Source organism: Escherichia sp. 94.0001 (genome assembly GCF_013369155.2).
Taxonomy (GTDB): domain Bacteria; phylum Pseudomonadota; class Gammaproteobacteria; order Enterobacterales; family Enterobacteriaceae; genus Escherichia; species Escherichia coli_F.
Window position 1 is genome coordinate 1 of sequence record NZ_JABWMS020000014.1, and the last position, 57671, is coordinate 57671.

A 57671-nucleotide genomic window follows, 5' to 3' on the forward strand; every position below is an offset into this window, starting at 1 on the left:
ACGAAGTAAACAAAATTATGCAGGCAGCCAATATCAGCCAGCCTGACGCCGATAAGTTGCTTGCTGTATCGCGTGGTGAATTTGTTGCAGGGATTAGCGACCCGAATGATCCGAAATGGGTGAAGGGGATTGAAACCCGCGATTCTGTGAACCAGAACCAGAAAGAAACGGAACAGAACGACCAGAAAGCGGAACAAAACAGCCCAAATACGCAACAAAACGAGCCAGAAACGAAACAACCTGAGCCAGTAGCGCAACAGGAACCGGAAAAAGTCTGCACCGCCTGCGGTCAGACCGGCGGTGGCAACTGCCCTGATTGTGGCGCGGTGATGGGCAACGCTACATACCAAGAAACATTCAATGGAGAAAATCAGGCTGAATCTCAGGAAAAAAATCCGGAGGAAATGGAAGGCACTGAACATCCTCATAAGGAGGATACTGACGGTGAGCAGTATCACGATAGCGATAATAAAACTGGCGGGGCGGCAGATCACTCAATTAAGATGAACGGTCATCATGAAAATACATCCACCAGCAGAGCAGGTATTCATCTGATGATCGACCTTGAAACGATGGGAAAAAATCCCGATGCCCCGATTATCTCAATAGGTGCAATATTTTTCGATCCGCAAACCGGAGATATGGGACCGGAATTTAGTAAGACCATCGATCTGGAAACAGCTGGCGGAGTCATTGATCGTGACACCATTAAATGGTGGCTTAAGCAATCACGCGAGGCGCAATCTGCCATTCTGACCGATGAAATCCCGTTAGATGATGCACTACTGCAATTGCGGGAATTTATCGCCGAAAACTCCGGTGAATTTTTTGTTCAGGTCTGGGGAAATGGAGCCAACTTCGACAACGCGATTTTGCGCCGTTCATACGAACGGCAGGGGATCCCCTGCCCGTGGCGTTACTACAACGATCGCGATGTACGCACAATCGTTGAGCTGGGGAAAGCCATAGACTTCGATGCCAGAACGGCTATTCCATTCGAAGGTGAGCGCCATAATGCACTTGATGACGCCCGTTACCAGGCAAAATACGTTTCAGCTATCTGGCAAAAACTGATCCCGAGTCAGGCTGATTTTTAATGTTCAACCGTCGCCAGTTGTCGTTGGTATTCTGCAACTGGCGCGTTCCGGAGTGATAGCCATGAGCGAACAGTACCTGATAACGCTCGATGAGTGGAAACCAAAACGGTTCAGTCTCCCAATAACAAACACTACCCTGGTGAAATACGGAAAACTAGGATACATCGTTCCAAGACCACAAAAAATTCGTGGGCGTTGGCTGATAGATCGCCGAGCAGTATTTGTTGGGCCAGGTGAAACGGGAATTGCGCCGGAAATTCATACTGGCGATGATGATGCACTGAAGGAGATTTTAACTCATGTCACCGAGGCCACGAAAAAACAGCACTGACGTAGCATGCCTTTACGAAAAGTTTGATCGCAGAACTGGCAAGGTTTACTACCAGTATAAAAATCCTGTGACTGGAAAATTTCACGGACTCGGAACAGATAAAGGTAAGGCAGAAAAAATCGCTTCCACAGCCAATCAGCGAATAGCTGCAGCAGAAGCTGAATATTTCATGCGCAAAATTGATGAAAGTCCGTCAGCAACAAAACGTCGGGGTATTAGATTAAAGGCATGGGTTGATCGATATCTGAAAATACAGGACACGCGACTGAAAAATGGAGATATTGCAGCTACAACTCACAAAGAAAAAGCTCGAATGGCTGCATACCTGGTTTCCCGTCTGGGAAACCACCCATTGAAAGAACTGGAAGTAAGAGACTTTGCATTAATACTGGATGAGTGGCTGGATAAAGACATGGTCAGCACAGCGAGAGTAAATCGCGGATTATGGGTTGATATTTATAAAGAAGCACAGCATGCAGGGGAAGTTCCTCCTGGATGGAATCCTCCGGAGGCTACCCGTAAACCGATCCCTAAAGTAACCAGAGCCAGGCTCACCCTGGAAGACTGGCAAAAAATTTACAACGCAACGCCTGAAAAACACTTTATCCGTAACGCAATGCTTCTTGCGATTGTTACTGGTCAGCGCCGTGATGACATTTGCCACATGCGTTTTTCAGATGTGTGGAACGAACACTTGCATATCACCCAGGGAAAAACCGGAATGCGTCTGGCGTTACCGCTTACACTACGCTGTGATGCCATTGGGATAACGTTAAAAGAAGTTATTGATGGGTGCCGAGACAGAATATTAAGTCCATATCTAATCCATAGTCGGCACCAGAAACAACCAAAGCCGATGAGTAAAGACAACCTGAGCGACTACTTTGCCAAAGCACGGGATCTGGCTGGGATAACTCCACCAGCAGGAAAAACTCCGCCAACATTTCATGAACAACGCTCCCTGTCAGAACGACTGTACCGCGCGCAGGGTATTGATACAAAAACATTACTGGGACATAAAGTCCAGGCAACCACCGATCGTTATAACGATACTCGTGGTCAGGAATGGGTTAAATTGGTTGTTTGACGAAATAAATACAGCTGAAAAATGTTGATATTGCTTTGCTAGTGTAAAAACCCCGGCATCAACCGGGGTTCGGAGACTAATCTTGATCAGGTTCCTGCTTAGAATAATGTTTTCCAACAATAAATGCCGTAACCAATGCAACAAGATCTATTGAAACGAGAGTTCCGGCAAGAACTGTCTCCCCCATGACGCCAAAGACAGTGGCAGCTAAGATGATCAATATTGCCAACCAAAAAGCCTTTGTTTGACCATCTCTGGCAATATCAATGCTATCAGCCACTGTTTTATGGCGATGAGCCTGCTCTTTTTCGGTCAACTCAACAAGTCGATTTGCAAGCCCAGGCACCAGTTGATCATACTTTTTAAGCATTGAAGGTGGCGGAACAGGCCCCTGAAAATGCTGGCAAACAATAGCCCGCACCTGCGGACTATCCAAAACCCTGTTTAAGACCTCTGGATTTTCGATTACTCGAGAAACCAGTTCATTATCCTTTTGTTCTTCACAAGTGAGTTTGGTGTTCTCACTTTCTTTTTGATCTGGCATTGTTCAGCTTTTCAACGTTAACGGATACCATTGCTTTTTGGAAATCGCCTCTGATAGCCGCAGCATCCTGACGCAAAGCGGAAACTGGATTCGCTGGCATACCATTTGCTGAAACGACCGTCGGGCTCAGGGCTATAACCGAGCCAATGGCTTGTAACAAAGCCACACTTTTACGCTTCATAGTCACTCCTGAGTTCAATGGGATTCAAAACGGATTCAAAGTGAATCTTGATAGCTAATTCTAATACCACATTATGTGGTTTTTCAACACGAAGAAATCACATCAAAAATCTCATTCGGAAAGCGATATGGGTAAACAAACTGGAATACTTTTCTGTCCTAGTAAGCTCACCCATGTATAAAAATGCTGTAAAATGCGTGGTCCTGTTTTGGGGAAAAGTTTTGGAGAGATTTTGGAGAAAGGAAAAAATTGAATAAATTCAAAATCCTGAAAGTGTCCCGCCTTATGAACAAGAAGGTGGAACTCGAATGATCGGTCGACTGCTTCGCGGCGGTTTTATGACCGCTATCTACGCGTACCTGTATATCCCAATCATTATTTTGATTGTGAACTCTTTCAACAGCTCGCGCTTTGGCATCAACTGGCAGGGTTTTACCACCAAATGGTATAGCCTGCTGATGAACAACGACAGTCTGTTGCAGGCAGCTCAGCATTCACTGACGATGGCGGTGTTTTCGGCGACGTTTGCTACGCTTATCGGTTCACTGACGGCAGTTGCGTTGTACCGTTATCGCTTTCGTGGTAAGCCGTTCGTTAGCGGAATGCTGTTTGTGGTGATGATGTCGCCAGATATTGTGATGGCGATTTCTCTGCTGGTGCTGTTTATGCTGCTGGGTATTCAGCTTGGCTTCTGGTCGCTGCTGTTCTCGCATATCACCTTCTGCCTGCCGTTTGTGGTGGTGACGGTGTATTCGCGCCTGAAAGGTTTTGATGTGCGAATGCTGGAAGCGGCGAAAGATCTCGGTGCCAGCGAATTTACCATTCTGCGAAAAATCATTCTGCCACTGGCAATGCCAGCGGTAGCGGCGGGCTGGGTGTTAAGCTTTACCCTGTCGATGGACGATGTAGTAGTTTCTTCGTTTGTCACCGGGCCGAGTTATGAAATTCTGCCGTTAAAAATTTATTCGATGGTCAAAGTCGGCGTATCGCCGGAAGTTAACGCGCTGGCAACCATATTACTGGTGCTGTCGCTGGTGATGGTAATTGCCAGCCAGCTTATTGCTCGTGATAAAACGAAAGGTAACACAGGGGACGTTAAATGAAAAAATGGTCACGCCACCTGCTCGCGGCGGGTGCTCTGGCACTGGGCATGAGCGCCGCTCACGCCGATGACAACAACACGCTGTATTTCTACAACTGGACCGAGTACGTGCCGCCAGGACTGCTTGAACAGTTCACCAAAGAAACCGGTATTAAGGTTATCTATTCGACTTACGAGTCGAACGAAACCATGTACGCGAAGCTGAAAACGTACAAAGACGGTGCCTATGACCTGGTGGTTCCTTCAACCTATTACGTCGATAAAATGCGTAAAGAAGGGATGATCCAGAAGATCGACAAGTCGAAGTTAAGCAATTTCAGCAACCTCGATCCAGACATGCTCAACAAGCCGTTTGACCCGAATAACGACTATTCCATTCCGTATATCTGGGGTGCGACGGCGATTGGCGTTAACGGTGATGCGGTGGATCCGAAATCTGTCACCAGCTGGGCCGATCTGTGGAAACCTGAGTATAAAGGCAGCCTGCTGCTGACCGACGATGCCCGTGAAGTGTTCCAGATGGCGCTGCGCAAACTGGGCTACTCCGGTAACACCACCGATCCGAAAGAGATTGAAGCTGCGTATAACGAGCTGAAAAAACTGATGCCAAACGTAGCGGCGTTTAACTCCGATAACCCGGCGAACCCGTACATGGAAGGCGAAGTTAACCTCGGCATGATCTGGAACGGTTCCGCTTTCGTTGCACGCCAGGCGGGTACGCCAATTGACGTGGTATGGCCGAAAGAAGGCGGCATTTTCTGGATGGACAGCCTGGCGATCCCAGCAAATGCCAAAAACAAAGAGGGCGCGCTGAAATTGATCAACTTCCTGCTGCGCCCGGATGTGGCAAAACAGGTTGCTGAAACTATCGGTTATCCAACGCCAAACCTCGCCGCGCGTAAGCTGTTAAGCCCGGAAATAGCGAACGACAAGACGCTCTACCCGGATGCTGAAACCATTAAAAATGGCGAATGGCAGAATGACGTTGGCGCAGCCAGCAGCATTTATGAAGAGTATTATCAGAAGCTGAAAGCAGGACGTTAATTCAGCAAGCGGGCGGTGATATTACCGCCCGTTTTTTATTTAGCAAGGATGTGGCTAATGTTGCTGTTATGGACGAGTAAACGCTAAAAGAGGCAGTAAATATGCCAGATGCGGCGTCAACGCCTTCTCTGGTCTACGACACCCGCAAATTCAATTCATTGCGCCCCATCGTAGGCCTGATAAGCGTAGCGCATCAGGCAATGCTTCCTGCTTTATAAGCCCTTCAGCAACTTTTCAACAAACTCTGGCACCACCTGGCTTGCCGGGCCGTAATATTTCTCGGCAAATTCATTACCGACCTGACTCGGTTCAAGATTGAGTTCCACAGTGTGCGCACCATGCAGTTTCGCTTCGTGAACAAATCCAGCCGCCGGATAAACATGCCCGGAAGTACCAATGGCAATGAAAATATCGGCCATCGACAACGCCATATAAATTTCATCCATGCCGAGTGGCATTTCGCCAAACCACACTACGTGCGGGCGCAAGGGTGCCGGGAACTGGCAACAATGGCATTTATCTTCTGGCGTAACGTCTCCGGTCCAGTCGAGAACCTGACCACTTTGCGAACAGCGAACTTTCAGCAGTTCCCCATGCATATGAATAACATTGGTATTACCTGCGCGTTCATGCAGGTTGTCGATATTCTGCGTCACCAGCAAAAAGCGATCGCCGAGAGCATCTTGCAGTTTAGCTAGCGCAAGATGCGCGGCGTTAGGCTGAATTTCTGGCTGCTGTAGCTGTCGACGACGGGCGTTATAAAACGCTTGCACCAGTTCAGGATCGCGATCGAAACCTTCCGGCGTTGCCACATCTTCAACCCGATGTTCTTCCCACAGGCCATCTGCGGCGCGAAAGGTACGAATACCTGATTCCGCAGAAATCCCTGCCCCTGTCAGTACGAGTACTCTTGGTTTTTCCATTGCTTCCGGCACCACTTTATCTCTGAAAAAAATACGCTGACGCAAACGCTCGCGCAGGCGGCGTTTATTTTTACGAAAACGACTTAACCGATGACCCCGACGCGACAGCATAGCAACCTCTGTTGTTTAATCGGTTAGATGTAGGAAAGCCGCACCACGCATTCCTCCCGCATCACCGTGGCGCGCGCGTTCAATGCGCGGAACACGAGCTACAGGTAAGAGATGACGAGGCAGCCTGTCCGCCAGTTGCGTTGTGATTGCCGGGAAATTCGATAAGCCACCACCAATGACGACCAGGTCAGGGTCAACAATGGTCAGAATATTTCCCAGACAAACCGCTAATAAATCCAGATAACGCTCAACGTGCGCCCTTGCCTGCTCATCGCCTTGATCATAAAGCGCAATAATTTCGGGAGCCTGCAACGGTTGATGATAATAGTGTTGATACAGCCACGCAAAACCGCGACCAGACAGATAATTTTCAATGCAGCCATGCTGACCACAGCCGCAGCGGCGTAACGGGAAATCCAGCCCCATCATGGTTAACGCATCAACCGGCAGACGCATATGGCCAAACTCGCCGGTAATATAGCTTTTACCGGTAATTGGTTTACCGTTGAAAATCAGCCCGCCGCCAACGCCGGTGCCGAGAATCAACCCCATCACCAGTGGATATTGAGTAAATTCATCATCCCATGCTTCAGAAAGTGCAAAACAGTTGGCATCGTTATCAAGGCGTACATCGCGATCAAGACGTGCGCTCAGGTCGGCACGCAGCGGTTTACCGCTGGCAGCAGGGACATTGGCGGCATACAGCGTACCATCTTCTGTTTCCGGCATTCCCGGAATACCGATGCCGACAGAACCTTTACAGCCAAAACGTTGGTCAGCTTCGGCTACCAGCTCGCACACTGCATCTAAAAATGCGTCATAGCTGTCACGCGGTGTCGGCACCCGCTTTTCCCACTGCAACTGCCGACCGCTATCAAACACGCCTAGCGCAATTTTTGTTCCACCAATATCAAACCCGTAATACATTGCCGCTCCTTGTTTTAATGTACTGCCTTTACTGGCCGCTAAGGACTCGCGCAGGGTCAATATTACTGGCGCGCCGCGCCGGATACCAACTTGCCAAAAGACTCAGCAACAATGCTGTGACCAGTACGTAGAAGACGTCCAGCCAGTGCAATTCCGATGGCAGGAAGTCAATAAAATAGATATCGCTGGAGAGGAACTGATGACCGATCAGCTTTTCAATCCACTCAATAATCGGGGTAAGTTGCAGTGAAACCACCACGCCGATAATCACCCCACACAGGCTGCCGAACAGCCCTGCCAGTAATCCATACCAGACAAAGATGGCGCGAATTAAACCATCTTTCGCCCCCAGCGTTCTTAATACTGCGATATCGCCACTCTTGTCTTTCACCGCCATCACTAAGGTAGAGACGATGTTGAAACAGGCCACGCCAATCACCAGTACCATCGCCAGATACATAATGGCGCGGATCATCTGGATATCGCGATACATATAGCCGTAAGTACCAATCCAGCTTTTAATATAAACATAGCTGTTGGTCACTTCACCCGCATCGCGTACCAGCTTATTGGCGTTGAAAACATCCGTCATTTTAAGGGCAATACCTGACACGCTGGAACCCATATCAAGATATTGCTGGGCATCCGCCAGCGGGATCATGGCAAAACTGTGATCGAGTTGGCCACTCAACTGCAAAATACCGGCAACGTGCAAACGCACACGTTTTGGCTGCATCAGTTTATGCTCGGGATTCGAATTTGGGATCATAATCGACACCCAATCGCCCTGCTTCACTTTCAGCGCATCCGCCACGCCTTTGCCGATGATAATTTGCTGTTCGCCTGCTTTAAAATTGCTCCACGCATCGTCCTGGACAAACGAGGGTAATGCGCTCAAACGCTGTTCCTGTTGCGGGTTAACGCCCTTGACCTGAATTGCGCGCAGATTGGCACCACTTTCCACCAGCCCGGTGAAATTGATATACGGCGCGGCAGCGGCAATACCCGGCACTTTTTGCACGTTATCCAGGGCTTCTTGCCAGTTAGTCCACGGCTGATCCACCGCCTCAATTTCGCCATGCGGCACCACCGCCAGAATGCGGTTGTTCAGTTCGCGTTCAAAGCCGTTCATCGCGCTTAAGCCGACGATCAATACCGCCACGCCGAGGGCAATGCCAATGGTAGAAATGACGGAGATCAGCGACACCATACCGCCGCGTCGCCGTCCGCGACTAAAACGCAGGCCAATCAATAACGATAAAGGCATCGCCATTACTCCGCCCCCATCAGGCTCAGTTCCGCCGTCAAACGACCATCACGCATTTCTAACTGGCGGCTCATGCGTTTCGCCAGTTGCAGGTCGTGAGTAACCACCAGGAAGGCAGTGCCCTGCAAGCGATTCAATTCCCCAAGCAACTGGAAGATGCTGTCGGCGTTACGTGCGTCAAGGTTACCGGTAGGTTCATCCGCCAGTACCAGACGCGGGTTATTGACCAGCGCACGGGCAATCGCCACACGCTGGCGCTCACCGCCAGAAAGTTCAGATGGGCGGTGATTCGCACGATGCTCCAGCCCCACCGCTTTTAACATCTCCAGCGCACGGCTGTTGATTTCAGCGGGCTTTTTCTTGCCAATCAGCAGTGGCATAGCCACGTTTTCCAGGGCGGTAAAATCCGGCAGCAGGTGGTGAAACTGATAAATAAAGCCCAGCTTCTGGTTGCGCAGCTCTGCTTTCGCCGCCGAAGACAGTTTGCTCATCGGTTGACCGTTAAAGATCACATCGCCGGAGGTTGGCGTATCCAGCCCGCCCAGCAGGTGCAGCAAGGTACTTTTACCAGAACCAGAGCTACCGACGATCGCCATCATTTCACCTTCGCCGACGCTGAAACTGACATTGTGCAGTACATCGGTTTGCACACTGCCTTCCTGATAGCGTTTGCACAGGTTGTCGCATTGCAACAGGATCTTATTCATAACGTAAAGCCTCAGCGGGTTGAGTGGCGGCAGCGCGCCATGAAGGGTAAAGCGTAGACAGCAGCGCGATAGCCATCGCCACCAGCGCAATAACAATGACCTGTAAAGGTTCGATAGCGACTGGCAGTGCCGCACCATCAAGCAGGACGCCGATTATCGGCATCAGATTATTCAACTGGCTGGCAAGCAGTGCACCAAGCGCCGCTCCGAGGATCGCACCGATAATCCCGGCGCTGGCCCCTTGCACCATAAAGACCATCATGATTTGTCGCGGAGTTAAGCCTTGCGTTTGCAGGATCGCTACTTCGCCCTGCTTCTCCATCACCATCAGCCCTAGCGAGGTAATAATGTTAAACGCCGCTACGGCAACAATCAGGCTCAGCAGCAAGCCCATCATATTTTTTTCCATGCGTACGGCCTGGAACAGCTCGCCTTTACGATCACGCCAGTCCTGCCATTTGCTGCCTTCAGGCAGTTTTTGCTGGCTTAAAGAATCAACTTTCAGCGGCTCATCCAGCCACAAACGCCAGCCAGTGATATTGCCTGCCGGATAACGCATCAGACGCGAGGCATCCTCAATATTCACCAGCATTTCATAGCCATCGACTTCACTGTTGGCGGCGAAAGTGCCAATCACATTGAACAGGCGCTGGCTTGGAATACGCCCCATCGGCGTGAACTGGCTGGCAGACGGCACCATCACGCGGATTTGATCACCGCGATTGACACCTAACTGTGAGGCAAGTTGTTCGCCGAGAATGACATTATATTTCCCCGGTTCGAGATCAGCTTGTTTCACATTGACCAGATACGGCGTGAGTGGATCTTTTTGCGCCGGATCGATACCCAGCATCACCCCGACCGCCACGCTGCGCGCGCTTTGCAGTACCACATCACCGGTAGTAATAGGTGCGACGCGATTAACGCCGTCCAGTTTGACTGCCGTTTCCGGGAGTTGCTGCGGGTTAAGAGAGCCATGCTCAGAAGAGAGAATTGCCTGTGGCATCAGGCCAAGGATGTTGTTTTGCAGCTCGCGCTCAAAGCCGTTCATCACTGACAATACTGTGACCAGCGCCATCACCCCGAGGGTAATGCCGATGGTAGAAAGCCAGGAGACGAAGCGACCGAAGCGATCCGCTGCACGCCCACGCATGTAACGCAGGCCAATAAATAGAGCGACAGGTTGGTACATGAAATCCGTCTTGTTGCTGTAGCAAAGACACGAGTATATAAGCGAAAGCAAGATGGGTAAACGTCTGAACTGTAAGTGATCGTCAGGGCTAATCTGAAAAGTCCCCGTAAATCAATCGGCTAAATTGCCATGTTTTATCATCAATCTTGCCGCCTGATCTTAATCTGAAAAATCATCCAATACAGACAGATACCCATTACACCTCGGGTCATAACCCGCAGGATCAACCGCATGTAAATTAAAAAAGAGCGTGTTGTCCTGATGAAACAAAAAGAGCTATGGATTAACCAGATCAAAGGGTTATGTATTTGTCTTGTAGTGATTTATCACTCGGTCATTACCTTTTATCCGCATCTGACCACTTTTCAGCATCCGTTATCGGAAGTCCTGAGCAAATGCTGGATCTATTTCAATCTTTACCTTGCCCCCTTTCGTATGCCGGTTTTTTTCTTTATTTCTGGCTATTTGATTCGCCGCTATATCGATAGCGTGCCGTGGGGAAATTGTCTCGATAAACGCATCTGGAGCATCTTCTGGGTGCTGGCACTGTGGGGCGTGGTGCAGTGGCTGGCGTTAAGTGCGCTGAATCAGTGGCTGGCACCTGAGCGCGATTTAAGCAATGCCTCCAATGCCGCTTATGCCGATTCCACCGGTGAGTTCCTGCACGGGATGATCACCGCCAGCACCAGCTTGTGGTATCTGTATGCTTTAATTGTCTATTTCGTGATATGTAAACTTTTTAGCCGTCTGGCGCTGCCACTATTCGCCTTGTTTGTGCTGCTGAGTGTGGCGGTTAATTTCGTTCCCACGCCGTGGTGGGGAATGAACAGCGTGATCCGCAATTTGCCTTATTACAGTCTTGGCGCATGGTTTGGCGCAACATTAATGACCTGTGTTAAAGCGGTGCCGTTGCGCCGCCATCTGCTGATGGCTTCTTTGTTGGCCGTTCTGGCGGTCGGTGCCTGGTTGTTTAATATCTCGCTGCTGTTGTCGCTGGTATCGATTGTGGTGATCATGAAGCTGTTTTATCAGTACGAGCAACGCTTCGGTATGCGCTCCTCCAGCCTGCTGAATGTGATTGGCTCCAACACCATTGCTATCTATACCACCCATCGCATACTGGTAGAAATATTCAGCTTAAGCCTGATTCCGCAAATGAACGCGGCACGCTGGTCGCCGCAAGTCGAACTGACGCTCCTGCTGGTTTACCCCTTTGTCAGTTTGTTGATTTGTACTGTTGCGGGCTTGCTGGTAAGAAAACTTTCACAGCGCGCATTCAGCGATCTGTTGTTCTCCCCGCCTTCTCTGCCCACAGCCGTCAGTTACTCCCGCTAAGCCATCGCCCCAGCCGGGGCGATTCAATTTGCTAAACCATGTCGATTACGGATAATGAACAGCATTGCTTATCAGAGATATGCCCCCATATGTTGAGGCATATCCTAACGAGAATCTGACAACCGTTATGCCTGAACAATATCGTTATACGCTGCCCGTCAAAGCGGGTGAGCAGCGTCTGCTGGGCGAGTTAACTGGCGCTGCCTGCGCGACGCTGGTAGCGGAAATTGCCGAACGTCACGCCGGTCCGGTGGTACTTATTGCACCAGATATGCAAAATGCTCTGCGTTTGCATGATGAAATCAGCCAGTTTACCGATCAGATGGTGATGAATCTGGCGGACTGGGAAACCCTTCCCTACGACAGTTTTTCGCCTCATCAGGACATTATCTCCTCACGCCTTTCCACTCTTTACCAGCTACCAACGATGCAGCGTGGCGTACTGATTGTTCCGGTGAATACGCTTATGCAGCGCGTTTGCCCGCACAGTTTCCTCCACGGCCACGCGCTGATGATGAAAAAAGGTCAGCGGTTATCTCGTGATGCCTTGCGTACGCAACTGGACAGTGCCGGCTATCGCCATGTTGACCAGGTTATGGAGCACGGCGAATACGCCACGCGCGGCGCGTTGCTGGATCTTTTCCCGATGGGCAGCGACTTGCCTTATCGTCTTGATTTTTTTGATGATGAAATCGATAGCCTGCGCGTATTTGACGTTGACAGCCAGCGTACGCTGGAAGAAGTAGAAGCGATCAATCTGTTGCCCGCGCACGAATTTCCGACAGATAAATCGGCAATTGAACTGTTCCGCAGCCAGTGGCGCGATACCTTCGAAGTGAAGCGCGATGCGGAACATATTTATCAGCAAGTGAGTAAAGGCACATTACCTGCCGGGATCGAGTACTGGCAGCCGCTATTCTTCAGCGAACCGCTGCCGCCACTGTTCAGTTATTTCCCTGCCAATACGCTGTTGGTGAATACTGGCGATCTGGAAAACAGTGCCGAACGTTTCCAGGCTGACACGCTAGCGCGTTTTGAAAATCGCGGCGTCGATCCGATGCGTCCACTGTTGCCACCACAATCGCTCTGGCTGCGGGTAGACGAGCTCTTTTCAGAGCTAAAAAACTGGCCGCGTGTGCAGCTAAAAACTGAACATTTACCGACAAAAGCAGCGAATGCCAATTTAGGTTTCCAGAAGCTGCCAGACCTGGCCGTTCAGGCACAACAAAAAGCGCCGCTGGATGCGCTGCGTAAGTTCCTCGAGTCTTTCGACGGTCCGGTGGTGTTCTCGGTAGAAAGTGAAGGTCGCCGTGAAGCGCTGGGTGAACTGCTCGCGCGAATTAAAATTGCTCCTCAACGCATTATGCGTCTTGATGAAGCCAACGACCGTGGGCGTTATCTGATGATTGGCGCTGCCGAACATGGTTTTGTCGATACGGTACGTAATCTGGCGCTGATTTGCGAAAGCGATCTGCTCGGTGAACGCGTTGCCCGTCGTCGTCAGGATTCTCGCCGCGCCATCAACCCCGATACACTGATCCGTAACCTTGCGGAGCTGCATATTGGTCAGCCGGTGGTCCATCTGGAGCACGGCGTCGGTCGCTATGCCGGAATGACCACGCTGGAAGCCGGCGGCATTACCGGCGAGTATTTGATGCTCACCTATGCCAACGACGCCAAATTGTATGTTCCGGTGTCGTCGCTGCATCTGATTAGCCGTTATGCAGGTGGCGCGGAAGAAAATGCCCCGCTGCATAAACTTGGCGGCGATGCGTGGTCACGCGCGCGGCAGAAAGCGGCGGAAAAAGTGCGTGATGTGGCGGCAGAATTGCTGGATATCTACGCACAACGCGCCGCCAAAGAGGGCTTCGCGTTTAAACACGACCGTGAGCAGTATCAGTTGTTCTGCGACAGCTTCCCGTTTGAAACCACGCCGGATCAGGCGCAGGCCATTAATGCGGTGCTTAGTGACATGTGTCAGCCGCTGGCAATGGATCGTCTGGTGTGCGGCGATGTTGGCTTTGGGAAAACTGAAGTCGCGATGCGCGCCGCTTTCCTGGCGGTAGATAACCACAAGCAGGTGGCGGTGCTGGTGCCTACCACCCTTCTCGCGCAGCAGCATTACGACAACTTCCGCGACCGTTTCGCCAACTGGCCAGTACGCATCGAAATGATCTCCCGTTTCCGCAGCGCCAAAGAGCAGACGCAAATCCTTGCGGAAGTGGCAGAAGGGAAAATCGATATTCTGATCGGTACGCACAAACTGCTGCAAAATGACGTCAAGTTTAAAGATTTAGGCTTGCTGATTGTCGATGAAGAACACCGCTTCGGGGTGCGTCATAAAGAGCGCATTAAAGCGATGCGGGCGAACGTGGATATTCTGACACTTACCGCAACGCCGATCCCACGTACGCTGAATATGGCGATGAGCGGAATGCGCGATCTGTCGATTATTGCCACGCCGCCAGCCCGTCGTCTGGCAGTTAAAACCTTTGTCCGTGAGTATGACAGTCTGGTGGTCCGGGAGGCGATCCTGCGTGAAATTTTGCGCGGGGGACAGGTTTATTATCTCTACAATGATGTGGAAAACATCCAGAAAGCTGCCGAACGACTGGCGGAACTGGTGCCAGAGGCGCGGATCGCCATCGGTCACGGGCAGATGCGCGAGCGCGAACTGGAACGGGTGATGAATGATTTCCATCATCAACGTTTTAACGTGCTGGTTTGTACCACCATTATCGAAACCGGGATCGACATCCCTACCGCCAACACCATTATCATTGAACGCGCGGATCACTTCGGTCTGGCACAGCTGCACCAGTTGCGCGGTCGCGTCGGACGTTCGCATCATCAGGCATATGCATGGTTGCTGACGCCGCATCCAAAAGCGATGACTACCGATGCGCAAAAACGTCTTGAAGCGATTGCCTCGCTGGAAGATCTCGGTGCAGGTTTTGCGCTGGCAACGCACGATCTGGAGATTCGCGGCGCGGGTGAACTGCTTGGCGAAGAACAAAGCGGCTCAATGGAAACTATCGGTTTCTCGCTGTATATGGAGTTGCTGGAAAACGCCGTCGATGCGCTGAAAGCCGGACGCGAGCCGTCGCTGGAAGATCTCACCAGTCAGCAAACAGAAGTCGAGCTGCGGATGCCGTCGCTATTGCCAGATGATTTCATTCCTGACGTGAATACGCGTTTGTCGTTCTATAAACGTATTGCCAGCGCCAAAACGGAAAACGAACTGGAAGAGATCAAAGTCGAGCTTATCGATCGCTTCGGCCTGCTGCCGGATCCGGCGCGTACCCTGCTGGATATTGCCCGTCTGCGTCAGCAAGCGCAGAAACTGGGGATCAGGAAGCTGGAAGGTAATGAGAAAGGTGGGGTGATCGAATTTGCCGAGAAGAATCACGTTAATCCGGCCTGGTTGATTGGTTTGCTGCAAAAACAGCCGCAGCATTACCGCCTTGATGGTCCGACGCGCCTGAAGTTTATTCAGGATTTGAGCGAGCGGAAAACGCGTATCGAATGGATTCGCCAGTTTATGCGTGAACTGGAAGAGAACGCGATCGCTTAATGGTAAATCGGGGGCGTTTCTGCGCCCCCATCTGCAACATTTACAAATTATTTGCACTTCCCTGCACTATCCGACACTGTCACCATCCATAATTCAGGCTTATCTGTTTATTACAATAACCTTATATTTATTATGGATTTTTGGTGATGATCAAAACGCGTTTTTCTCGCTGGCTAACGTTTTTTACGTTCGCCGCTGCCGTGGCGCTGGCGCTACCGGTAAAAGCCAACACCTGGCCGCTGCCAACAGCAGGCAGTCGTCTGGTTGGCGAAAACAAATTTCATGTGGTGGAAAATGACGGTGGTTCTCTGGAAGCCATCGCCAAAAAATATAATGTCGGCTTTCTCGCTCTGTTACAGGCTAACCCCGGCGTTGATCCTTACGTGCCGCGCGCGGGTAGCGTGTTAACGATCCCGTTGCAAACCCTACTTCCAGATGCGCCGCGCGAAGGCATTGTGATCAATATTGCGGAACTGCGTCTCTATTACTACCCGCCGGGTAAAAATTCGGTAACCGTGTATCCCATCGGCATTGGTCAGTTGGGTGGTGACACGCTGACACCGACAATGGTGACCACCGTTTCTGACAAGCGTGCAAACCCAACCTGGACGCCAACGGCAAACATTCGCGCGCGGTATAAGGCACAGGGAATTGAGTTGCCTGCGGTAGTTCCGGCTGGACCGGATAACCCAATGGGCCATCATGCGATTCGTCTGGCGGCCTATGGCGGTGTTTATTTGCTTCACGGTACGAACGCCGATTTCGGCATTGGCATGCGGGTAAGTTCTGGCTGTATTCGTCTGCGGGATGACGATATCAAAACACTCTTTAGCCAGGTCACCCCAGGTACCAAAGTGAATATCATCAACACCCCGATTAAAGTCTCTGCCGAACCAAACGGTGCGCGTCTGGTTGAAGTACATCAACCGCTGTCAGAGAAGATTGATGACGATCCGCAGCTGCTGCCAATTACACTGAATAGCGCAATGCAATCATTTAAAGATGCAGCGCAAACTGACGCTGAAGTGATGCAGCATGTGATGGATGTCCGTTCCGGGATGCCGGTGGATGTCCGCCGTCATCAAGTGAGCCCACAAACTTTGTAAATCCTGGATAAAAAAATCCCCGCGACACGGCATGTCGCGGGGAAAAAAATCAGCAGTAGCAGGCATTAATGAGGGTTAATGCTTATTTATAAATTACTGCTGTTCCATGGAGGGTATTCGGACCGGTTACAGAAGTAATACGGAAAGATTTTGCGCCCATCTCATCCGCTTTTTGCGCCAGCTGCTCTTCCAGCGATCCCAGATTTGTCCCCGCGTTAGCACTGATAGTACCGACTTTTTGTTGGCCTTCTGGCGTTGACTGAACTTCGACAGCCGCAAAGCTGGCAAATGACATTGAGCTTAAAATCGCCGCAGCGATGAGGGTTTTTACGTTTTTCATAATAGTGGCCTTATGCAGATGAATGACGTCGCAAGCAATTACTTAACGATCGATAACTAAATGATAGATGTGATCTGGATCACATACAAGATATTTTTTATAACAATCATTAATTAATTTAAAAATCTTTAAATTTCAGTTAAATAGAAAACAATTATTTTTATGGTTTGTGGACTGGTGAACGGAGGTGATTATTTTTATAATAACCTTTCATTCACAGTCACCAGGTACAACGGCATCATGGCAACTGACTCAACACAATGTGTAAAAAAAAGCCGTGGCCGCCCAAAAGTGTTCGACAGGGATGCCGCGCTTGATAAGGCCATGAAATTGTTCTGGCAGCACGGTTATGAAGCGACTTCTCTTGCGGACCTCGTCGAAGCGACCGGAGCCAAAGCGCCCACGCTATACGCGGAATTTACCAACAAAGAGGGGTTATTCCGCGCCGTACTCGACCGCTATATCGATCGTTTTGCCGCTAAGCATGAAGCACAGCTGTTTTGTGAAGAGAAAAGCGTGGAGTCTGCGCTGGCTGACTATTTTGCTGCCATCGCCAACTGCTTTACCAGCAAAGACACCCCGGCTGGCTGCTTTATGATCAACAACTGCACCACCCTCTCCCCGGATTCCGGAGATATCGCCAATACGCTGAAATCACGCCATGCGATGCAAGAGCGCACTTTGCAGCAATTTTTATGTCAACGACAAGCGCGCGGGGAAATCCCGACCCACTGTGATGTGACGCATCTTGCTGAATTCCTTAATTGTATTATTCAGGGGATGTCGATCAGCGCACGCGAAGGTGCATCGCTGGAAAAACTGATGCAGATTGCCCGAACGACTTTGCGTTTATGGCCCGAACTGGTGAAATAAGGCGCAAAAAAAAGCCCCTCAGCCTGAGCGAATGGGGGGCTAAATTGCAGAATACAGCCTTGTTATACTTTGTTATTCAAAATCAGTTGCCCGTTGCCATCTAACGGGATCTGCGTACCCGGATCGCGGTCCATGCGGATTTTGCCCTGCTGATCGCCAATCTTATAGGTCACATCATAACCGAGCATTTTTTCTGACTTGTCATACACCGTTTTACAACGCTGTTGCGTAGTCGTGTAAGTATCGCTTTCCTGGAGAGAGCCCTGGATCTGGTTACCGGCATAGCCACCTCCCAGCGCCCCCACAACAGTGGCGACATCTTTACCGCGACCACCGCCAAACTGATGCCCTATCACGCCGCCAGCAACAGCGCCGAGCACTGACCCGGTAATGCGATTTTCATCCTGCACCGGTCGACGATGGGTCACTGTGACGTTGCGACACTCCTGACGCGGTGTTTTAACCGTTTCCTTGATTGGGGTTGCAGAAACAACCTGAGCGTATTGCGGGCCACGTTCAAACACGTTCAGACTGGCCACTGCCGCTACGCCCAACGCAGCTGCGACACCAATCCCCATACCCGCCAACATTGATTTATTCACGGGAACACCTCCTTCTTTGCTGTTATGCCAATCATGCAAGTGAAGGAGAAAAGCAGCTATCAGACAGAAGATGAAAAGCGCGGGAATGGCTGGAAATACTTAGGGATTCGGAGGAGTCTGAAGGAATGCCTGTTGCGACGCTTAACGCGTCTTATCAGGCCTACCGCTCGTACCATTTGTCCAGGGCGGATAAGGCGTTTACGCCGCATCCGCCAGTACAAGCCGATTAATGCAACTTCAAACGTGGACGGATAACGCGGTTAATACTCCCCACCAGCATCATTAATCCGGTTTTAAAGTAACCATGCAGCGCAATCTGATGCATTCTGTATAGCGAGATGTATACAAAGCGCGCAATTCGCCCTTCAATCATCATTGAGCCGCGCGTCAGGTTACCCATCAGGCTACCGACGGTGGAGAAGTTCGACAGCGATACCAGAGAACCGTGATCTTTATACTGATAATTTTTCAGCGGCTTACCGTTCATCTGCGCCAGAATGTTGTTCATTGCGCAGGTTGCCATCTGGTGTGCGGCCTGCGCACGCGGCGGAACAAAGCCCCCTTCCGGACGCGGGCATGACGCGCAGTCGCCAATAGCGTATATGTCTGGATCGCGAGTGGTTTGCAGCGTCGGTTCCACCACCAGCTGGTTGATACGGTTGGTTTCAAGACCACCGATATCTTTCAGGAAGTCTGGCGCTTTGATCCCGGCTGCCCACACCATCAGATCAGCCTCAATATATTCGCCATCTTTAGTGTGCAGGCCGCCTTCATCAGCACTGGTGACCATGGTTTGCGTCAGCACGCGAACGCCAAGTTTCGTTAACTCATTGTGGGCCGCAGCAGAAATACGTGGCGGCAACGCAGGCAAAATACGTTCGCCCGCTTCTACCAGCGTTACGTTCAGGGCTTCGTTGGTCAGACCTTTATAACCGTAGCTGTGCAGTTGCTTGACCGCGTTGTGCAATTCTGCGGAGAGTTCTACACCCGTCGCGCCGCCGCCGACAATCGCAATGTTCACTTTACCATTCGCGCCCAGGTTGGCGGAGTATTTCAGGAACAGATTCAGCATCTCCTGGTGGAAACGACGCGCCTGATGCGGGTTATCGAGGAAAATGCAGTTCTCTTTGACTCCTGGCGTATTGAAATCGTTAGAGGTGCTGCCCAACGCCATTACCAAGGTGTCATAGGCGATTTTACGTTCCGGAACCAGCAGTTCTCCTTTCTCGTCGCGCAGTTCTGCAATAGTGATTGTTTTCGCTTCACGATCAATATCAATGACGGAACCCAGCTGGAACTGGAAACCATGATTGCGCGCATGGGCCAGATAGCTCAACGCATCGACGCCTTCATCAAGCGAGCCAGTCGCCACTTCGTGCAACAGCGGTTTCCACAAGTGGCTGTGGTTACGATCGACCAGCGTAATTTTGGCTTTTTTCTTGCGTCCCAGCTTATGTCCCAGCTGTGTCGCCATTTCCAGCCCACCAGCACCGCCGCCGACAATCACAATTTTTTTCAATGGCGTAGTCAACGTGACCCCCTTAAATTTATTAACCAATTGTTAACTAATAGTTATTAACATAGCTCTTAATTAACAACAGGTTACAGCAATGAAAATGTTCTTCGTTATTGAGAATAACATGAATGGTGCATTGGTCATACCAAAATTGATGTTAATCAAGTTTTGTTGCTGAAAAGATAGGCTGATTTGCCGGATGAGATCAAAAAATACAGCTTATTGTTTATTATTTAAACGAGCCCAGGAGGGTGAGACGTATATGGAGGGCGTTTGGTTGGCCTGATAAGACGCGAACGGCGTCGCATCAGGCACATTGCCAGTGTCGGATGTGGCGTGAACGCCTTATCCGATCTACAGAATCTACAGAATCTGGAACGCATCAGGTATCAGCAAGGTTACCTGATGCGACGAGGGCATTTAACCGAGGGTTTTGAACGCTTTAATGCGCTGCAAATGCGGGGAGATATTCTTGAATTTGTGCGTCTGCTCTTCGTCCCAGACAATCTCGTAATAATGATGCAACTCTTCAGATGTCCGCTGGCTATTAAGCGCTTCATCGTTACGCGACAAAATCACCAGACAACGATCGCGATTCTTCTCGCGGAAGTTGGTCACACACTTAGTGGCAATATCGGCATACTCTTCCGGGCGATCAATCTTGCCTTCCATGTTCTCATAAGGGAACAAATTAGGGTTGAAGATCACCTGGCGGATATCGCAAAGAAAACCAATCCGTTCCGCCCAGTATCCGCCCAGACCAACGCCGCAAATCAGCGGACGCTCGTCGACGTTCAGTTGCAACATTTTGTCCACTTCTTTGAGCAGATGCTGCATATCATGTTTCGGATGCCGCGTACTGTAGCTTATCAAGCGTACATCCGGGTCAATAAACTGCAATTGTAAGACTTTCTCGTGGTTACCCGGACTGTTAGAGTCAAAACCGTGTAAATAGATAATCATCGCTTCCTCACATAAGCCAGGGTTAGTGACCTGCTTTCTCTTCCTGCCAGCGTTCATGTAACTGATTCAGACGGGCGCTGATCTCTTTCCAGCGAGCCGAGTCCATCAGTTCCTGTCGCGAAAATGAACCTTTATGATACAAACGTGTAACACGTTCTGCCTTGATCGGTGACAGATTATCTAACACGCTGACGGCCCCTTTACGATTATTGCAGACCAGGATCATATCGCAACCCGCGTCCAGTGATGCCTGCCCGCGTTCGGCATAACTGCCCATAATCGCGGCTCCTTCCATCGATAAATCGTCGGAGAAAATCACGCCATCAAAACCCAGTTCCTGACGCAAAACGGTTTTCAGCCAATAGGGAGAACCGCTCGCAGGACGCGGATCGACATCACTGTAGATCACATGCGCAGGCATAATGGCGTCGAGTTTATTTTCACGGATTAATGCGCTGAATACCGACATATCCTTGGCACGAATTTCCGCTTGTGGACGAGGGTCACGCGGCGTCTCTTTGTGTGAGTCTGCCGTTACCGCACCATGCCCAGGGAAGTGTTTACCGGTGGTTTTCATTCCGGCTTCATGCATGCCATCAATAAAGCGGCTGGCCATTGCCAGGGCTTTTTCGGGATCGGCATGATAAGAACGCTCGCCAATCGCCGCGCTTGTGTGCCCGACGTCCAGCACTGGCGCAAAGCTGATATCAATATCCATAGCAATCATTTCGCAGGCCATGAGCCAACCGGCCTCTTGCGCCAGTTTTCCGCCTTCTTCCATTCCCAACAGCGCAGCAAATGATTGTGCCGCTGGCAAGCGGGTAAAACCTTCACGAAAACGCTGCACACGCCCACCTTCCTGATCCACCGCCACCACCAGATGATTGCGCGAAGCTGCACGGATCTGGCGCACCAGTTCGCGTAACTGGGCAGGATCGTGATAGTTACGCGTAAAGAGAATCAGCCCTCCTACCAGCGGATGCGCCAATATTTCACGCTCTTCCGCGTCCAGTTCGTAACCTTCAACATCCAACATTACTGGACCCACACTGCTCTCCTTATTGTTTTATTGATAGCTGCCGCCAGGTATCATCGGCAAGCCTGATAAATTGTTGATCGCCGGTTTGTCGCCAGCGGTACTCAAACCACCCAGCTTTGAGCATCAGCAGCCAGGGAAACCATCGCCTGACCTGATGCCATAATTGCGCCGGATTAATCTTCGCGCGCGCGGCATAGTCATTAACCAATCGCCGATGCTGGTCAGTATTTTCCACCCACACCGCCGCCAGTTCCAGCGCGATATCACCATCTCCGGCATACTCCCAGTCGATGAGTTTTAACCCTGACGCGCTATGCACTAAATTTCCGGCGTGGACATCCATATGCAATGGACTTAAGCGTAAAGGCCGTGGTTCCCGCGCTTTGCGCAGACGTTTTAACCTTCGCAGCCAACCCACTGTCCGCCGCGCCGGATCGCTTTGCTGCCAGTACAGTTCCAGTAAAGGCAACAGCGTTATTTGCCAGCCAAAACGCGGTTGTTGATGTAGATAATACAGCAAGCCTGCCAGTTCGTTGGTATCCGGCAAATACGTTTTTACCTCGCCGGGCAGATAGTCGACCACCATCCAGTCACGGAGATATAAATGCGGCTTCGGTACAATGCATGCGGGTAGTTGTGATAAAGCCCGATACTGGCGCAAGAACGCGAACCGCGGCGCATCAGGATCGTGCGGCTGACGCACAACAAAACGCTGGCCCTGATGTTCAATGAGAAAACTCCCGCCACTAAGCCCACTATTAAACGTCGTGACGGGATGAAATTGCGGGAAAAAGCGCGACAACAATTCGTCGCGCGTGATGGGATTATTGCTGCGAAACGGCACCTTTACCTGACCAGATAATTTCGCCCGTCTGCACCAGCATTAGCTGCATTTGCAGGGTCGGAGCGTTGACATTGCCAGAGGCGCTGGAGTACAGCACGTAATGAGCGCCCACGTTGCGGGCAATGCCTATGGCTTTACTACGGGTGCCTAAACTGTCCTGCGGCGACAAACCTAACTGTTGCTTAGCCATCGACAGTTGCTGGGCGGAAACCAGGGTAAATTTACCGTTATTAGCCAGTGCATTGCGCAGCGTTTCGGTCGCTTCTGCGGCATTCAGCGAACCGTTAGTACGGTTGTTAACACTATCAACCAGCAGGACGCTACCCGCAGTCACACCGTCAGCCCCAAGCATTTTACTGACCATCGGCTGCATTGCGCCATTCCAGTCATAATGGCGAATATGCGGCGCAGGCGGTGCGGTTTGATCTTCATGCTCAATTGGCCCTGGCTGCTGCGGGATCGTCGGCACCGATGGCACCGTGGGCACAGGCTGTTGTGGCTCGGCAGGTTGTTCCGGCGCTGGTTTCACTTCTTCTACCGGTGCAGGTTCACGTTGCCCCACACACCCGGCGAGAAACATCGCCAGCGCGGCAATCAAAGCGTAGCGACTCATTTTTATCATCAAGATTCACCCCTTACAAATATAGATAAAGTCTGACTTTGTGCGCCCCCAGAAAATTGGCGCTGCCGTATAGCGTTACCGCCGAATGTGCGGGAATGGTAACGCTGCGTGGCCTTTCCAGAGGATGCATCTCCAGCCCTCTGGCGTCATACCAGTAAAAACGATAATGAACGGTAACGGGTTCTTGCCTTTCGTTATAAAGCGTTGAGGATGCTGAAGGTTGAATATCAGACGTCGAAAGGACGGGCTTTTCTGCACTGATGCCCGCAGCCAATAAAGATGACTCCATCACCAGCGATTGCTCATCATTCACCGGAATTTCCGGATGTGAACGACAGCCCACCAGCACTAACAACGCCAGAGACACCAGCCCAAAGCATCCTTTTCTCATCGTTACAGACCTTTATGCGCCAGCATTGGTCCCAGCGGACGGCCACCCAACAAGTGCATATGGATGTGATACACCTCTTGTCCGCCATGGCGATTGGTGTTCATGATCAGACGATAGCCATCTTCGGCAATACCTTCTTGCTCAGCAATTTTTGCCGCTACGGTGATCATGCGTCCCAGCGCCTGCTCATGCTCAGCAGACACGTCGTTCACAGTCGGAATGAGGATATTTGGAATGATCAGAATATGCGTTGGCGCTTGCGGCGAAATATCGCGAAACGCCGTTACCAGATCATCCTGGTAGACGATATCGGAGGGGATCTCACGACGAATAATTTTGCTGAATATAGTTTCTTCTGCCACGACATTTTCCTTTTTCAAATAGCCATGCGTTGCGCCATGCTACGCCGCGCCACACTGCGAGTATAGAGTATGGTCGAGTTAAACCTGCTCTTTCAACCTTAACTCACGATTTCTTAAGCAAAAAATCGTTTTGCTGCCGTATATATCGCCATTATTCCCATTTCTGCCTGCGAATGCGCTGAAAAGACATTCTCTGTTTGGTTTACACGTCAAATATGAATGCGTATATTTCTCATTTGCATTTACATGCAAAATTATTCGCACACTAAATATAACCGCTCATCATCCTCCTCCGGCATGAGCCTGACGACAACATAAACCAAGAGATTTCAAATGCTTTCAACACAATTTAACAGGGATAATCAACATCAAACCACCTCCAAACCGTCACTACTTGCCGGTTGCATAGCACTGGCACTCTTACCTTCCGCCGCTTTTGCTGCACCAGCCACTGAAGAAACGGTGATTGTTGAGGGTTCCGCCACTACTCCAGTTGATGACGAAAATGATTACAGCGTAACGTCTACCTCTGCGGGTACCAAAATGCAGATGACTCAACGTGATATTCCTCAGTCGGTCACTATTGTTAGCCAGCAGCGGATGGAAGATCAGCAGTTGCAAACGCTGGGCGAAGTGATGGAAAACACGCTGGGGATCAGCAAAAGTCAGGCGGATTCCGATCGTGCTCTTTATTATTCCCGCGGATTCCAGATCGATAACTATATGGTTGATGGTATCCCCACCTATTTTGAATCGCGCTGGAATCTGGGCGACGCACTTTCTGATATGGCACTGTTTGAACGCGTAGAAGTAGTGCGTGGCGCGACAGGACTCATGACCGGTACGGGTAATCCATCTGCGGCAATTAATATGGTTCGAAAACACGCGACCAGTCGTGAATTTAAAGGCGATGTCTCGGCAGAATACGGTAGCTGGAACAAAGAACGGTATGTGGCGGATTTACAAAGTCCACTCACCGAAGATGGTAAAATCCGCGCGCGAATTGTCGGCGGCTACCAGAATAACGACTCATGGCTGGACCGCTACAACAGTGAAAAGACCTTCTTCTCCGGCATTGTCGATGCTGATTTAGGCGATCTTACGACGCTTTCAGCAGGTTACGAATATCAGCGCATTGATGTTAATAGCCCAACCTGGGGCGGTTTACCGCGCTGGAATACTGATGGCAGCAGCAACAGTTACGATCGCGCACGCAGTACCGCACCTGACTGGGCGTACAACGATAAAGAGATCAACAAGGTCTTTATGACCCTGAAGCAGCGGTTTGCTGATACCTGGCAAGCGACACTGAATGCCACCCACTCCGAAGTCGAATTTGACAGCAAAATGATGTATGTCGATGCCTATGTAAACAAAGCGGATGGTATGCTGGTTGGGCCATACAGTAATTATGGACCTGGCTTTGATTATGTCGGCGGCACCGGTTGGAACAGCGGCAAACGTAAAGTTGATGCGCTGGATTTGTTCGCTGACGGTAGTTATGAATTGTTTGGTCGTCAGCACAATCTAATGTTTGGTGGCAGTTACAGCAAACAAAACAATCGTTACTTCAGTTCATGGGCCAACATCTTCCCGGATGAAATTGGCAGTTTCTACAACTTTAATGGCAATTTCCCACAAACCGACTGGTCACCACAGAGTCTGGCGCAGGACGATACCACACATATGAAATCGTTATATGCTGCCACTCGTGTCACCCTTGCCGATCCGCTGCATCTGATCCTCGGCGCACGTTATACCAACTGGCGGGTTGATACGCTGACTTACAGCATGGAGAAAAACCACACCACGCCTTATGCTGGTCTGGTGTTTGACATTAATGACAACTGGTCGACCTACGCCAGCTATACCTCTATTTTCCAGCCGCAAAATGATCGTGACAGTTCAGGCAAATATCTGGCTCCAATCACCGGTAACAACTACGAGCTGGGTCTGAAATCGGACTGGATGAATAGCCGTCTGACCACCACGTTAGCCATCTTCCGTATTGAGCAGGATAATGTCGCTCAGTCCACCGGTACACCTATCCCCGGCAGCAACGGCGAAACCGCCTATAAAGCGGTGGATGGGACAGTCAGTAAAGGTGTGGAATTTGAACTCAACGGCGCAATTACCGACAACTGGCAGCTGACGTTTGGCGCAACGCGCTATATTGCAGAAGATAACGAAGGAAACGCCGTTAATCCTAATCTGCCACGCACCACGGTTAAAATGTTCACCAGCTATCGGTTGCCTGTCATGCCAGAGTTGACGGTCGGCGGTGGTGTTAACTGGCAAAATCGCGTGTATACCGACACCGTGACACCATATGGCACCTTCCGCGCCGAGCAAGGTAGCTACGCGCTGGTGGATCTCTTCACCCGCTACCAGGTGACGAAAAACTTCTCGTTACAGGGGAACGTCAATAACCTGTTCGACAAAACCTACGATACCAACGTGGAAGGTTCTATCGTCTACGGCGCACCGCGTAATTTCAGCATTACCGGCACGTATCAATTCTGAATAACACCTGTAAAAAAGGCAGCCATCTGGCTGCCTTAGTCTCCCCAACGTCTTACGGATTAGTGGTTACGGATGTACTCATCCATCTCGGTTTTCAGGTTATCGGATTTAGTACCGAAAATCGCCTGAACACCAGAGCCAGCAACCACTACGCCCGCTGCGCCCAGTTTCTTCAGGCCAGCCTGATCCACTTTAGACACATCAGCAACGCTGACGCGCAGACGGGTAATACATGCGTCGAGGTTAGTGATGTTTTCTTTACCACCAAACGCAGCAACCAGAGCCGGTGCCATTTCGCTGGTACCTGTCGCTTTTGCATCATCAGTCGCGTCTTCACGACCCGGCGTTTTCAGATCCAGTGCTTTAATCAGCACGCGGAAGATGGTGTAGTAAACAATTGCATAACCGATACCGACGATCGGGAACAGCCACAGTTTGCTGCTGTTACCAGACAGAACGATGAAGTCGATCAGACCGTGCGAGAACGACGTACCGTCACGCATCCCCAGAAGAATACAGATAGGGAATGCCAGGCCTGCCAGAATCGCGTGGATGATGTACAGGATCGGCGCAACGAACATGAAGGAGAACTCGATCGGCTCGGTGATACCGGTCAGGAACGAGGTCAGCGCCGCGGAGATCATGATACCGCCCACTTTCGCGCGGTTTTCCGGTTTAGCAGAGTGCCAGATAGCAATTGCGGCAGCTGGCAGACCGTACATTTTGAACAGGAAGCCGCCAGACAGTTTACCCGCAGTCGGGTCACCCGCCATATAACGCGGAATGTCGCCGTGGAAAACCTGACCTGCAGCGTTGGTGTATTCACCAATCTGCATCTGGAAAGGTACGTTCCAGATGTGGTGCAGACCAAACGGTACCAGGCAACGTTCGATGAAACCGTAAATGCCAAACGCAACTACCGGGTTCTGGTAAGCAGCCCACTGAGAGAAGGTCTGGATTGCAGAACCAATAGGCGGCCAAATGAAGGACAGCACAACGCCAGTAAAGATGGCAGCCAGGCCGGAAATGATCGGCACAAAGCGTTTACCGGCAAAGAAGCCAAGATACTCAGGCAGCTTAATACGGTAGAAACGGTTAAACATGTACGCTGCGATCGCACCGGAGATGATCCCCCCGAGTACGCCAGTATCCGCCAGGTGTTTAGAGGCGATTTCTTCAGCAGGTAAATGCAGTACCAGTGGCGCAACCACGGCCATGGTTTTAACCATGATGCCATAGGCAACAACTGCGGCCAGCGCGGATACGCCATCGTTGTTGGTAAAGCCGAGGGCGACACCGATCGCAAAAATCAGTGGCATGTTTGCAAAGACGGAACCGCCTGCTTCTGCCATAACATGCGATACAACGGCGGGCAGCCAGCTGAAATTCGCGGAACCGACGCCCAGCAGAATACCTGCGATAGGCAGTACGGATACCGGCAGCATCAGCGATTTACCGACCTTTTGCAGGTTAGCAAATGCATTCTTAAACATAATTGAGAGTGCTCCTGAGTATGGGTGCTTTTTTACGTTCTCACGCGTGGCAAGGGGGGAGAGCCTCGCCGTGTACAGGGCATCTAAGCGCCCTTTATTTATTACACAGAGTAAAATAATTCAGTGCCGATTTGTTTGACGGCTATCACGTTTCAACTTCAGATCATTGGAGAAGTTGCACATTTTGACAAAACATATGTCACAATATTTCAAACGTGGTTATTCACCGCCCAATTTTCGGCGGTGAACTTTACTCGTTTTAGCCATTAATTACGAGCTTTAAAAAAACTCATTCAACGGATGGATTGAAGGCGGGAAGCGTCGATGTGAAACAGACGGGCGAAGTTATCGGTGGTTACCTGCGCCAGTTCTTCAACGGCAACACCTTTCAACACAGCCATGTATTCTGCAACGTCACGAACCATCGCAGGTTGATTCTCTTTTCCTCGATGCGGAACCGGTGCAAGGTAAGGTGAGTCAGTTTCTACCAGTAACCGATCGAGGGGGACATAACGCGCGGCATCGCGCAGTTGCTCCGCATTACGGAAGGTCACAATGCCGGAAAAGGAGATGTAAAATCCGAGATCCAGTAATTTACCCGCCGTTTCTCTGTCCTCTGTAAAACAGTGTAGTACGCCACCGCAATCCGTCACTTTTTCTTCGCGCAGAATTGCCAGCGTATCGGCGCGGGCGTCACGGGTGTGGACGATAACCGGCTTGTTCAGTTCACGACCAATCTGGATATGATGGATGAAGGACTCTTGCTGCCGTACTTTAGTTTCCGGCGTGTAATAATAATCCAACCCGGTTTCACCCAGCGCAACAACGCCCTCTTCTGCCGCCAGACGGCGTAAATCTTCTACATCGTAGGGATCATTCTGGTTGAGTGGATGCACGCCACAAGAAAATACGACGTTGTCACGTTCGCCTACCAGATCCCGCATGTGTAAATAACCCGGTAATGTTGTGGCGACTGCCAGACAAAATTTCACATCGCGTGCGGCGGCTTTCGCCAGAACGTCATCCACGTCCTTATGCAAAGATTCATAATCCAGACCATCGAGATGGCAGTGTGAGTCGACTAAAAACATGATGTTTCTCTTAAAGATGAGGAACCGGTAGCACAACGCCCGGTTGCAGGTAATGCTCAATACGCAGTAAAAGATCGGTGATGAGAAGCTCGCGGTTAATACCTGTGACAGACATTAACTGTTCACGAATGTGGCAAACATCCCCCAGTATAGCCTGTAGACGCGAGGGAGAAAGATGGTTTGCCAGTTCGACGACCAGGCCCGGCACATCAACATTGGTAACCTGCGCAGCGCCATGATGGCGTTTTAGCGCATCCATCAGCAACGTTGCCAGCCAGTGTAAACGCGCCGGAGCTTGTTCATGATTAAGGGCCGCTAGCAGCGAATACCAGTCGCCCGATTGCACGCTATATGCCAGCGCCTGACACAATGTTTCACGAGCCTGCCAGATATCTCCCTGAAACAACGCCAGTGCCGCACCAGGCGAACCGGCGCTTAAGCGCAATGCGGCAAGTAATGCATCCTGTGACATTGTCACTTCGCGTGAAAGCCAGGTCACGGCGTACTGTTCCGGCGGCGGCGCAAGGTAATGTAACCGACAACGACTACGTAATGTTGCCAGTAAACGTTCAGGCTCGCGGGTAGCAAGGAAAAACCAGGTTTCTGCTGGCGGCTCTTCAAGCGTTTTCAGCAATGCGTTAGCCGCGGCGTCAGTCAGTAAGGCAGCATCGGTTACCCAGACAACTTTCGCACCACCTAAGCGTGCGTGCTCATTTAACTTTTCGGTGACTTCACGTACCGCATCAATGCCCAGCGCATTTTTCCCTTTTTCGGGAGCCAGGGTGTAATAATCGGGATGCGTGCCAGCCTGCATCAACTGACATCCACGACAGTGACCGCAACTTTTGTGGCCCTGCGGTTGTTGGCAGAGTAAATAACGGCTCAGGGCGTAGATTAAAGCATCCTCGCCCATACCCGGTAACGCCTGAATGAGTAGCGCATGGTGACCTCTTCCGGCCTGATAGCTGGCTACCAGTTTTTCGAAATCAGGTCGTAACCATGGATACCATCTCATGCGTTCTGCTCCTTAACCCAATTGGTCACGGTAGTGCGGATTGCATCCATCACGGACTCCAGCGGCTGGGTGGCATCAATGGTATGAATGCTTTTATCTTGTGCTGCCAGTTCCAGATAGCGGGCGCGGGTGCGATTAAAGAAATCGAAAGACTCTTGCTCAATACGATCCAGCTCGCCGCGCGCACGCGCGCGTTTTAAGCCAACTTCCGGGGTAACATCGAGATAGAGCGTTAAGTCGGGGCGAAAATCCCCGAGAACAGCATCACGCAGTGTTGCCAGCATATGTTGGTCAATACCACGTCCACCGCCCTGATACGCCTGAGTGGAGAGATCGTGGCGGTCGCCAATCACCCAGGTGCCGTTAGTCAGCGCAGGTTTGATGACCGTTTCTACCAGTTGAACGCGCGCGGCATAAAACATCAGAACTTCGGCTTTATCGGTAATGACTTCATCGCCTACCGATTTGATATCCAGCACCAGGCTTCTTAACTTTTCGGCAAGTTGCGTACCGCCAGGTTCCCGAGTGAAAACCATGTCGCGGATACCCAGTTGCTCGAGCGTCTCAACCACCACGTTACGCGCGGTAGTTTTGCCTGCGCCTTCCAGCCCCTCAATGACGATATACTTACTGCGCATTTTTTTCCTTAAGCACTTTCAGATAATCCTGCACAGACTTGTTATGACTGGCAAGATTGGTATTAAACGTGTGACCACCTTTACCATCGGCCACAAAATAGAGATACGGCGTTTTTGCCGGATGCGCAGCAGCCTTCAGCGAATCCGCCCCCGGCGTCGCTATCGCACCTGGCGGCAAACCGGTAATGGTATAGGTGTTATACGCTGTCGGCGTTTCCAGGTCTGCACGAGAAAGTTTGCCATTATAACGCTCTCCCATCCCGTAAATCACGGTCGGGTCGGTCTGCAGGCGCATACCAATGCGTAAACGGTTGATAAATACCGAGGCAACCTGATCGCGTTCGCTGGAAACGGCGGTTTCTTTTTCGATAATTGATGCCATCGTCACCAACTGGTTTTTATCTTTATAAGGCAGACCGTCCGCACGCCCTTCCCAGGCGCTATCGACCGCTTTCACCATTTTCTTGTGCGCTCGCTTGAGTAACGCGACATCGGTGGTATTGGCGGTATACATCCAGGTGTCTGGCCAGAACCAACCTTCAATCCACTCCGGGTTTTCCAGTTCAAGTGCCTGCGCTACGGTGGCGTACTTATCGTCGCTCAGCGTGTGTTTGATATACGGGGCCTCACGCAATTGCTTGAGGTAATCGCTCAAACGCATCCCTTCTACCAGTCGCAGAGGGAACTGTGCTTCTTTACCGCTTTCCAGCAATTTCAGCATCTCACGTACGGTCATCTGCGGTGTAAAGCGGTAAGTCCCGGCTTTAAAGTGAGAAAGATCCGGTTCGATACGCAGCAGCCATTGAAAAACCCGTGGGCGATTGATGATCTTATCGGCGTAAAGCTGTTCACCGAGCGCCAGACGTCCGGTCCCTGGCTTCAGGGTAAATATCGTCTCTTCTTTGATAAGCAATTTGCTGTCGGCAAGATGGCGAACCTTCCAGACGCCCACACCAGCGGCGATACCCAGTACCACCAGCAATAACAAGATAATCAATAACACTTTTTTCATGACTAATTCGGGCGCTCACAAAGTGGGGCTAAATATTCATATAACGTTGCTGACGAAAAGGAGACATCGCCACAGGCACGTACGGGCATCACTGGCATTAACGCATTACAAATAACCATCTCATCTGCCTGCAACGCCTCTTCCAGAGTGGCTTGCACTTCGACAAGCTGATAAGAGGATTGTGCCAGTAAACGGATACAGAATTGTCGCATAATGCCGTTAACACCTGCCTGCTCCAGTCGCGGCGTATAAACTACATTGCCCTTCCGCCAGAACAAATTAGCCGCACAGCATTCCGTAACCCACCCTTCGCTGTCAAGGACCAACGCCTCATCGGCATTTGTCTGCTCAAGATGAGAGCGAATCAATACTTGTTCAAGCCGATTAAGATGTTTAATACCTGCAAGATGAGGATTGCGCCCCAGCCGCACCGGGCTTAGCGCCAACATCATCCCCTCGTTACGCAAACGATCGTAATGTGCAGGATAAGCCGTAACGGAGAGAATCCGCGTTGCCGGTCCGCTGTTCAATGTGCTGTACCCTCGCCCGCCACTACCGCGACTGATCACGACCTTCAGCACACCATTCTGCTGTTCTGCTGCCAGCGTTTTCATCTCTTGTTCAAGCTGAGGCCAGAAGTCACAGGAAATCATCAACCGCTGGCAAGCATCCTGTAGTCGCTGGATATGTGCCGATAACAAACTGACTTTACCGTCGATAACTCTGGCGGTGGTGAAACAACCATCGCCAAACTGCGTAGCCCGATCGCTTGCTGCCAGCGATTCCTGTTTATGACCGTTAATTAAGAACATACCAACTCCTTACCAGAGAATTGTTAGTGTGGCAGCATGTTCACTACGGAACAAGTCGGAATAAAAGCTAAGAAAAAAGGCCCGCAAGCGGACCTTTTATAAGGGTGGGAAATGACAACTTAGATCTTTTTAAAGATCAAAGAACCATTAGTACCACCGAAGCCGAAGGAGTTACACAGCGTGTATTCCATTCCGCTAACCTGACGCGCTTCGTGCGGTACGAAATCCAGATCGCAACCTTCATCCGGATTATCCAGGTTGATGGTTGGCGGAACAGCCTGATCGCGCAGTGCCAGGATGGAGTAGATAGACTCTACTGCACCCGCCGCACCTAACAGGTGACCGGTCATAGATTTCGTGGAGCTCACCAACACACGGCTGGCAGCTTCACCGAAGATGCTTTTAACAGCCTGCGCTTCAGCTTTATCGCCAGCCGGTGTAGAAGTACCGTGCGCGTTAACGTAGCCAATCTGACTCGCTTCAATGCCTGCATCACGCAGAGCATTTGCCATTGCCAGAGCTGCGCCTGCGCCGTTTTCTGGCGGTGACGTCATATGGTAAGCATCGCTGCTCATACCAAAGCCAACGAGTTCAGCGTAAATTTTCGCCCCGCGTTTTTTCGCGTGTTCGTACTCTTCCAGTACCAGCATACCGGCACCATCGCCCAGTACGAAACCATCGCGCTCTTTATCCCACGGGCGGCTCGCCGCTTGCGGGTTATCATTGCGGGTAGATAATGCACGTGCCGCGCCAAAACCACCAACGCCCAGCGGCGTACTGGCTTTCTCTGCGCCACCTGCAACCATCACGTCAGCATCGCCATACGCGATAATACGCGCAGCATGACCGATGTTGTGCACGCCAGAAGTACAGGCGGTCGCGATAGAGATGCTTGGGCCACGCAGGCCATACATGATAGTCAGATGACCTGCCACCATGTTCACAATCGTTGACGGAACGAAGAATGGGCTGATCTTACGTGGGCCACCATTCATCAGAGATGTGTGGTTTTCTTCAATCAGTCCGAGGCCGCCAATCCCGGAGCCAATTGCGGCACCAATACGGGTTGCGTTCTCTTCCGTTATTTCAAGGCCAGAATCCTGCATGGCCTGAACGCCAGCGACAATTCCATATTGAATGAAGGCATCCATCTTGCGCTGTTCTTTGCGCGAGATAATGTCCTCACAGTTAAAATCCTTTACTAAGCCAGCAAATTTCGTTGCATAGGCGCTAGTATCGAAATGGTCGATTAGGCTGATGCCACTCTGACCGGCAAGCAGAGCTTTCCAGGTAGACTCTACGGTATTGCCGACAGGAGACAACATGCCCAGTCCGGTCACAACTACACGACGCTTAGACACGTTTGTCCTCCAGGGAGGGAAAAAATGATTCTAGTGGGACAAAAAGATAAAACTCAGGCGGTCGAACGACCGCCTGGAGATGTTCACTTACGCCTGGTGGCCGTTGATGTAATCAATGGCAGCCTGAACGGTGGTGATTTTCTCAGCTTCTTCGTCCGGAATCTCAGTATCAAACTCTTCTTCCAGAGCCATTACCAGCTCAACGGTGTCAAGAGAATCCGCGCCCAGGTCTTCAACGAAAGAAGCATTGTTGGTAACTTCTTCCTGCTTAACGCCCAGCTGTTCGCCGATAATTTTCTTAACGCGTTCTTCGATAGTGCTCATACTCTTAAATTTCCTATCAAAACTCGCTTTCGCGATGGTTTTCGTAGTGTATAAAATGTTGAAAAATTTGCAACTAAATCCCGGCAGGTCTTACCACGATTTTACGTTATTTTGAGGCCTTACCCCCCAATAACGCAAATCATTTTGCACTAATTATTACTCATAACCACGCAGACTGCGCGCAACATGAGCATTTTGTGCAAATCGCGGTCAGACCATGTACATCCCGCCGTTCACATGCAAAGTTTCACCCGTGATGTAAGCTGCTTCGTCGGATGCCAGGAATGCAACCGCGTTGGCGATTTCCTGTGCACCGCCGAGGCGACCCGCAGGAACCTGCGCCAGGATACCCGCACGCTGGTCATCGCTCAGCGCACGTGTCATGTCCGTTTCAATAAAGCCCGGAGCAACAACGTTTACAGTAATACCGCGTGACGCAACTTCGCGCGCCAGTGATTTACTGAAGCCGATCAAGCCCGCTTTCGCCGCAGCGTAGTTGGCCTGACCGCCATTTCCCATGGTACCAACCACAGAACCGATAGTGATAATACGACCATGACGCTTTTTCATCATAGCGCGCATTACCGCTTTTGACAGACGGAAAACAGATGAAAGGTTAGTTTCGATAATATCGTTCCACTCTTCATCTTTCATTCGCATTAACAGGTTATCACGAGTGATACCGGCATTATTGACCAGGATATCCACTTCACCAAATTCTGCGCGAATTTTTTCCAGAACAGATTCGATAGATGCTGGATCGGTCACATTCAACATCAGACCTTTACCGTTAGCACCTAAATAATCGCTGATCGCCTGAGCGCCGTTTTCACTGGTCGCAGTGCCAATAACTTTCGCGCCACGGGCTGCGAGCGTTTCAGCAATTGCGCGGCCAATTCCGCGGCTTGCACCGGTTACCAGTGCGATTTTTCCTTCAAAATTCATGATTTTCCTCTTTTAAAGCTCGAGCGCCGCTGCCATCGCTGAAGGTTCGTTCAGCGCCGAGGCGGTCAGGGTGTCGACAATGCGTTTCGTCAGGCCAGTAAGCACTTTGCCCGGGCCGACTTCATAGAGATGTTCTACGCCTTGCGCTGCCATGTATTCAACAGACTTCGTCCACTGAAGCGGGTTATACAACTGACGTACCAGTGCGTCACGGATGGCATCACCATTGGTTTCGCATTTCACATCAACGTTATTCACAACAGGAACTGTTGGTGCGTTAAAGGTGATTTTCGCTAATTCTACTGCCAGTTTGTCGGCTGCCGGTTTCATCAGCGCACAGTGAGACGGTACGCTCACTGGCAACGGCAGCGCGCGTTTTGCGCCTGCAGCTTTACAGGCAGCTCCAGCACGCTCAACGGCTTCTTTATGTCCCGCAATTACCACCTGGCCTGGAGAGTTGAAGTTTACCGGAGAAACCACCTGACCTTCTGCAGCTTCTTCACACGCTTTCGCAATAGACGCATCATCCAGACCGATGATTGCCGCCATAGCGCCCGTTCCTTCCGGTACGGCTTCTTGCATGAACTTACCGCGCATCTCAACCAGACGCACCGCATCAGCGAAATCAATCACACCAGCGCAAACCAGCGCAGAGTATTCCCCGAGGCTGTGACCGGCCATCATCGCTGGTGCTTTACCGCCCTGCTGCTGCCATACGCGGTACAGCGCAACTGATGCAGTCAACAGCGCTGGCTGAGTTTGCCAGGTTTTATTAAGTTCTTCGGCTGGCCCCTGCTGAGTCAGCGCCCACAGGTCATAACCCAGCGCCGCAGAAGCTTCAGCAAACGTTTCTTCGACAATGGGATAGCTCGCCGCCATATCAGCCAGCATTCCAACGGTTTGAGAACCCTGTCCAGGGAACACAAATGCAAATTGCGTCATGTTTTAATCCTTATCCTAGAAACGAACCAGCGCGGAGCCCCAGGTGAATCCACCGCCAAAGGCTTCAAGCAGAACCAACTGCCCCGGCTTAATGCGCCCGTCACGTACAGCTTCATCCAGCGCGCACGGGACAGAGGCTGCAGAGGTATTACCGTGGCGATCCAGCGTCACCACGACATTGTCCATCGACATGCCGAGTTTTTTCGCCGTTGCACTGATAATACGCAGGTTAGCCTGATGCGGCACCAGCCAGTCCAGTTGAGAACGGTCAAGATTATTCGCCGCCAGCGTCTCATCAACGATGTGCGCCAGTTCCGTTACCGCAACCTTGAAGACTTCGTTGCCCGCCATCGTCAGATGAATTGAATTCTCTGGATTCACACGGTCAGCATTAGGCAGCGTCAGCAATTCACCATAGCTACCATCGGCGTGCAGATGGGTAGAGATGATTCCCGGCTCTTCAGAGGCAGCCAACACCGCAGCGCCCGCGCCATCGCCAAAAATAATAATAGTCCCGCGATCTGTTGGATCACAGGTGCGCGCCAGTACATCGGAACCGACGACCAGAGCATACTTCACCGCCCCAGATTTCACGTATTGATCGGCTACGCTTAACGCGTAGGTGAAACCTGCGCAAGCTGCTGCAACGTCAAATGCCGGGCAACCTTTAATACCCAACATGCTTTGAATCTGACATGCTGCGCTCGGGAAAGCGTGCGTAGCAGAAGTCGTTGCCACAACGATCAGGCCAATCTGGTCTTTATCAATGCCCGCCATCTCAATTGCGCGTGTCGCCGCTTCAAAGCCCATGGTTGAAACGGTTTCGTTTGGTGCAGCAATGTGGCGTTCGCGGATGCCGGTACGAGTGACAATCCACTCGTCAGAGGTATCCACCATTTTTTCCAAATCGGCGTTTGTCCGCACTTGTTCGGGCAGATAGCTGCCAGTACCAATAATCTTCGTATACATGTACGCTCAGTCACTTTTCGGTTATATACCGTCACTTGCAAACTGCGAGTTCGCTGGCAGCGTCCTGCTACCGCAGAGTTCCGCTTTTGCCACCGTCCAGCAGCTCAAAACCAGCTGGGTATACAGATTCCAGGCGAGCGGCAATTCGCTGAGGAACTTGTCGCTGCACCGCCTGCACTGCCTGTTCAATCGCGACCGCAAAAGCTCGCTGATTGGCCGCACCATGACTTTTTATCACCGTGCCGCGCAATCCTAACAGACAGGCGCCGTTATACTGGTCGGGGTTGAGGTGACTGAATCGCCTCGTCAGGCTCTTTTGTAGCCAACGCTTTAATAACAGTAGCCACCACGACCGTTTTTTCCCTTCACCCTGAGATTTCAGCAGAGAAAGGAACATCCTGACAACACCTTCCATCGTCTTTAATGTGACATTTCCTGTAAAGCCGTCACAAACCAGCACATCTGTCTTGCCAGTTAACAACTCATTGGCTTCAAGATAGCCGATATAATTGATAGAAGGGATTGTTTTAAGCACCGCTGAGGCATCCCGAATACTGTCGAGACCCTTTACTTCTTCTTCACCAATATTGAGCAACGCCACGCGAGGATTGGGAATTTCCACCACCTCTTCAGCCAGAACTGAGCCCATAATGGCAAATTGCACCAACATTGTACTGTCACAATCGACGTTGGCCCCTAAATCGAGGACCACCGTTTTGCCCTTTTGCTGATGCGGTAATACCGTCACCAGCGCCGGACGCTCAATCCCCTCCAGGGGCTTGAGTAATAATTTTGCCAGCCCCATCAGCGCCCCGGTATTACCAGCACTGACACAGGCTTGCGCTCGACCTTCTTTCACCAGCTCCAGGGCCACGCGCATTGAACTCCCACGACTGGCGCGGATAGCTTGCGAAGGCCGGGCATCACTGGCGATAACTGACTGCGCAGGAATAATCTGCAGACGCGAACGTTGTTCAAAGTCAGCTTTAGCAAGTAATGGCGTGATGGCGTCGGGATTGCCGACTAAAAGAAGAGTGAGTTGCGAATTAGAATTCAGTGCCTGCAATGCTGCAGGCACTGTCACGGAAGGGCCAAAATCCCCTCCCATGACATCTAACGCCAGGGTTAGACGTGTCAAGGTATCGTCGCCGCCCGGTTTGGTCTTTCCCCAGTTGCCTGGGGAAAATCCTCACTAAGCTTCATCACGCAGACGCGTGATTACTTAGCGATGACCTTGCGGCCGCGGTAGTAACCGTCGGCAGTGATGTGGTGACGCAGGTGTTTTTCACCAGAAGTTTTGTCTACAGACAGGCTGGTGACTGCGGTCAGCGCGTCATGGGAACGACGCATGCCACGTTTGGAACGGGTTGGTTTATTCTGTTGTACGGCCATGGACCTTACTCCTCAATTACGGTTTATCCCCGATCCAACGGGGAGCACCAATTACTTACGCTTTAAGCTGGCTAATACGGCAAATGGGTTTGGCTTTTGCGCTTCTTCAGGCAGTTCACCAAAGACCATGTCCGCTTCGGACACTTCACAGTGTTCAGAATCATGCACCGGAACTACCGGCAAGGCGAGGATGATTTCATCTTCAACCATTGCAAGCAGATCGATTTCACCGAATTCGTTAACCTCAATCGGTTCATACGCTTCCGGCAGTGCTTCAGCCTGTTCGTCTGAACGCACAGGACTAAAACAATACGTTGTGTAGACCTGATGAGTAAACGGCTTCCCGCAACGCTGACACTCGAGCGTTACCGTCACCTTCGCATCGCCGTTTAACACTGCGAGACGTTGGTTATCGATAGCGAACGACATGGAGCATTCCACATCACTGTCCACACTGACTACGGATTCGGCGACGCGCTCAACCTGATCAGGGGTATAGATACCCTGGTAATCAAGGCGTTTTTGAGCCGTACGAACCGGATCGAGAGTCAGGGGTAATTTTACCTTTTGCATAGGGCGCGCATATTAACTTTGTAACGTCATAGAGTCAAAGAAAAAGGCAGCCTGTGGTTGCCTTTTGCCAATAATTCGCACACATTGCGGGTTACTGCTTTATTTTCGTTCAGTGCTGATAACGAACATCAACCTGCAAAACGAAGCGCATAGTTTAAAATGGCTATCATCAATACGCTATATCTGTTGGAAAAAAATATGCCTAAACTTATTTTAGCCTCCACCTCGCCCTGGCGTCGCGCTCTTCTGGAAAAACTGCAAATCTCTTTTGAATGTGCAGCACCCGAGGTCGACGAAACCCCACGCAGTGACGAATCACCGCGACAGTTGGTGCTTCGACTGGCGCAGGAAAAAGCGCAATCTCTGGCGTCACGTTATCCGGATCATTTAATTATTGGTTCAGACCAGGTATGTGTTCTTGATGGCGAAATCACCGGTAAACCGTTAACGGAAGAAAATGCCCGTCTGCAATTACGCAAAGCCAGCGGCAATATCGTCACCTTCTATACTGGACTGGCGTTGTTTAATTCGGCGAATGGGCATCTGCAAACAGAAGTGGAGCCTTTTGACGTCCATTTCCGTCACCTGAGCGAGGCGGAGATTGATAATTACGTGCGTAAGGAGCATCCCCTGCACTGCGCGGGTAGCTTTAAGAGTGAAGGATTTGGCATTACGCTGTTTGAGCGTTTAGAAGGGCGTGACCCTAACACGCTGGTTGGTTTACCGCTAATCGCGCTGTGTCAGATGTTACGTCGGGAAGGGAAAAATCCGCTGATGGGATAGTTTTTTACGCCGGATGCAGGTATGTCGCATCCGGCAATCGGTGCTGGCGGCCTGATGCGGCGTAAACGCCTTATCAGGCCAACCGCCCATTATCAGGTTTATATGCTTGTATTAGCGCGCGTTACGCAGCTTTTGCAAACAACGCTTCAAACCTTCATCCATCGGCGCTTCGATACGCATCACCTCACCGGTTCCCGGATGGGTAAACTTCAACGCTGCGGCGTGCAGGAACAGACGATTTAATCCCGTGCCTGCTTCAGTGAGCTGTCTATCAAATTCACGGTCACCGTAGCGATCGTCAAAGGCAATCGGATGACCCGCATACTGTGTATGCACACGGATCTGATGAGTACGCCCAGTTACCGGGCTACAACGCACCAGGGTGGCAAATGCATAGCGTTCTTCCACTTTAAAGCGTGTTTCCGACGGTTTACCTTCCTGACTCACACGCACGATACGTTCGCCGCTTTGCAGAATATTTTTCAGCAACGGCGCTTGTACGCTCTTCACATGCGACTGCCACTGACCGCGCACCAGCGCCAGGTAATCTTTTTGCATCCCTTTTTCACGTAATTGCTCATGCAGAGAACGCAACGCCGAGCGTTTTTTCGCTACCAGCAACACACCGGAAGTGTCCCGGTCGAGACGATGTACCAGTTCAAGGAACCGCGCTTCCGGGCGCAACGCCCGTAAACCTTCGATAACGCCAAAGCTTAAACCACTGCCGCCATGTACTGCCGTACCGGAAGGTTTATTCAGCACCAGGATATGGTCATCTTCATATAAGATGACGTCCGCCAGCGCCGCCACCTTTTGCAGATGTGGCGAAACCGCCTCCTCTTCACGTTCAGCAACGCGAACCGGTGGAATACGCACCTCATCACCTGCTTCGAGTTTATATTCAGGCTTAATACGTTTTTTGTTCACCCGCACTTCGCCTTTACGCAAAATACGGTAAATCATACTTTTAGGTACGCCTTTCAATTGGGTACGCAAAAAGTTGTCGATACGTTGCCCCGCTTCGTCCGCGGTGATAGCAACAATTTTTACGGATGGAGTCTCTGTTTTCATGGTGGGCGATTCTAATTAGCCAACAGGATTCGCGCCACTCATTTTTCTATGCTTATATTTAGTTTTGCACCTTATTACTTCACTACGTCATCACTTTATTGATGGTTATTAAACCAATCACCATTAAGAAGTGAAAAAACTGTGAGTAAGCGGGTGATAAATGGTAAAAGTCATCTTGCTATAACAAGGCTTGCAGTGGAATAATGAGAACGTTTCCGTGTCCATCCTTGTTAAAACAAGAAATTTTACGGAATAACCCATTTTGCCCGACCGATCATCCACGCAGCAATGGCGTAAGACGTATTGATCTTTCAGGCAGTTAGCGGGCTGCGGGTTGCAGTCCTTACCGGTAGATGGAAATATTTCTGGAGAGTAATACCCAGTCTGTTTCTTTGATAATTGCGCTGTTTTTCCGCATGAAAAACGGGCAACCGACACTCTGCGCCTCTTTGAGCTGACGATAACCGTGAGGTTGGCGACGCGACTAGACACGAGGCCATCGGTTCACACCCGGAAAGGCGTTACTTTGCCCGCAGCTTAGTCGTCAATGTAAGAATAATGAGTAAGTTACGATGAAAAGAATGTTAATCAACGCAACTCAGCAGGAAGAGTTGCGCGTTGCCCTTGTAGATGGGCAGCGTCTGTATGACCTGGATATTGAAAGTCCAGGGCACGAGCAGAAAAAGGCAAACATCTACAAAGGTAAAATCACCCGCATTGAACCGAGTCTGGAAGCTGCTTTTGTTGATTACGGCGCTGAACGTCACGGTTTCCTCCCACTAAAAGAAATTGCCCGCGAATATTTCCCTGCTAACTACAGTGCTCATGGCCGTCCCAACATTAAAGATGTGTTGCGTGAAGGTCAGGAAGTTATTGTTCAGATTGATAAAGAAGAGCGCGGTAACAAAGGCGCAGCACTGACCACCTTTATCAGCCTGGCAGGTAGCTATCTGGTTCTGATGCCGAACAACCCGCGCGCGGGTGGTATTTCTCGCCGTATTGAAGGCGACGACCGTACCGAATTAAAAGAAGCACTGGCAAGCCTTGAACTGCCGGAAGGCATGGGGCTTATCGTGCGCACCGCTGGCGTCGGCAAATCTGCAGAGGCGCTGCAATGGGATTTAAGCTTCCGCCTGAAACACTGGGAAGCTATTAAAAAAGCCGCTGAAAGCCGCCCTGCCCCGTTCCTGATCCATCAGGAGAGCAACGTCATCGTTCGCGCATTCCGCGATTACTTACGTCAGGACATCGGCGAAATCCTTATCGATAACCCGAAAGTGCTCGAACTGGCGCGTCAGCATATCGCTGCATTAGGTCGCCCGGATTTCAGCAGCAAAATCAAGCTGTACACTGGTGAAATTCCGCTGTTCAGCCACTACCAGATCGAGTCGCAGATCGAGTCCGCCTTCCAGCGTGAAGTCCGTCTGCCGTCTGGTGGTTCTATTGTTATCGACAGCACTGAAGCGTTAACTGCCATCGATATCAACTCCGCACGCGCAACCCGCGGCGGCGATATCGAAGAAACCGCGTTTAACACCAACCTCGAAGCTGCCGATGAGATTGCTCGTCAGCTGCGCCTGCGTGACCTCGGCGGCCTGATTGTTATCGACTTCATTGACATGACGCCAGTCCGCCACCAGCGTGCGGTAGAAAACCGTCTGCGTGAAGCGGTGCGTCAGGACCGTGCACGTATTCAAATCAGCCATATTTCTCGCTTTGGTCTGCTGGAAATGTCCCGTCAGCGGCTGAGTCCATCGCTGGGTGAATCCAGCCATCACGTCTGCCCGCGCTGCTCCGGTACCGGCACCGTGCGTGACAACGAATCCCTGTCGCTCTCTATTCTGCGTCTGATTGAAGAAGAAGCGCTGAAAGAGAACACTCAGGAAGTGCATGCCATTGTTCCTGTACCAATCGCTTCTTACCTGCTGAACGAAAAACGCTCTGCGGTAAATGCCATTGAAACTCGTCAGGACGGCGTGCGCTGTGTGATTGTGCCAAACGATCAGATGGAAACCCCACACTACCATGTGCTGCGCGTACGCAAAGGGGAAGAAACCCCAACGTTAAGCTACATGCTGCCGAAACTGCATGAAGAAGCGATGGCGCTGCCGTCTGAAGAAGAGTTCGCTGAACGTAAGCGTCCGGAACAACCTGCGCTGGCAACGTTTGCCATGCCGGATGTGCCGCCAGCGCCAACGCCAGCTGAACCTGCCGCGCCTGGCGTAGCCCCAGCACCTAAAGCTGCACCGGCAACACCAGCAGCTCCTGCACAACCTGGGCTGTTGAGCCGTTTCTTCGGCGCACTGAAAGCGCTGTTCAGCGGTGGTGAAGAAACCAAACCGACCGAGCAACCAGCACCGAAAGCAGAAGCGAAACCGGAACGTCAACAGGATCGTCGCAAGCCTCGTCAGAACAACCGCCGTGACCGTAATGAGCGCCGCGATACCCGTAGTGAACGTACTGAAGGCAGCGATAATCGCGAAGAAAACCGTCGTAATCGTCGCCAGGCACAGCAGCAGACTGCCGAGACGCGTGAGAGCCGTCAGCAGGCTGAGGTAACGGAAAAAGCGCGTACCACCGACGAGCAGCAAGCGCCGCGTCGTGAACGTAGCCGCCGCCGTAATGATGATAAACGTCAGGCGCAACAAGAAGCGAAAGCGCTGAATGTTGAAGAGCAATCTGTTCAGGAAACCGAACATGAAGAACGTGTACGTCCGGTTCAGCCGCGTCGTAAACAGCGCCAGCTGAATCAGAAAGTGCGTTACGAGCAAAGCGTAGCCGAAGAAACGGTAGCCGCACCAGTGGTTGAAGAAACTGCCGCTGCCGAAACCATCGTTCAGGAAGTGCCTGCTCCGCGTACAGAACTGGCGAAAGTCCCGCTGCCAGTCGTAGCGCAAACTGCGCCGGAACAGCAGGAAGAGAACAATGCTGATAACCGTGATAACGGTGGCATGCCGCGTCGCTCTCGCCGCTCGCCTCGTCACCTGCGCGTAAGTGGTCAGCGTCGTCGTCGCTATCGTGACGAGCGTTATCCGACCCAGTCGCCAATGCCGTTAACCGTAGCGTGCGCGTCTCCGGAACTGGCCTCTGGCAAAGTCTGGATCCGCTATCCGATTGTACGTCCGCAAGATGTACAGGTTGAAGAGCAGCGCGAACAGGAAGAAGTACAAGTGCAACCGATGGTGACTGAGGTCCCTGTCGCCGCCGCTGTCGAACCGGTTGTTAGCGCACCGATTGTTGAAGAAGTGGCTGAAGTCGTAGAAGCCCCCGTTCAGGTTACCGAACCGCAACCGGAAGTGGTTGAAACGACGCATCCTGAAGTGATTGCCGCCGCGGTAACTGAACAGCCGCAGGTGATTACCGAGTCTGATGTTGCCGTAGCCCAGGAAGTTGCAGAACACGCAGAACCGGTGGTTGAACCGCAGGAAGAGACGGCTGATATTGAAGAAGTTGCCGAAACTGCTGAGGTTGTGGTTGCTGAGCCTGAAGTTGTTGCTCAACCTGCCGCGCCAGTCGTCGCTGAAGTCGCAGCAGAAGTTGAAACGGTAGCTGCGGTTGAACCTGAGGTCACCGTTGAGCATAACCACGCTACCGCGCCAATGACGCGCGCTCCGGCACCGGAATATGTTCCGGAGGCACCGCGTCACAGTGACTGGCAGCGCCCTGCTTTTGCCTTCGAAGGTAAAGGTGCTGCAGGTGGTCATACGGCAACGCATCATGCATCTGCCGCGCCTGCGCGTCCGCAACCTGTTGAGTAATAATTAGCTCAAGTAATCAAGCCCTGGTAACTGCCAGGGCTTTTTTATTTCATCTTTAAATCAACATATTAAAATTCATCGAATGGCATCCTTGCTAACCAACAATACAAAATAGGCAAAAAAATGCCCGCCCCGGCGATCCCAGAGCGGGCAGACAAAACATACCCAGTTTCATGATATGTTTTAAAGCGAGCTTATTTGTTGAGCTGGAAGAGCGACAATCCCTGCATATCGGTAAATGCTTTATACGATGCCTGCAATGCCGTTTGCTGCATGATGTAAGATGAAATAGTTGCATTCCAGTCCACATCAACCAGATCGCTCATCTGCTGCGTTTGCCCTAAAGCGCGATCGCTACCTAATGAATCCAGCGACTCCAGTTCGTTCAGCTGCGTGCCTAATTCCGCTCGAACGGTCAGCACATTGTTCAGCGAGTTTTTCAGTCCGCGGTTGGTTTTATCCAGTGCCGCAGCGGCGGTTTCTTTATCCGCTTCGCTTTCCGCGACCGGCGTTTTCAGGGCTGCGATGGCGCTATCCAGCATGGCAAAAAGATTGGTTTCAGAAGCGCTACCGTCTGGTTCCGCTACCGCGTTGCTGGTAATACTGTCGAAAATTTTGTCACCCGTGTGCCCTATCACCATCGAACGCGAAGCATCGACCTGTTGTTTAATACTTTCTGCTCCGCCAACATATTCGCCGTCTGCCTCACTAAACGGCGCAGTTTCTGTTTTATAACCGGCAAAAATGTAGCGCCCGTTACCGTCAGTGGTGTTCGCCAGATTCAGCAACTGGTCACGAAGCCCCTGAATATCCGTAGCCAGCGAGGCCCGGTCATCGTCACTCAAGGTGCCATTGCTGGCGTAGACAATTTTTTCCTGAGCATTCTGGATAGCGGTGGTGACCTGGCTAAGTACACTCTCTTCCAGTGACACTTTTTGAGTGGCGAAAGTACGCGCCAGCGTGTACTGGCTGTTTTGCGCCTGTGCCTGGGAGAGAACAACAGCTTGTGATGCAGCAATGGGATCATCTGAAGGGTTAACGACTCGCTTACCCGTCGACATCTGTTCGCCGTACTTCATCCATTCTGCCTGAGAATTGGTGATGCCGCGCATGTTTTGCTGGTACATCATCTGGGTACTGAAACGCATTTTATCTCCCCTTAGCGAATGTTAATCAGCGCATCAAAAATCGCGTTTGCCGTCTGCAGAACCTGCGCATTGGCCAGATAATACTGCTGAAAACGTTGCAGATTTCCGTACTCCTCATCGAGATTGACACCGGAAATCGACTGCTGCTGATTGGAAAGCTGCGTCACCACATTACCTTGCGTGGTGCTACTGGTTTTCAACGTCGCGGTTTTATTTCCGATATCACTCACTAACGAGGCATAAGCGTCGTTAAAGGATTTCGCACCGCCCACCGTTTTACTGTTACTTTGCAGATCCAGCAGGGCCTGCCCGTTGCGGTTGTCGCTTTCGCCTGCATCTTCTTCGCTCGCCATGGCGATTTTCGCTTCGTCGGTAATTAATACATCCATGTTGACGATGGCGTCACTTACCGGTTTCAGCGTGAAGCTGTCGTTAGCGGCAGGCGTGCCTGTAAACGTCAACTCCAGACCATCAAATACAACTTTACCGTTGTTATCCGGCGTCACCGTAAAAGTGGTGTTGCTGGCAAGGCGGGTGACCTGCCACTGATTATTGTCGAACGAAATTTTGTAATCTGTCGCCAGTACCGCGGAGGCATCGGTTACCGTGGCACCGATCGCAACGCCACCATTGTTGTTAGTATTTTGCAGAACCACGGGCTTACCGATAGCAAAGAAATCCTCCCCTTCTTTACCATTGGCATCATACCCCTTGTTATGTTGGGCATTGAAAGCCTCGGCAAATGCCAGCGCCAGTTGTCCGAGCGTATTACGCGTCTGGTCGAGATCCTGAGAACGAAATATCAGAATACCGCCCAGTGACCCGGTATTCAGCAATTTCTCCGGGATCTCAATATTGCCTGCCGTCCCATCAACATAAGCGACAGTCGTACGAGAAGGGTCGGCGCTGGAAGGAACTGCCGCAAGTTGCCGCGCCGTACTTCCCTGAACCAGTGAGTAGCCATTGGCCATCGTGATGTTATAAGTGCCACCATCCTGAACGCTGACTTCTACGCCAACAATCTGGTTTAATTCGCTCACCAGTTGATCGCGTTGATCCAGCAGATTGTTAGGTGACGCCCCTGCCCCCACGCCTGTCAGGCGGGAGATCTGATCGTTCAGGCTGGCGATTTGTTTAGCGTAATTGTTGATCTGATCAACGCTGGCACCTATCGCGATATTGACCTGTTTGTCCTGATCGCGCAGATATTGATCGGTGGTTTTAAACTGATTCACCAACCCTTCTGATTTCCCAATCAGCGCCTGGCGCGCTGCCGGATCTTCCGCGTTACTCACCAGCGTTTGCAGGCTGGTGAAGAAATCCTGCATCTGTGTTGCCAGCGAAGAGGTACTGGTGGAGAGCATATTGTCGATTTTTGACATCTGCTCATAGCGGGCAGTCAGGCCGCTACTTTGCGTCTGCGCAGCACGTAACTGGTTGGTAATAAACGCATCATACTCACGCTGCACACCAGAAACGTAGACGCCATTGCCAACCCAGCCGCCAGCGCCCAACGTGCTATTGGCCTGCGCCATAATAGTGGTTTGGCGGGTATATCCGGCAACGTTATAGCTGGAGATATTATTACTTGCCGTATTTAACGCCGCCTGGGCCGCGTTCAGTCCGCTCATGGCGTTATTGATCAAGCTGGACATGGAGGTTCCTTATAAGCCTTCAATTACAGAGTATTATCGGCAGCGACCCGCCGGACTTGAGTTATTCAGAACAGATTATCAATGTTCATGCTGTAGGTTTTGCTCACCTTGTCGCTTATCGATTTCATCTGCTGAATCATGCTGGTGAGTTTGCGGGCATAGTGAGGATCGGTGGCATAGCCCGCGTCCTGTAGGGCCTGCGCCCCCTGCTCCGCACTCGCGGCGGTCGTCACGGCGGCGTAGCGCGGGTTACGCGTTAACAGCCCAACGTAATCCGACAATGCTTCCAGATACGAGCTGTAGACCCGAAACTTCGCTTTTACTTTCTTCGCTTCGCCATTTTCATATTCAGTCGTGGTGATTTCAGTGACTGGCCCTTTCCAGTTGCCAGAGGCTTTGACGCCAAACAGGTTATAGCTCGGCTCGCCGTTTTCACGGCGGATTTGCCGTTGTCCCCAGCCAGATTCCAGCGCCGCCTGAGCGAGGATCAAATGATGTGGCACACCGCTTTGCTGGCTTGCCAGTTGGGCGGGCAACGAGAGTTGCGCGAGGAATGCTTTACTGTCACCCGGCAGCGAATCATCGTAGTTACGTGGTACGGCCTTTTGCACCAGCTGCGAAAGCGTCTGATTTTGATAACGCACCACGGTTTCGAGCGGGAATTTCATCGGTGCTGCTGGCGTGGACTCCTCTGGCAATGATTGTTCTGGCGTCATCTGTTTAACCATCATCTCTGCCAGCCCCAGACCTTTGCCCGCCGTCATCTGTTGGGCAATCTGCTGGTCATACATACTGGTGTACAGGCGAGTGTGCTCGCTGCTGAACAGGCCATCTTTTGGTAAAGCGTCGCGCATGCTTTTCAACATCATCTGCACGAACATCCCTTCCACCTGGCGAGCCACCGGACGGATATTTGCCGCCGGATCTTCGCCCGCTTTCGCCTTTAGTTCGTTGAGTGATTGCGCATCCCAGGCCGCACTTGCCAGTAGTTTGCTGTCGCTGATCATCAAATGATTTCCAGTTTTGCCCGCAGACATCCCGCACTTTGCATTGATTGCAGTATGGACATCAGATCCATCGGCGTAGCGCCCAGCGCATTGAGCGCGCGCACCACGTTATTGAGGCTGGCGCTGGAACGTACGCTTTGCAGCGAACCGCCGCTCTGGCGTAAATCGATCTGCGTTTGTGGAGTAACCACAGTCTGTCCACCACCAAACGGTGTATCTGGCTGGCTGACATTGGCCTGACGATTGACTGTAACTGAGAGATTCCCCTGCGCTACCGCGCAGCTGTCGAGGGTCACTTCGCGATTCATCACCACCGAACCGGTACGCGAGTTAATCACTACTTTGGCGTCCTGCGGGGTGACATTAACCTGCATATTCTGGATATCGGCAAGGAAACGGACCTGGGAACTGTTGCCACTTGGTACGCGCACCTGAATAGTCCGCGCATCTAACGCGGTGGCGCTGCCATATCCACGCACGCGGTTGATGGTGTCAGCGATTTGCTGCGCCATGCTGAAATCTTCGTCGTTAAGTTGCAAATTAAGGGTATTCCCGACGCCAAACTGGCTGGGCAATTCACGTTCAATAACCGCACCATTGGTGATCCGTCCACCGTTCAGTTGGTTCACCTGAACACTGCTACCGCCAGCGGAGGCCCCTGCGCCGCCAACCAGAATATTGCCCTGCGCCAGCGCATACACCTGACTGTCAACGCCCTTAAGCGGTGTCATCAATAACGTACCGCCACGCAGACTTTTGGCATTTCCCATGGAAGAAACCACCACGTCAATGGTTTGCCCCTGACGTCCAAACGGTGGAAGTGACGCTGTCACCATTACCGCAGCGACGTTTTTTAGCTGCATATTAGTGCCCGTCGGAACGGTAATTCCCAGCTGTGAGAGCATGTTATTAAGCGTTTGTGTGGTAAACGGCGTCTGAGTTGTCTGGTCACCGGTGCCATCCAGCCCCACCACCAGGCCATAGCCAATCAGTGAGTTTTGCCTTACCCCCTGAACACTGGTGAGATCGCGAATACGCTCAGCCTGAGCTGCCGTGATAACCAGTAGAAGAATTAATGCAGAGAGAAATTTAATCACCACAGCCTCACTTACATTGGCGACAGGTTAAGGAAGAAACGCTGCAACCAGCCCATATTTTGCGCTTCGTTAATGTAGCCATTGCCTACGTATTCAATGCGCGCATCCGCCACCTGAGTAGACGGTACGGTATTACTGCCGCTGATGGTGCGAGGATTAACTACACCAGAGAAGCGAATAAATTCGGTACCCTGATTAATGGCGATCTGTTTTTCACCCACCACATGCAGGTTGCCGTTGACCAGTACCTGGTCAACCGTCACCGTCAACGTGCCGCTAAAGGTATTGCTGGCATTGGCCCCGCCTTTTCCGTTGAACGTGTTACCACCGGAGGCTTCGACATCGGCACGAGCGTTACCAAACAGCCCCTGCAAATAGCGCGGCACAGTATCAAAGCCAAAATTAGTTTTACCGTCACGGCTGGCATTCGCAGAGGAGCTTTTGCTGGCGCTGACGTTCTCCTGCAACACGATGGTCAGCGTATCGCCAATATTGCGTGGTCGACGATCTTCAAACAGCGGTTGATAGCCATAGTTAATCGGCTGAGCAGACTGGAAAATAGAACCGTTGGCGACGGGCGTCGGACCGGGAACCGGTTGTGCACTGGTCGCCCCCTGTACCAGCGGCGTGGAGGGTATCCAGGCGCAGCCGGTTAGTGAAAGCACCAACAAGCTGGAAATGGCATAAGTATGCGCAGCGTTTTTTTGCATGGCTATCATCTTCAAAAATCAGTAAACCGGTGAATCTGCCACCGGTTATGCCTTAGAGTTGCGTCAGTTTTTGCAGCATCTGATCGGTGGTGGATACCGCTTTACTGTTGATTTCGTAAGCGCGTTGCACCTGAATCATATTGACCAGTTCTTCCGCCACGTTGACGTTAGACGTTTCAACATACCCTTGATACAGCAGTCCCGCGCCGTTCAGGCCCGGCGTGCTTTCGTTCGGTGCACCGGAGGATTGCGTTTCGGTGTAGAGGTTTTCGCCAATACTCTCCAGTCCGGTATCATTCATAAAGGTGGTGAGATTGAGCTGCCCAACCTGAACCGGAGCTGCCTGGCCTTGTTGGGTTACGCTGACCACGCCATCACGACCGATGGTGATACTTAGCGCATTCGCCGGTATGGTGATCGCTGGCTGCACCTGAAAACCACCAGCCGTCACCAGCTGTCCGTTCTGATCCACCTGGAAAGAGCCGTCGCGGGTATAGGCTGATGAGCCATCTGGCAACATCACCTGGAAAAAGCCCTGCCCTTTAATCGCGACGTCTTTACTGTTGTTGGTCTGCGACAGGTTGCCCTGGCTGTGTAAGCGTTCAGTGGCGACCGGACGTACCCCCGTGCCGATTTGCAACCCGGATGGCAAGGTGGTTTGTTCGGAAGACTGTGCCCCCGGCTGGCGGATGGTTTGGTAAAGCAGATCTTCAAAAACGGCCCGCTGGCGCTTAAAACCGTTGGTACTGACGTTTGCCAGGTTGTTGGCAATGACGTCCATATTGGTTTGCTGGGCGTCAAGGCCCGTTTTGGCGATCCATAATGAACTGATCATAAAATGTCCTGTGGTGGATTAGTGACAAAGTGCATCTGTCTTCTTGCCGGATGCGGCGTAAACGCCTTATCCGGCCTACAAGAGCTCGCGAAATCAATAAATTGCGATTGCCCCCATAGACCCGATAAACTTGCGCATCGGGCAACTTATACTTGTCATGTATCCGTTCAATTAACTCATCGACAGCAGTTGGTTGGCACGGCCTGCGTTATCATCGACGCTGCTGATCACCTTCATCTGCATTTCAAAACGCCGCGCGCTGGCAATCATGTCGCTCATTGCCGCAACGGCATTGACGTTACTGCCTTCCAGAACCCCCGACATCACACGTAAGGTTGGATCTGCCTGCAGTACCGGCCCACGCGTAGCCTGGCTTTCTGCGCTTAAACGAAAAATGCCGTCGTCACCGCGCTGCACTTCGCTGCCCGTGGCTTTCACCAGCTTCAGACGCCCCACTGGCGCGACAGTATTTGCCGGATCGCCAGAATTCAGCGCCGAGATTGTGCCATCGGCAGCAACAGTGATTTCCGCCCCTTCCGGCACAGCAATTGGCCCCGCCTCGCCGATCACCGGATGCCCCTGAATTGTCAGTTGCCCGGTGGGATCAACCTGAATGCTGCCATTACGCGTATATCCTTCGCTGCCGTCAGCGGTCTGCACGGCCAGCCAGCCGTCCTGCTGCAACGCGACGTCCAGCGGGCGCGAGGTGTAATCCATCTTACCGGGCGTCATGTCAGCACCCGGTGTTGACGCCGTAACCAGCGTGCGCGTGGGTAGTGAAAGCCCTTCCACCGGTACTGCACGCAAGGCGTTTAACTGTGCGCGAAAACCGGGCGTAGAGGCATTGGCCAGATTACTGGCGGTCACCGCCTGTTGATTCAGCGTCTGGCTGGCTGCCCCCATCGCGGTATAAATTGCGTGATCCATTGAGCTATCCCGTCAGCGATTAGCGTAAGTTAACCAGCGTGTTGAGGATCTGGTCCTGAGTTTTGATGGTCTGGGCGTTAGACTGATAGTTACGCTGGGCAACGATCATATTGACCAGTTCTTTGCTGAGATCGACGTTGGACGCTTCCAGCGCACCGTTGGTCAGGGTGCCAAAGTTGCCCGTCCCGGCAGTCCCCAACAGCGCCACGCCAGAAGATTGCGTCGCAGACCAGACATTGTCACCTTCAGATGCCAAACCTTCGTTGTTGGCAAAGTTCGCCAGTACAATCTGCCCCAGCAGTTGGGTTTGTTCGTTGGAATAGTTGCCGACAACCGTACCGTCATCATTGATTTGATAACTCACCAGATCGCCCGGTTTATAGCCGTTCTGGGTGGTTGCCACAATGTTGTTAGCACCGGTATTTTGCTGCATGGAGTTGAGGAAGCTCAGGCTAAACGTGGCGGGATCTGCGCCGTTAATTGCGCCGGTGGTAATATCCTTTGTTGGATCTGAGGTCAGAACGCCATTGGCATTAAACACCAGCGTCGTTGCAGGGTTAGCTGTGCCTTTTGGATCACTGCTATCCAGGGTGTAAACATCCCAGTTATTATCCCCGGTCTTCACAAAATAAACGCTCATATCATGAGCATTACCCTGACTATCGAAAACAGTCACCGAACCTTTTTTGTTATAGCTATCCGCATTGCTGGCATCAAATGCTTTAACAGAGGGAAGCGGATCACTGGAATTCAGGTTGATCTGCATCGATGCCGTGGTGGTAGTTTTCGCTGCCATCAGGGTATTCGGGATCGAAATATTGGTCGGATTCGCCCCTTGCTGAATAGTCGGCGGCGTACCGGTTGCCGGGTAACCTGTCAGCTGTAAACCTTGCATATTCACCAGGTTACGATTTTCATCAAGCTTAAATTGTCCATTACGGCTGTAAAAAACCGAACCATTGCTGTCTACCAGACGGAAAAAACCATTCTGGCTTATAGCAACGTCCAGACCTCGCCCAGTGTTGGTGGTCGTGCCATCGGTAAAGTCCTGAGTGATACCGGCAACTTTTACCCCCAGTCCCACTTTCGAACCGGCAAACATATCGGCAAAAGAGGCCGTGCCTGATTTAAAGCCGTAGGTGGCGGAGTTGGCGATATTGTTGCCAATAACATCGAGGTTGGTGGCGGCAGCGTTTAATCCGCTAACCGCTTGAGAAAAGGCCATGACTGACTCCTGAAATGTGAAGGCTTAAATTATCTGCCGTACTTCGTCGAGGGTGGTGGTGCCGTAAGTGCCGAGATCCAGCGTATTACCGTTGTTGCCGCGGATCACACCCTGCACCAGAGCAAACTGCAGCGGCTGGGCAACCAGTTGTGTACCACCGCTACTGGCGCTAATCGCTACATTGTAAGAACCGTTCGGCGCAGTGCTGCCGTCAGTCAACGTACCGTCCCAGGTGAAACTGTGGACTCCGGCAGTCAGTTCACCGATATCAATGGTACGGACAACCGCACCGTTTTTATCGGTGATGGTGGCCGTAACTTTGTCTGCCGCCTGTTGCAGCTCAACACCAAACGGCGTGGTCGTGGTCACAGCCCCTTCTTCACTGCCAGTTCCCGCAAGAACAGTGGTACCGGGGATCATCACACCGTGACCGATCAGGTTACTGGCCTGTAGCGACTGGCTGTTATCAATCTGTCCGGAAATAGATCCGAGCGTGGTATTGAGTTTTTCAATCCCGCTGACCGTGCTGATTTGTGCCAATTGCGACGTCAGCTCGTTGTTTTCCATTGGATTGGTCGGGTCCTGGTTTTTCAGCTGCGCCACCAGCAAAGTCAGAAAACTGCTTTGTAAATCTGCGGCGTTGCTACCCGTGAGTGAGCTACTGCTGGTGGTGCTGACGCCGGTATTTGTCGGATCGGTGGTGGTTACCGCAATGGACATAGATTTCTCCTTTATTGACCAAGCGTAAGGGTTTTCAGCATCATGCTTTTCACCGTGTTGAGCACTTCAACATTGGCCTGATAGCTGCGTGATGCTGACATGGTGTTAACCATCTCGCCGACAACATCAACGTTTGGCATTTTCACGTAGCCCTTTGCATCCGCCAGCGGATTACCCGGTTCATAAACCAGTTTGTCCGGAGCCTGACTTTCTATAACATCGGCAACCTTTACGCCGCCTGTCGCAGCGCCTGGCGCAGCGTTCACCTGAAATACCACCTGTTTTGCCCGATATGGCTGTCCATCGGGACCGGTCACGCTATCAGCATTCGCCAGATTACTGGCCGCCACGTTCAGGCGCTGGGACTGAGCAGTTAACGCCGACCCGGCGATATCAAAAATATTCAGCAATGCCATCCGTTAATTTCCGCTCTGTAAAACGTTCATCATGCCTTTGATTTGCCCGCTCAACGCGCTAAGGCTCATCTGGTATTGCAGGCTGTTATCGGCAAACTGGGTGCGTTCGCGATCCATATCGACGGTATTACCATCCAGCGAGGGCTGGTCCGGAATACGGTATTGCAGTTCTGCGGTAGGAGGCGTCAGCGCCTGCGCCGGAATGTGTTGCGTTGAGGTCATCGTCAGTGCAACCACGCTTGTTGCATCCCGTCCACGTTGCATGACTTTTTTAAGTTCACTGGCAAAATCGATATCGCGAGCCTGATAACCAGGGGTATCGGCATTGGCGATGTTTGCTGCCAGCACTTCCTGACGCTGGGCGCGCAGATTGAGCGCCTCTTGTTGAAAACGTAAGGCGGCGTCGAGCTTATCGAGCATATCTCCTCCGCAAGTATCAAAATTCTGCCATCAGCTTAAATGCCTTTACGCGCGCGTTATCGGCGGAATAAACGCAAAATGGGTCGCTATTTATGCCGTTGATGGTCATTGCGTACAGGTACAATTCACGTTGTAGAAATGGCTGGGAGCGAAAATGCTGACAATAAAACGTAGCGTGGCGATCATTGCGATACTGTTCAGTCCGTTAAGTACGGCGAGCAATCTCACATCGCAGTTACAAACCTTTTTTAGCGCCCAGCTCGCGGGAGTAAGTGATGAGGTTCGTGTTTCTATTCGTACATCGCCCCATCTACTTCCGCCGTGCGAGCAACCACTGCTTTCGATAAGCAATAATTCCCGCCTGTGGGGAAATGTGAATGTGCTGGCACGCTGCGGTAACGACAAACGATATTTGCAAGTCAATGTACAGGCCACAGGAAATTATGTGGTTGCCGCGATGCCCATTGTGCGGGGAGGAAAACTGGAAGCTGGCAATGTCAAACTGAAACGCGGCAGGCTGGATACCTTGCCACCGCGTACGGTGCTGGATATCAATCAACTTATTGATGCCGTTAGCCTGCGCGATCTATCACCCGATCAACCTATCCAGTTAACCCAGTTTCGCCAGGCATGGCGGGTAAAAGCGGGACAACGCGTCAACGTGATCGCCAACGGTGATGGATTTAGCACCAACGCTGAAGGTCAGGCGTTGAACAATGCTGCCGTCGCACAGAATGCACGGGTGCGGATGGTATCGGGGCAAGTGATCAGTGGCGTTGTCGATGCAGATGGGAATATTCTTATAAACCTGTAACCTGTTAAAGATTACCCGACCCATGCCGATAAATAAGCAACACATGATAAAAGCGCCCTCAATGAGGAATAAACCATGAGTATTGACCGCACTTCACCTCTGAAGCCCGTAAGCACCGTTCAACCGCGTGAAACCACTGACGCGCCGGTAACGAATACCCGGGCGGCAAAAACAACCGCCGCCACCAGCACCAGTGTGACGTTAAGCGACGCGCAAGCAAAACTAATGCAACCCGGCAGCAGTGATATCAATCTTGAACGTGTCGAAGCGTTAAAACTGGCGATTCGTAACGGTGAACTAAAAATGGACACCGGCAAAATTGCCGATGCGCTAATCAACGAAGCGCAGCAAGACTTGCAGAGTAACTGATCGTATGACGCGTCTTGCAGAGATCCTCGACCAGATGTCCGCAGTGCTTAACGATCTCAAAACGCTAATGGATCAAGAGCAGCAACATCTCTCAATGGGGCAGATCAACGGCAGCCAGTTGCAATGGATTACAGAACAAAAAAGCTCACTGCTGGCGACGTTGGATTACCTCGAACAGTTACGCAGAAAAGAACCCAATGCAGAAAATAGCGTTGATATTAGTCAACGTTGGCAGGAAATTACGGTGCAAACTCAGCAACTACGTCAAATGAATCAACATAATGGCTGGTTACTGGAAGGACAGATTGAGCGCAATCAACAGGCGCTGGAAATGTTAAAACCGCATCAGGAACCGACGCTGTACGGGGCGAACGGTCAGACATCAATACCCCATCGCGGCAGTAAAAAGATTTCGATCTGAAGATTATCTCCGGCCTGCAGTGCAGGCCGGAATGCATTGTTATATCGTCCGACGGGCAAACTCTTTAACTTTGAAGCCCAACACCGCCAGTGCAGCGAAGTACGCGGCAATTCCCGCCAGCACGACCGCCATTAAACGCAGTAAACGCCAGGGCATAGTACCCAGTGACCACTCAGGCATGATATGTAACATACCTAAAAGCACGCCAGACATCACCAGTACCGCCACCACCAGACGCAACAGAAACGGCATCCAGCCGGGTTGCGGGGTAAAGATTTTCTGCTTACGCAACTGCCAGTAAAGCAGAGAAGCATTCAGACACGCCGCCAGACCAATAGAAAGGGACAGCCCGGCATGTTTCAACGGGCCGATAAACGCCAGGTTCATCAATTGCGTTAAAATCAGCGTAACGATGGCAATTTTCACTGGCGTTTTAATGTCCTGGCGGGAATAAAAGCCAGGAGCCAACACTTTCACGACAATCAGGCCAATCAAACCCACCGAGTAGGCAATTAACGCCCGCTGGGTCATCAGCGCATCAAAGGCGGTAAATTTACCGTACTGGAACAGCGAAACGGTTAACGGACCTGAAAGAATGCCCAACGCAACCGCACTCGGCAGCGCCAACAGGAAACAAAGACGCAGCCCCCAGTCCATCAAACGGTTGTATTCATCATGATTGCCACTGGCAAAACTTTTCGACAGCGACGGCAGCAAAATGGTGCCAAGCGCCACGCCCAGTACACCGGACGGAAACTCCATTAGGCGGTCGGCGTAATACATCCACGACACCGAACCGGAAGCAAGAAACGAGGCAAAAATGGTGTTGATGATTAAGGAGATCTGGCTCACAGAGACGCCAAGGATCGCTGGTCCCATCTGTTTCACCACGCGCATTGCCCCGGCATCGTGGAAGTTAATGCGTGGCAAAACCAGCATGCCGATCTTCTTCAAATGCGGTAGCTGATACACCAGCTGTAGGATGCCGCCGACCGTAACAGCCCATGCCAGCGCCAGCACCGGAGGATTAAAGTACGGTGCGGCAAACAGCGCGAAGCCAATCATGCTGATGTTAAGCAGCGTTGGAGCAAATGCCGGAATCGAGAAGCGGTTCCAGGTATTCAG

General features: G+C 51.5%; 58 protein-coding genes (1 of these 58 running past the window's edge). 15 read left to right on the forward strand and 43 right to left on the reverse strand.

The window, feature by feature from the left end; translation table 11 throughout:
• The 3 genes from HEN33_RS09450 to HEN33_RS09460 form a co-directional block, all read left to right on the forward strand.
• Positions 1-1097, forward strand: a 1097-nt coding sequence (locus HEN33_RS09450; RefSeq protein WP_183083426.1) for a 3'-5' exonuclease, incomplete at its 5' end; no start/stop codon positions are given.
• A gap of 61 nt (positions 1098-1158) precedes the next feature.
• A complete protein-coding gene (locus HEN33_RS09455) occupies positions 1159-1428 on the forward strand; it encodes an excisionase (protein ID WP_000003742.1) in 270 nt (89 codons plus the stop codon).
• Entirely contained in the window at positions 1397-2515 is a 1119-nt protein-coding gene (locus HEN33_RS09460; RefSeq protein ID WP_183083427.1) for a phage integrase Arm DNA-binding domain-containing protein, read from the forward strand. The genes HEN33_RS09455 and HEN33_RS09460 overlap by 32 nt, the downstream gene beginning before the upstream one ends.
• A 76-nt stretch (positions 2516-2591) precedes the next feature.
• Here HEN33_RS09460 and HEN33_RS09465 read toward each other — a convergent pair whose 3' ends face one another.
• Positions 2592-3059, reverse strand: coding sequence for a DUF2335 domain-containing protein (locus HEN33_RS09465; protein ID WP_001113310.1), 468 nt, complete (start codon positions 3057-3059; stop codon positions 2592-2594).
• Positions 3037-3240 carry a hypothetical protein gene (locus HEN33_RS09470; protein ID WP_000824186.1) on the reverse strand — a complete coding sequence of 68 codons (204 nt, stop codon included), beginning with the start codon at positions 3238-3240 and terminating at the stop codon, positions 3037-3039. The genes HEN33_RS09465 and HEN33_RS09470 overlap by 23 nt, the downstream gene beginning before the upstream one ends.
• A gap of 308 nt (positions 3241-3548) precedes the next feature.
• On the opposite strand from HEN33_RS09470, the gene potC reads away from it, so the two are divergent.
• A complete protein-coding gene (gene potC / locus HEN33_RS09475) occupies positions 3549-4343 on the forward strand; it encodes a spermidine/putrescine ABC transporter permease PotC (RefSeq protein WP_000580316.1) in 795 nt (264 codons plus the stop codon).
• Entirely contained in the window at positions 4340-5386 is a 1047-nt protein-coding gene (gene potD, locus HEN33_RS09480) for a spermidine/putrescine ABC transporter substrate-binding protein PotD (protein WP_000759307.1), read from the forward strand. The genes potC and potD overlap by 4 nt, the downstream gene beginning before the upstream one ends.
• Positions 5387-5598: 212 nt before the next feature.
• Here the strand turns inward: potD and cobB are convergent, their stop codons facing one another.
• Genes cobB through lolC form a run of 5 tightly spaced genes read right to left on the reverse strand, consistent with a single transcriptional unit; the run spans position 5599 to position 10513 of the window.
• A complete protein-coding gene (cobB, locus tag HEN33_RS09485) occupies positions 5599-6420 on the reverse strand; it encodes a Sir2 family NAD+-dependent deacetylase (RefSeq protein WP_000952736.1) in 822 nt (273 codons plus the stop codon).
• 15 nt (positions 6421-6435) lie between these two features.
• Positions 6436-7347 carry an N-acetylglucosamine kinase gene (gene nagK, locus HEN33_RS09490; protein WP_000291270.1) on the reverse strand — a complete coding sequence of 304 codons (912 nt, stop codon included), beginning with the start codon at positions 7345-7347 and terminating at the stop codon, positions 6436-6438.
• A gap of 28 nt (positions 7348-7375) precedes the next feature.
• Positions 7376-8620 carry a lipoprotein-releasing ABC transporter permease subunit LolE gene (gene lolE / locus HEN33_RS09495; RefSeq protein WP_001251354.1) on the reverse strand — a complete coding sequence of 415 codons (1245 nt, stop codon included), beginning with the start codon at positions 8618-8620 and terminating at the stop codon, positions 7376-7378.
• Complete coding sequence (gene lolD, locus HEN33_RS09500; RefSeq protein WP_001033695.1) at positions 8620-9321, reverse strand: lipoprotein-releasing ABC transporter ATP-binding protein LolD; 702 nt, start codon at positions 9319-9321, stop codon at positions 8620-8622. Before lolD ends, lolE begins: the two co-directional genes overlap by 1 nt.
• On the reverse strand, positions 9314-10513 hold the full coding sequence (gene lolC / locus HEN33_RS09505; RefSeq protein WP_000284708.1) for a lipoprotein-releasing ABC transporter permease subunit LolC: 1200 nt from the start codon (positions 10511-10513) through the stop codon (positions 9314-9316). The genes lolD and lolC overlap by 8 nt, the downstream gene beginning before the upstream one ends.
• A gap of 261 nt (positions 10514-10774) precedes the next feature.
• Between lolC and HEN33_RS09510 the strand changes: the two genes are divergently transcribed.
• The 3 genes from HEN33_RS09510 to ldtC all read left to right on the forward strand — a co-directional run bounded on the left by HEN33_RS09510 (position 10775) and on the right by ldtC (position 16528).
• Positions 10775-11848 (forward strand): acyltransferase family protein, encoded by a 1074-nt coding sequence (locus tag HEN33_RS09510; RefSeq protein WP_176263682.1) that lies wholly within the window; start codon positions 10775-10777, stop codon positions 11846-11848.
• Between the two features lie 127 nt (positions 11849-11975).
• The gene (gene mfd, locus HEN33_RS09515) at positions 11976-15422 is read left to right on the forward strand and encodes a transcription-repair coupling factor (protein ID WP_176263681.1); all 3447 of its coding nucleotides are present in this window, start codon (positions 11976-11978) and stop codon (positions 15420-15422) included.
• A gap of 143 nt (positions 15423-15565) precedes the next feature.
• Positions 15566-16528, forward strand: a complete 963-nt coding sequence (gene ldtC, locus HEN33_RS09520; protein WP_176263680.1) for a L,D-transpeptidase LdtC — start codon at positions 15566-15568, stop codon at positions 16526-16528.
• Between the two features lie 82 nt (positions 16529-16610).
• Here ldtC and bhsA read toward each other — a convergent pair whose 3' ends face one another.
• Entirely contained in the window at positions 16611-16868 is a 258-nt protein-coding gene (gene bhsA, locus HEN33_RS09525; RefSeq protein WP_000800153.1) for a multiple stress resistance protein BhsA, read from the reverse strand.
• Between the two features lie 240 nt (positions 16869-17108).
• Here bhsA and comR point away from each other — a divergent pair, with 240 nt between their 5' ends.
• Positions 17109-17741, forward strand: a complete 633-nt coding sequence (gene comR, locus HEN33_RS09530) for a TetR family copper-responsive transcriptional repressor ComR (protein ID WP_001356845.1) — start codon at positions 17109-17111, stop codon at positions 17739-17741.
• 62 nt (positions 17742-17803) lie between these two features.
• On the opposite strand, the gene HEN33_RS09535 is transcribed toward comR, so the two are convergent.
• The 8 genes from HEN33_RS09535 to hinT all read right to left on the reverse strand — a co-directional run bounded on the left by HEN33_RS09535 (position 17804) and on the right by hinT (position 24080).
• Positions 17804-18343, reverse strand: coding sequence for a glycine zipper 2TM domain-containing protein (locus HEN33_RS09535; protein WP_001043462.1), 540 nt, complete (start codon positions 18341-18343; stop codon positions 17804-17806).
• 226 nt (positions 18344-18569) lie between these two features.
• The gene (gene ndh, locus HEN33_RS09540; protein WP_000211045.1) at positions 18570-19874 is read right to left on the reverse strand and encodes an NADH-quinone dehydrogenase; all 1305 of its coding nucleotides are present in this window, start codon (positions 19872-19874) and stop codon (positions 18570-18572) included.
• Between the two features lie 405 nt (positions 19875-20279).
• Complete coding sequence (gene ycfP, locus HEN33_RS09545) at positions 20280-20822, reverse strand: alpha/beta hydrolase YcfP (RefSeq protein WP_000587933.1); 543 nt, start codon at positions 20820-20822, stop codon at positions 20280-20282.
• A 22-nt stretch (positions 20823-20844) separates the two neighbouring features.
• A complete protein-coding gene (gene nagZ / locus HEN33_RS09550) occupies positions 20845-21870 on the reverse strand; it encodes a beta-N-acetylhexosaminidase (RefSeq protein WP_176263412.1) in 1026 nt (341 codons plus the stop codon).
• Between the two features lie 10 nt (positions 21871-21880).
• Positions 21881-22705 (reverse strand): thiamine kinase, encoded by an 825-nt coding sequence (gene thiK, locus HEN33_RS09555; protein WP_176263413.1) that lies wholly within the window; start codon positions 22703-22705, stop codon positions 21881-21883.
• Positions 22686-23327 (reverse strand): penicillin-binding protein activator LpoB, encoded by a 642-nt coding sequence (gene lpoB / locus HEN33_RS09560; RefSeq protein ID WP_000594311.1) that lies wholly within the window; start codon positions 23325-23327, stop codon positions 22686-22688. Before lpoB ends, thiK begins: the two co-directional genes overlap by 20 nt.
• A 13-nt stretch (positions 23328-23340) precedes the next feature.
• Positions 23341-23718, reverse strand: coding sequence for a YcfL family protein (locus tag HEN33_RS09565; protein ID WP_001225291.1), 378 nt, complete (start codon positions 23716-23718; stop codon positions 23341-23343).
• A 2-nt stretch (positions 23719-23720) separates the two neighbouring features.
• Positions 23721-24080: a purine nucleoside phosphoramidase gene (gene hinT / locus HEN33_RS09570; RefSeq protein WP_000807125.1), complete on the reverse strand. Its 360-nt coding sequence runs from the start codon at positions 24078-24080 to the stop codon at positions 23721-23723.
• Between the two features lie 333 nt (positions 24081-24413).
• On the opposite strand from hinT, the gene fhuE reads away from it, so the two are divergent.
• Complete coding sequence (gene fhuE / locus HEN33_RS09575; RefSeq protein WP_039021670.1) at positions 24414-26603, forward strand: ferric-rhodotorulic acid/ferric-coprogen receptor FhuE; 2190 nt, start codon at positions 24414-24416, stop codon at positions 26601-26603.
• Between the two features lie 59 nt (positions 26604-26662).
• Here fhuE and ptsG read toward each other — a convergent pair whose 3' ends face one another.
• The 14 genes from ptsG to yceD form a co-directional block, all read right to left on the reverse strand.
• A complete protein-coding gene (ptsG, locus tag HEN33_RS09580; protein WP_000475716.1) occupies positions 26663-28096 on the reverse strand; it encodes a PTS glucose transporter subunit IIBC in 1434 nt (477 codons plus the stop codon).
• A gap of 293 nt (positions 28097-28389) precedes the next feature.
• Positions 28390-29187 (reverse strand): metal-dependent hydrolase, encoded by a 798-nt coding sequence (locus HEN33_RS09585; RefSeq protein WP_000480245.1) that lies wholly within the window; start codon positions 29185-29187, stop codon positions 28390-28392.
• A 10-nt stretch (positions 29188-29197) separates the two neighbouring features.
• Positions 29198-30202: a DNA polymerase III subunit delta' gene (holB, locus tag HEN33_RS09590; RefSeq protein ID WP_001267966.1), complete on the reverse strand. Its 1005-nt coding sequence runs from the start codon at positions 30200-30202 to the stop codon at positions 29198-29200.
• Positions 30199-30840, reverse strand: coding sequence for a dTMP kinase (tmk, locus tag HEN33_RS09595; protein WP_176263414.1), 642 nt, complete (start codon positions 30838-30840; stop codon positions 30199-30201). Before tmk ends, holB begins: the two co-directional genes overlap by 4 nt.
• Positions 30830-31852, reverse strand: a complete 1023-nt coding sequence (gene yceG / locus HEN33_RS09600; RefSeq protein ID WP_000756841.1) for a cell division protein YceG — start codon at positions 31850-31852, stop codon at positions 30830-30832. Before yceG ends, tmk begins: the two co-directional genes overlap by 11 nt.
• Before the next feature lie 2 nt (positions 31853-31854).
• Entirely contained in the window at positions 31855-32664 is an 810-nt protein-coding gene (pabC, locus tag HEN33_RS09605; RefSeq protein ID WP_000478667.1) for an aminodeoxychorismate lyase, read from the reverse strand.
• A 119-nt stretch (positions 32665-32783) separates the two neighbouring features.
• Positions 32784-34025, reverse strand: a complete 1242-nt coding sequence (fabF, locus tag HEN33_RS09610) for a beta-ketoacyl-ACP synthase II (RefSeq protein ID WP_000044678.1) — start codon at positions 34023-34025, stop codon at positions 32784-32786.
• 87 nt (positions 34026-34112) lie between these two features.
• Positions 34113-34349: an acyl carrier protein gene (gene acpP, locus HEN33_RS09615; protein WP_000103754.1), complete on the reverse strand. Its 237-nt coding sequence runs from the start codon at positions 34347-34349 to the stop codon at positions 34113-34115.
• A 210-nt stretch (positions 34350-34559) separates the two neighbouring features.
• Complete coding sequence (gene fabG / locus HEN33_RS09620) at positions 34560-35294, reverse strand: 3-oxoacyl-ACP reductase FabG (RefSeq protein WP_001008535.1); 735 nt, start codon at positions 35292-35294, stop codon at positions 34560-34562.
• Between the two features lie 12 nt (positions 35295-35306).
• Positions 35307-36236, reverse strand: coding sequence for an ACP S-malonyltransferase (gene fabD, locus HEN33_RS09625; protein WP_176263415.1), 930 nt, complete (start codon positions 36234-36236; stop codon positions 35307-35309).
• Positions 36237-36251: 15 nt separating this feature from the next.
• On the reverse strand, positions 36252-37205 hold the full coding sequence (gene fabH, locus HEN33_RS09630) for a beta-ketoacyl-ACP synthase III (RefSeq protein ID WP_000288127.1): 954 nt from the start codon (positions 37203-37205) through the stop codon (positions 36252-36254).
• A gap of 67 nt (positions 37206-37272) precedes the next feature.
• A complete protein-coding gene (gene plsX, locus HEN33_RS09635) occupies positions 37273-38343 on the reverse strand; it encodes a phosphate acyltransferase PlsX (protein WP_000197578.1) in 1071 nt (356 codons plus the stop codon).
• Between the two features lie 80 nt (positions 38344-38423).
• The gene (gene rpmF, locus HEN33_RS09640) at positions 38424-38597 is read right to left on the reverse strand and encodes a 50S ribosomal protein L32 (protein WP_000290727.1); all 174 of its coding nucleotides are present in this window, start codon (positions 38595-38597) and stop codon (positions 38424-38426) included.
• Positions 38598-38648: 51 nt separating this feature from the next.
• Positions 38649-39170 carry a 23S rRNA accumulation protein YceD gene (gene yceD, locus HEN33_RS09645; RefSeq protein WP_001174481.1) on the reverse strand — a complete coding sequence of 174 codons (522 nt, stop codon included), beginning with the start codon at positions 39168-39170 and terminating at the stop codon, positions 38649-38651.
• A gap of 198 nt (positions 39171-39368) precedes the next feature.
• Between yceD and yceF the strand changes: the two genes are divergently transcribed.
• The gene (gene yceF / locus HEN33_RS09650; protein ID WP_001125202.1) at positions 39369-39953 is read left to right on the forward strand and encodes a 7-methyl-GTP pyrophosphatase; all 585 of its coding nucleotides are present in this window, start codon (positions 39369-39371) and stop codon (positions 39951-39953) included.
• A 111-nt stretch (positions 39954-40064) separates the two neighbouring features.
• Here yceF and rluC read toward each other — a convergent pair whose 3' ends face one another.
• Entirely contained in the window at positions 40065-41024 is a 960-nt protein-coding gene (gene rluC, locus HEN33_RS09655) for a 23S rRNA pseudouridine(955/2504/2580) synthase RluC (RefSeq protein ID WP_000846343.1), read from the reverse strand.
• A gap of 572 nt (positions 41025-41596) precedes the next feature.
• Between rluC and rne the strand changes: the two genes are divergently transcribed.
• Positions 41597-44782 carry a ribonuclease E gene (rne, locus tag HEN33_RS09660; protein ID WP_176263416.1) on the forward strand — a complete coding sequence of 1062 codons (3186 nt, stop codon included), beginning with the start codon at positions 41597-41599 and terminating at the stop codon, positions 44780-44782.
• A 194-nt stretch (positions 44783-44976) separates the two neighbouring features.
• On the opposite strand, the gene flgL is transcribed toward rne, so the two are convergent.
• The 11 genes from flgL to flgB form a co-directional block, all read right to left on the reverse strand.
• Complete coding sequence (gene flgL / locus HEN33_RS09665; protein ID WP_032183937.1) at positions 44977-45930, reverse strand: flagellar hook-associated protein FlgL; 954 nt, start codon at positions 45928-45930, stop codon at positions 44977-44979.
• Positions 45931-45941: 11 nt separating this feature from the next.
• Entirely contained in the window at positions 45942-47585 is a 1644-nt protein-coding gene (gene flgK / locus HEN33_RS09670) for a flagellar hook-associated protein FlgK (RefSeq protein ID WP_176263417.1), read from the reverse strand.
• A 65-nt stretch (positions 47586-47650) separates the two neighbouring features.
• Positions 47651-48592 (reverse strand): flagellar assembly peptidoglycan hydrolase FlgJ, encoded by a 942-nt coding sequence (gene flgJ, locus HEN33_RS09675; RefSeq protein ID WP_176263418.1) that lies wholly within the window; start codon positions 48590-48592, stop codon positions 47651-47653.
• Positions 48592-49689: a flagellar basal body P-ring protein FlgI gene (gene flgI / locus HEN33_RS09680; protein ID WP_000589300.1), complete on the reverse strand. Its 1098-nt coding sequence runs from the start codon at positions 49687-49689 to the stop codon at positions 48592-48594. The genes flgJ and flgI overlap by 1 nt, the downstream gene beginning before the upstream one ends.
• 11 nt (positions 49690-49700) lie before the next feature.
• Entirely contained in the window at positions 49701-50399 is a 699-nt protein-coding gene (gene flgH / locus HEN33_RS09685; RefSeq protein WP_001295442.1) for a flagellar basal body L-ring protein FlgH, read from the reverse strand.
• Between the two features lie 52 nt (positions 50400-50451).
• A complete protein-coding gene (gene flgG, locus HEN33_RS09690; RefSeq protein ID WP_000625837.1) occupies positions 50452-51234 on the reverse strand; it encodes a flagellar basal-body rod protein FlgG in 783 nt (260 codons plus the stop codon).
• A 171-nt stretch (positions 51235-51405) separates the two neighbouring features.
• Positions 51406-52161 (reverse strand): flagellar basal-body rod protein FlgF, encoded by a 756-nt coding sequence (gene flgF, locus HEN33_RS09695; RefSeq protein ID WP_032183933.1) that lies wholly within the window; start codon positions 52159-52161, stop codon positions 51406-51408.
• 19 nt (positions 52162-52180) lie between these two features.
• Complete coding sequence (gene flgE, locus HEN33_RS09700) at positions 52181-53386, reverse strand: flagellar hook protein FlgE (protein ID WP_000885843.1); 1206 nt, start codon at positions 53384-53386, stop codon at positions 52181-52183.
• 24 nt (positions 53387-53410) lie between these two features.
• The gene (gene flgD / locus HEN33_RS09705; protein WP_000020488.1) at positions 53411-54106 is read right to left on the reverse strand and encodes a flagellar hook assembly protein FlgD; all 696 of its coding nucleotides are present in this window, start codon (positions 54104-54106) and stop codon (positions 53411-53413) included.
• Between the two features lie 11 nt (positions 54107-54117).
• Entirely contained in the window at positions 54118-54522 is a 405-nt protein-coding gene (flgC, locus tag HEN33_RS09710) for a flagellar basal body rod protein FlgC (RefSeq protein ID WP_001196460.1), read from the reverse strand.
• Positions 54523-54525: 3 nt separating this feature from the next.
• Positions 54526-54942, reverse strand: coding sequence for a flagellar basal body rod protein FlgB (gene flgB, locus HEN33_RS09715; RefSeq protein ID WP_000884702.1), 417 nt, complete (start codon positions 54940-54942; stop codon positions 54526-54528).
• A gap of 154 nt (positions 54943-55096) precedes the next feature.
• Here flgB and flgA point away from each other — a divergent pair, with 154 nt between their 5' ends.
• The 3 genes from flgA (at position 55097) to flgN (ending at position 56546) form a co-directional block, all read left to right on the forward strand.
• Positions 55097-55756, forward strand: a complete 660-nt coding sequence (gene flgA, locus HEN33_RS09720) for a flagellar basal body P-ring formation chaperone FlgA (RefSeq protein WP_176263419.1) — start codon at positions 55097-55099, stop codon at positions 55754-55756.
• A 75-nt stretch (positions 55757-55831) separates the two neighbouring features.
• Positions 55832-56125 (forward strand): flagellar biosynthesis anti-sigma factor FlgM, encoded by a 294-nt coding sequence (flgM, locus tag HEN33_RS09725; protein ID WP_000020882.1) that lies wholly within the window; start codon positions 55832-55834, stop codon positions 56123-56125.
• Positions 56126-56129: 4 nt separating this feature from the next.
• On the forward strand, positions 56130-56546 hold the full coding sequence (flgN, locus tag HEN33_RS09730) for a flagella biosynthesis chaperone FlgN (RefSeq protein ID WP_176263420.1): 417 nt from the start codon (positions 56130-56132) through the stop codon (positions 56544-56546).
• Between the two features lie 39 nt (positions 56547-56585).
• Here flgN and murJ read toward each other — a convergent pair whose 3' ends face one another.
• Positions 56586-57671, reverse strand: the 3' portion of a protein-coding gene (murJ, locus tag HEN33_RS09735) for a murein biosynthesis integral membrane protein MurJ (protein WP_176263421.1). Its footprint extends 450 nt past the window's final position; only the last 1086 of its 1536 coding nucleotides appear in the window; the start codon falls outside the window, past its right edge — the gene reads right to left on this strand; its stop codon occupies positions 56586-56588.

Bases quoted from the DNA above. Each gene is read 5' to 3' on its own strand.
- HEN33_RS09455 (WP_000003742.1), top strand. From the start codon at position 1,159: ATGAGCGAACAGTACCTGATAACGCTCGATGAGTGGAAACCAAAACGG.
- HEN33_RS09460 (WP_183083427.1), top strand. From the start codon at position 1,397: ATGTCACCGAGGCCACGAAAAAACAGCACTGACGTAGCATGCCTTTAC.
- HEN33_RS09465 (WP_001113310.1), bottom strand. From the start codon at position 3,059: ATGCCAGATCAAAAAGAAAGTGAGAACACCAAACTCACTTGTGAAGAA.
- HEN33_RS09470 (WP_000824186.1), bottom strand. From the start codon at position 3,240: ATGAAGCGTAAAAGTGTGGCTTTGTTACAAGCCATTGGCTCGGTTATA.
- potC (WP_000580316.1), top strand. From the start codon at position 3,549: ATGATCGGTCGACTGCTTCGCGGCGGTTTTATGACCGCTATCTACGCG.
- potD (WP_000759307.1), top strand. From the start codon at position 4,340: ATGAAAAAATGGTCACGCCACCTGCTCGCGGCGGGTGCTCTGGCACTG.
- cobB (WP_000952736.1), bottom strand. From the start codon at position 6,420: ATGCTGTCGCGTCGGGGTCATCGGTTAAGTCGTTTTCGTAAAAATAAA.
- nagK (WP_000291270.1), bottom strand. From the start codon at position 7,347: ATGTATTACGGGTTTGATATTGGTGGAACAAAAATTGCGCTAGGCGTG.
- lolE (WP_001251354.1), bottom strand. From the start codon at position 8,620: ATGGCGATGCCTTTATCGTTATTGATTGGCCTGCGTTTTAGTCGCGGA.
- lolD (WP_001033695.1), bottom strand. From the start codon at position 9,321: ATGAATAAGATCCTGTTGCAATGCGACAACCTGTGCAAACGCTATCAG.
- lolC (WP_000284708.1), bottom strand. From the start codon at position 10,513: ATGTACCAACCTGTCGCTCTATTTATTGGCCTGCGTTACATGCGTGGG.
- HEN33_RS09510 (WP_176263682.1), top strand. From the start codon at position 10,775: ATGAAACAAAAAGAGCTATGGATTAACCAGATCAAAGGGTTATGTATT.
- mfd (WP_176263681.1), top strand. From the start codon at position 11,976: ATGCCTGAACAATATCGTTATACGCTGCCCGTCAAAGCGGGTGAGCAG.
- bhsA (WP_000800153.1), bottom strand. From the start codon at position 16,868: ATGAAAAACGTAAAAACCCTCATCGCTGCGGCGATTTTAAGCTCAATG.
- comR (WP_001356845.1), top strand. From the start codon at position 17,109: ATGGCAACTGACTCAACACAATGTGTAAAAAAAAGCCGTGGCCGCCCA.
- ycfP (WP_000587933.1), bottom strand. From the start codon at position 20,822: ATGATTATCTATTTACACGGTTTTGACTCTAACAGTCCGGGTAACCAC.
- lpoB (WP_000594311.1), bottom strand. From the start codon at position 23,327: ATGATAAAAATGAGTCGCTACGCTTTGATTGCCGCGCTGGCGATGTTT.
- HEN33_RS09565 (WP_001225291.1), bottom strand. From the start codon at position 23,718: ATGAGAAAAGGATGCTTTGGGCTGGTGTCTCTGGCGTTGTTAGTGCTG.
- fhuE (WP_039021670.1), top strand. From the start codon at position 24,414: ATGCTTTCAACACAATTTAACAGGGATAATCAACATCAAACCACCTCC.
- ptsG (WP_000475716.1), bottom strand. From the start codon at position 28,096: ATGTTTAAGAATGCATTTGCTAACCTGCAAAAGGTCGGTAAATCGCTG.
- HEN33_RS09585 (WP_000480245.1), bottom strand. From the start codon at position 29,187: ATGTTTTTAGTCGACTCACACTGCCATCTCGATGGTCTGGATTATGAA.
- holB (WP_001267966.1), bottom strand. From the start codon at position 30,202: ATGAGATGGTATCCATGGTTACGACCTGATTTCGAAAAACTGGTAGCC.
- tmk (WP_176263414.1), bottom strand. From the start codon at position 30,840: ATGCGCAGTAAGTATATCGTCATTGAGGGGCTGGAAGGCGCAGGCAAA.
- yceG (WP_000756841.1), bottom strand. From the start codon at position 31,852: ATGAAAAAAGTGTTATTGATTATCTTGTTATTGCTGGTGGTACTGGGT.
- pabC (WP_000478667.1), bottom strand. From the start codon at position 32,664: ATGTTCTTAATTAACGGTCATAAACAGGAATCGCTGGCAGCAAGCGAT.
- acpP (WP_000103754.1), bottom strand. From the start codon at position 34,349: ATGAGCACTATCGAAGAACGCGTTAAGAAAATTATCGGCGAACAGCTG.
- fabG (WP_001008535.1), bottom strand. From the start codon at position 35,294: ATGAATTTTGAAGGAAAAATCGCACTGGTAACCGGTGCAAGCCGCGGA.
- fabD (WP_176263415.1), bottom strand. From the start codon at position 36,236: ATGACGCAATTTGCATTTGTGTTCCCTGGACAGGGTTCTCAAACCGTT.
- fabH (WP_000288127.1), bottom strand. From the start codon at position 37,205: ATGTATACGAAGATTATTGGTACTGGCAGCTATCTGCCCGAACAAGTG.
- rpmF (WP_000290727.1), bottom strand. From the start codon at position 38,597: ATGGCCGTACAACAGAATAAACCAACCCGTTCCAAACGTGGCATGCGT.
- yceD (WP_001174481.1), bottom strand. From the start codon at position 39,170: ATGCAAAAGGTAAAATTACCCCTGACTCTCGATCCGGTTCGTACGGCT.
- yceF (WP_001125202.1), top strand. From the start codon at position 39,369: ATGCCTAAACTTATTTTAGCCTCCACCTCGCCCTGGCGTCGCGCTCTT.
- rluC (WP_000846343.1), bottom strand. From the start codon at position 41,024: ATGAAAACAGAGACTCCATCCGTAAAAATTGTTGCTATCACCGCGGAC.
- rne (WP_176263416.1), top strand. From the start codon at position 41,597: ATGAAAAGAATGTTAATCAACGCAACTCAGCAGGAAGAGTTGCGCGTT.
- flgL (WP_032183937.1), bottom strand. From the start codon at position 45,930: ATGCGTTTCAGTACCCAGATGATGTACCAGCAAAACATGCGCGGCATC.
- flgK (WP_176263417.1), bottom strand. From the start codon at position 47,585: ATGTCCAGCTTGATCAATAACGCCATGAGCGGACTGAACGCGGCCCAG.
- flgJ (WP_176263418.1), bottom strand. From the start codon at position 48,592: ATGATCAGCGACAGCAAACTACTGGCAAGTGCGGCCTGGGATGCGCAA.
- flgH (WP_001295442.1), bottom strand. From the start codon at position 50,399: ATGCAAAAAAACGCTGCGCATACTTATGCCATTTCCAGCTTGTTGGTG.
- flgG (WP_000625837.1), bottom strand. From the start codon at position 51,234: ATGATCAGTTCATTATGGATCGCCAAAACGGGCCTTGACGCCCAGCAA.
- flgF (WP_032183933.1), bottom strand. From the start codon at position 52,161: ATGGATCACGCAATTTATACCGCGATGGGGGCAGCCAGCCAGACGCTG.
- flgE (WP_000885843.1), bottom strand. From the start codon at position 53,386: ATGGCCTTTTCTCAAGCGGTTAGCGGATTAAACGCTGCCGCCACCAAC.
- flgD (WP_000020488.1), bottom strand. From the start codon at position 54,106: ATGTCCATTGCGGTAACCACCACCGATCCGACAAATACCGGCGTCAGC.
- flgC (WP_001196460.1), bottom strand. From the start codon at position 54,522: ATGGCATTGCTGAATATTTTTGATATCGCCGGGTCGGCGTTAACTGCT.
- flgB (WP_000884702.1), bottom strand. From the start codon at position 54,942: ATGCTCGATAAGCTCGACGCCGCCTTACGTTTTCAACAAGAGGCGCTC.
- flgA (WP_176263419.1), top strand. From the start codon at position 55,097: ATGCTGACAATAAAACGTAGCGTGGCGATCATTGCGATACTGTTCAGT.
- flgM (WP_000020882.1), top strand. From the start codon at position 55,832: ATGAGTATTGACCGCACTTCACCTCTGAAGCCCGTAAGCACCGTTCAA.
- flgN (WP_176263420.1), top strand. From the start codon at position 56,130: ATGACGCGTCTTGCAGAGATCCTCGACCAGATGTCCGCAGTGCTTAAC.